The sequence below is a fragment of the uncultured Paraglaciecola sp. genome (assembly GCF_963977085.1).
In the GTDB taxonomy this organism is placed as follows: domain Bacteria; phylum Pseudomonadota; class Gammaproteobacteria; order Enterobacterales; family Alteromonadaceae; genus Paraglaciecola.
In genome coordinates this window covers 1-57671 of the sequence record NZ_CAXBNC010000011.1, presented here as the reverse complement: position 1 = coordinate 57671, position 57671 = coordinate 1, and the positions used below count along the sequence as shown (strand labels likewise).

Genomic DNA, 57671 nt, shown 5'->3' with positions numbered 1-57671 from the left:
TGGAACTTATACAATGCGAAAGAAATGCAGGCTAATACTAAAAAAATGACCTTCACTTGGCCAGAAAGCTTAGGCAATGTGCGCTCAGTTAAATTTAATGGTTCAACTGTGTATTGGAGTTTATTCAGTCGCCAAAATGGTGAATTGACTTTGGATGCCAGTGACTTCAGTCGTAATGGCAATCTCGACGCCTTCGAAAGTGCAACGGTAGAGCTGACTTTTTCACGTTATGATGCCGACAGTTACGAGCAACGTGATTTTTCAATGGATGTGGAATTCGAAGAAAATTGTGATCGTAGCTTAGTGAAAGGTTATGACACCCAGGCAAATGAGAAAGACAGCAATAGTTATTATGTAGACAACATAGGCGCTGATGAGTTGCACGACAAAGGGCTAACAGGTAACGGTGTGACTGTTGCTGTTATCGACAGTGGCCTATGGGCTGACCATAAAGCTTTGCGTCAAAACACCAAAAATAAGGACAGAATTTTAGCGGCTTATGATGCTATTAATGATAGTGAAATTAGACCTGCAACAATGACCGATGAAAATAGTCACGGTACACATATTACCGGTATTATTGCCAACAGCGATCAAGCAATTGTCGAAGGAAAAAAACGTAGTTTCTATCAAGGTGTAGCACCAGATGCAAACTTAGTTGTAGTTAAAGCCTTCTACGAAGATGGACACAGCACCTATTTAGACGCACTTCGTGGCTTACAATTTATTGCCGATAACAGCGATAAGCATAATATTCGAGTGGTTAATCTGTCATTTGGTGCGCCGCCTCGTTCAAACTATTGGGCCGACCCAATCAATCAAGCTGTGATGAGATTGTGGGAGAAAGACATAGTAGTGGTTACCTCTGCAGGTAATACAGGACCAAAAGCAATGACTATTGGTGTGCCAGCTAACGTGCCTTATGTAATCAGTGTGGGTGCCATCAGCGATAACTACACACAGGACAACCTAAACGATGACACTTTATTGTCGTTCTCGTCTCAGGGACCAACCCATGAAGCTTTTATCAAACCTGACATGGTTGCTCCTGGTGGACATATGTTTAGTTTGGCAAATGAAGATATGTATGTACCTAGTAAATTCCCACAATACTTAAAAGGTGACGACCGTTTCATTATGTCAGGAACATCACAAGCCTCTGGTGTTGTCAGTGGTGTGGTGGCATTGATGTTACAAAACGATCCTAGTTTGAGTGCTAATGATGTGAAATGTCGCTTGATGAGCAGCACCACTATGGCTCAGGTTGATGGAAAATTGGCGTACAGCCCATTTCAACAAGGCTCAGGTACTATTAATGCCATAAAAGCAGTCGAGTCTGTTAAGTCAGGTTGTGCTAACAACGGCATGGACATTACGGCAGACTTAAGCGGTGAGCAGCATTACATGGGTGCGGCTCGTATGGACGCAGATGGAAACTACTACATCAAAGGTTTCGAATTCGAAGTGTGGGAAGAAGCCTTCATGTGGGATGAAGCCTTTATGTGGGACGAAGCTTTCATGTGGGATGAAGCCTTCATGTGGGACGAAGCCTTCATGTGGGATGAAGCTTTCATGTGGGACGAAGCCTTCATGTGGGATGAAGCTTTCATGTGGGACGAAGCCTTCATGTGGGATGAAGCTTTCATGTGGGATGAAGCCTATATGAATCAAGAAAACTTCATGTTACAAGAATAACCTTATACCCTGTTATTGCCGCCATAATCTTGAGTCAAATCTCTTGGTTATGGCGGAACATCTTGTACTCCTTTCACTTAAAACTTTTTTTATGCAATATTATCCCTTCAGAACAATATAAAGCTTTACAAAAACTGACCCAATAACAGTGGCGCTAAAATAGTCCAACCATCCTGACCTTCCTTATAAACACAAAGTCTGTTGTCTCAATGGCTATGTGTTGGCATCAATGAGTCTTTGCGTTAATCTAGCGATTATAATTACAAGAATAAGACGTCATTTGCGTATGTTTACAAAAGTAAACTTTTGGTGTGTATTTTTACTATCTTGCTGCCTTACGATTCACGCCGCTGAGAACCCCAGCTTTAGTTTTACACCAGCTGAACTCAGTGATCAGTTATCTCAAAAAACAATTCGCCAAATTTATCAGGACAGTACCGGTTACTTGTGGGTAGTGACTCAAGAAGGTGTGAGTCGATATGATGGCTATCAACTGCTTAGTTTTGTACACGACTCCCGTAAATCCGATTCTCTCAGTTCAGTTAATGTACGAGCAGTGCTGGAAGACAATGAGAAACGTTTGTGGATCGCCACAGACGGGGGTGGACTCAACTTATACAATCAAGCAAAACAAACATTCTCTACATGGAAGCAAGGTACTGACCCGTCAATTACGCCTAGTTCGAATCAAATTCGAAGTATGGCCTTAGATAAAGTTGGCTTTATTTGGTTGGGTTATAACAATGGAAACTTTAGCCGTTTTAATCCTAACGATATGACCTTCGAACACTTTGATACACGCCTGCTTTTGCCCAATTTGGAAAAAAAGGCCGCGGTTACATCAATTATTGAAGATGGCAGTAACATATGGTTAGCAACAGATGGTAACGGCTTACTCAAACTTGAAAAGGACAATAGAAAACTAACCCGTATTCACACCGGCTCTGCCAATCCTTTATTTAGTGATCGCTTAACCAAACTTTTCATCGACGTTCAGCAACGACTATGGCTAACCAGTTATGATGCTGGGGTGAGTGTATTGGATCCACAACGCAATAAATTTACGACCTTTCAACATCATGAAGAACAACCCAATAGTCTTGCAGGGAACCTGGTTCACACCATCTATCAAGATCAACGACAACGTTTATGGTTTGGTACAGAGGCGGGCGCTAGCCTATGGAACGGACAGAGTAAATTTACTACTTTTAGTGTCGATGATGGCTTGAGTGATAATAAAATCTTATCAATCTTACAAGATCCATCTGGCTTGATGTGGTTTGGCACGTTCAATGGCATCAGCAAAAGTATAGAGGTGCCTTTTGTACATATCGACAGTGGCTTGGCCAGTAATGTTATTTTAGGGTTTGCGGAAACAATATCTTCAGATGGTGAACGGGCCATATGGGTTGCCAGTTACGGCGGGATCACCCGCTTAAACAGTAGTGGCGAAGTGCAGCAAGTTATCAATAAAGACAGTAAGCCTGCACTTCAAGACGCAAGAATCATGACAGTGCGCGGTGACAATAACATATTGTGGTTTGGCTCCAGAAATGGCGGCTTAGGGCGATTAAACGTCGATAACATGCAAATTGATTATTTTGTGCATGATCCTGAAAATCCCAAAAGCTTAAGTTTCAACGGAGTCACCAGTGTTTTACCGGATCGTGAAGGCAACGTTTGGGTAGGTACCTTTGGTGGGGGGGTGAACTTCCTTGCAGCAGGAGCCAGTGATTTTGTACACTATCGCTTTGACGAAAACAATCCTAGAAGTCTCAACAGTGATCGAGTTTTAGCGGTATACCAACTAATCGACGGCACTATAGTAGTAGGTACTGTGTTAGGTATTAATATGTTAGATCCCAAAACTTTGGATTTTGATCATATTGAGCATCAAGCAGAAAATTTCGATAGTTTATCGGCATCAATGGCTTGGACATTTTATCAAGATCCAAAAGCGCAACTTTGGGTAGGCACCCAAGGTGGCGGTTTAAATAAATGGTTGCCACAAGACTTTTCTGCTCTGAATAATAAATTTACCCATTATGATGGTTTCAGTGGTTTACCAAGCAGCCACATTTACGCCATCCTTGATGATGAAAAGGGGAATTTATGGTTAAGCAGCACCGCAGGCTTAACCCGGCTTAATCCTGATACCGGAAAAATGCGGCATTTTGATACCTCGCATGGTTTAAAAAACAGTGAGTTTAATTTTGGCGCGGGCTTCAAAGATAGCCAAGGTTTTATGTACTTTGGGGGGAATACTGGCGTAGTGCGTTTTCATCCTGATGACATCAAAGATAGTGCCGTGATCCCCCCTGTTGTTCTGGTACGTATTAAAAAACTCAATGAGCAGGTTTGGTTTGATCAACCTTATCAGCAATTAGAAAAGTTACAATTAAACTACAAAGACTATTTTATCTCCTTCGAATTTTCGGCACTTGATTATAATTCCCCAGGTCAAAATGAGTACCGATATAAACTCGAAGGTTTGGATCCGAATTGGATTGAGTTAGAGCACAGACGTTTAGCCACCTTTACCAATTTACCATCCGGTGAATATGTGCTCAAAGTGCAAGCCAGTAATAATGAGGGTTTATGGAACACCCAAGGGGTAGAGTTACCTATCGAAGTATTACCACCACCATGGAAAACCCGATGGGCGTATAGTCTCTATGCTCTATTTGTGCTTTTAATTATACTTAATTTTGTATGGCGTTATCGCCGTAAACGTCTGCTTGAAAGACAACAAATGCTCGACTTAGAAGACAAAGTAGCAGAACGTACCAAAGAGTTGCAGCATGCCAATACAAAACTCGAACACGCCATGGAAGAAACCGAAAAAGCCCGCAGACTGGCAGAACAAGCAAGCAAAGAGAAGAGCGACTTTTTGGCGATTATGAGCCATGAAATACGCACCCCAATGAACGGCGTGCTGGGTATGACGGAAGTGTTATTAAGCTCAGAATTGAAACCCAAACAGCAACACTTTGCTCAGTTGGTGTATCGCTCTGGCAGGTTATTACTCGACTTATTAAATAACATTTTAGATTTTTCAAAATTAGAAGCCGGCAAAGCCACCTTAGAATCAGTGCCTGTTGACTTAGAAGCCTTACTCGAAGAAGTATGTGATTTATTTAGCGAAGCCGCCTACAACAAAGGATTGCATATCAATGCAATCTTGTCGCCTGAACCTTTACCGCAAGTGTTTGGGGATCCTGCAAGGTTACGGCAAATCATCGCAAACTTAACCAGTAATGCCATAAAATTTACCGAACGTGGCGAGGTGAATGTCAGCGTTAAACGTGTAGATTGCCACAATCAAAGTTCACTAAATGGAATAGATGGAGCCACTTACAGCGGTTTTGTATTTTGTGTCCAAGATACCGGTATTGGCATGGAGCCTGATCGTCAGCAAAAAGTGTTCGAAATGTTCACCCAAGCAGATGCATCTACCACGCGAAAATATGGCGGTACCGGTCTGGGCTTAGCTATATGTAAACAATTAACCGCTCTGATGGGTGGCAACTTAGCCTTGCAATCCAATATTGGGGAGGGCAGCCGTTTTAGTTTGGAGGTAGATTTACCCCTTACTGAAAACCCCTTGGTTGAGCCTGAACCTATTGTTGACTGCCCCAGCGTACATCTGGTTAATCTGCCAAGCGGTTTGGGTAGATCCATTGAAACCATGTTAAGAAAACTCAATATTCGTGGGATACACGTTTCGCGGATCAAAACAGAATTGGCAACCGCAAAAAATGGCTTATGGATCAGTCAAGCAGAACATCAGCATGCCATACAAAAATCAGGGATTTCTTTAGAAAACTGGATTTGCTTGTTGCCGACTTCACAATGGCAAGAAAACGACAAACGTAATATTTTACCTCTTCCTGTGCATTACCGAGGCTTACAGAAAAGTCTATGTCGTGCCTTAGGCATTGAAAATGAAGAGCAAAAACGCCTCGATGAAAATCATCGTAATCATCAACATTTCAACGTCACTATTCTGGTGGCAGAGGATAGCTTGACCAACCAAGAAGTGGCTAAGAGCATGTTAGGGCTAATGGGTTGTGAAATATGGCTAGCGGATAACGGCGCTGAAGCGGTTGAGCAGGTGAATCTAAGCCAACCTGATTTAATCTTAATGGATTGCCAGATGCCGGTAATGGATGGATACGCGGCGACCAAAGCAATCCGTAAAAATTGGCCAGATATTCCTATTGTAGCCCTTACCGCAGGCATGGGAGACAACCTACGTCAACAGTGTATCGATGCAGGTATGAATGATGTCATGTCTAAACCCTACTCGCTACAAGAATTAGAACAAACCCTTCTGCACTTTTTGCCGGTTTCTGAGATCCCAAATGACTCAGACTTGAACCAAAAGAAAGAGCAAGAGTCAATCTCGAGTAAACCATCCAGGGAAGGCAACTCTCAAGAGCTTATTCAGTCTACTGATGAACAAGATCACGATGCAGAGCAAAGTTTGTTGGATATGGGGACAGTGGATACTTTATTAAAAATATCCAAAGATACAGGCAATCCAGTGTTCAACCGAGTACTGGATGCATTTATCCAAGAAGCAGAGAAACTTGTCATTCAGTTGAGTGAACAAACCAGTAAAGAAGAACCAAATTTTACGGCAATCGGCGAGATTGCCCACGCGCTTAAATCCATGGCAGGAAATTCAGGGGCAAAAGCCTTATATGAACTATGCAAGGAGCTTGAAGAAAAAATGAAACATTCTCAAGCTGACGACATGACTTTATTGTCGCAACGCATTCAGGCGAAATTAGTTATCAGTTGTGAGAAATTGGAGCAATTTAGAAATGCCGAGTGACACAAAAATTAAAATTTTGGTCAGCGATGATGATCTTACCGCACGGATTTTAATGAAAGAAACCCTCGCCAGTGACTCCCTTGAAATACTTGAGGCGGTAAATGGTAAACAGGCGATTGAGCAATTCGAAAAGCATAATCCTGCACTGCTGTTGCTCGATGTGTCAATGCCGGAAATGAATGGCTTTGAGGTATGCGAATATATTCGTGCCCATAAAAATGGCAAACACATTCCGATTATAATGGTGACAGGCTCAGATGATCTAGAATCTATCCATAAGTCATACGCAGTGGGGGCAACGGATTTCATCGCAAAACCCATAAAATGGCCGATTCTAGGTGAGCGTGTTAAATATATATTGCGAGCCAGCCAAGCCTTTTCTGACCTAGTGACCCAACAGCAAGAGCTACATCAACTGGCATTTTATGACACCTTAACTGGCTTACCTAACCGTCAGAACTTAATGCAGGATTTGCAGCGCTTTTTAGCCATGGCTAAACGCAACGATTATCAAGCAGCCATGTTGTATATTGATCTGGATCGCTTCAAACGTATCAACGATACCATGGGCCACAGTTACGGTGATAAGTTACTTCGCAAAGTAGCACTGCGCTTACAAGCAAATTTACGAGACAGTGATATGTTTGCCCGCACAGGTCTGAGTGCAGAACCCCAAGCAACCCAGTTATCCAGTTTTGGTGGAGATGAGTTTACAATTTTTTTGAGTCGCCTAAACAACGCGAATGAAGCAATGTTAGTGGCTGAAAGAGTAATACGTAGCTTCAGCACCCCCTTTCAATTAGAACAATTTGAAGTAGTGATCACCCCTAGCATTGGTATTTCCGTGTTTCCTAGTGATGGCGAAAACGCCGAAACCTTGCTTAAGAATGCTGATACCGCCATGTATTTTGCAAAGGATTCTGGGCGTTGTTGTTATCGGTTTTATCAAGACTCTATGAACTCCAAAGCTGCAGCTCGATTACAGCTTGAACAAGACTTACGTAAGGCCTTGGAAAACAATGAAGTTATACCATTCTACCAACCTCAGGTGTGTGCTTTAACAGGTCGTATCCTTGGTGTTGAAGCCTTGGCCAGATGGCACAAACCTCAAGGTCAGCCAATTTTTCCTGATGAGTTTATTCCCATTGCCGAAGAAACCGGAATGATCATCAATTTAGGTCAACAAATACTCTATCATGCCTGCCAGCAAGCCAAAATTTGGCAGGACAGCGGTCATCCTATCCGTGTGGCGGTAAATGTATCCGGTCATCAATTTAAGCAGCCTGACTTTCCTGAAGTGGTGCAAAAGGTACTCAAAGAGTGTCAGTTACAAGCCTCGTTGTTAGAGTTAGAACTTACCGAATCCGTGATTATGAGTGACGCAGAAGAAAACATTGCGCGACTTAAAGAATTAAAAGCACTAGGGATAACCCTTGCGGTGGATGATTTTGGTACCGGTTATTCTTCCTTGAGTTATTTAAAGAAATTCCCAATTGATATTCTTAAAATTGATCGTTCGTTTATGTGTGATATCAATTCTCCACCAGATGATATTGCCATAGTGGAGGCGATTTTAGCCCTAGCGTCGAGCTTAAATTTGGGTGTCATTGCTGAAGGCATAGAATACAGCGGCCAGATCACCACTCTACAAAATACTAAAAATCTCCTGCTGCAAGGATATCTATTCTCGCGCCCAGTGGCGGCAGAATATATCTCTCCATTGCTGCAACAAAACTTCACCCATTTGATGCCGCAATAATGATTAAGCCTATGCCTGACATGCCGTCTGTAAATGAAGCTCTTGAACCGATTTTATTATATGTAGAAGATCCAAGTAGTTCTGTGATTTCAGAGTTGCAGGAACAACTTGCCAATACAGAATTTAAGATTAAGGTGGTTGCTCTTAGCAGTGAACTGATGGTGAATGCGTCACCAGATCTGCCCCCCGCAGCACCGCGGTTAGTGGTCTGCCAGAATCTAGACGATGCAATTGAGCTGACTGCAAAATATACATTAGTAGATTGCCAAATTTATTGGTTACCCGCAGATACACTGGGCTGGCAAGTCAGTCAAATCTCAAGAGAACATCAAGTAGTCGACTGGCGAGGGTGCGAAGTATTAGCCCTGCTGTTGCAACTATTAAAACAGCAAGCCAAGGCAACACAAGCTAAGTGGTATGCGGAACACAAGCTGGCATTGTTGTCGAATTGTTTAGGTGACTTATCAGTTACCTTAAGCCCACAGGGTGACATTATTGATATGAATCTTGAGTTGCGTACTTTAATGCAAAATAAAGGGATTTCAGCAATAGGAAAAAATTGGCTAGAGAGCTTAGATATTCCATCGAGTACCGCCAAAAGCCGTATGCAACATATCTTGTCAGACTTAAGCCATACTCACGCTATGACTAGGTTGCCACCTTTTCCTATTCAGTTAGATAACACTGTGATGATGGTCGATGGTTTTGTTGGTCCTTTACCTAAGAACGAAAGCTTACTTATTTTACGTCAAGTAGCCAGTTGGCAGAGTCATGAATGGCTTGAACAACTTAATCAACAAAGCGCCGCTGTCACCTTGTTGCTGATTAATCCAGATGACTTTTCAGAGTTTAATAGGATTCACGGTCGTGAAGCAGGTGACCAAGTGTTGCGGGAAATTATCCAGAGTATTTCAGGGGTGTTACGTGATGACGACTTTGCCAGTCGTTTCAGCGGTGCAGTATTTGCTGCCCATTTACCTGACACAAATGAACAACAAGGGCAAATTTTGGCAGCCCGTATGTTACAAATGCTGCGTACTAAGTCATTTTCAAACAAGAAGATTAATTTAGAATTTAGTTTTGGTTTAGCCACACTAGAAGCCGAAGAACAATTGGGTGAGCAATTGCCATTGGAATTATTCCGCCGGGCCAATGCCGCCTTGCAAGCGGCTCGCAGTGTAGGCGGCGGAAAACTGGTAAGTTGGCAACCTCAATTTGATGCCAATATATTGGCCAACTTAGACCGCATGAGTGGCAAATTTTCTGACGCCCCCAATGATGATTTTAGACTAATGAATTTACAGTGGGATATCATTCGTTTAATCGGAAGTACCCACTCTTTACAGGCATTTTCTTCTCAGGTCTGTGAATTATTGAATACTGGATTACAAAGCGAATTTGTGGGCCTTTACATGCCACAAGGTGCTGAGTTAAGTCACTTAGCTTGTAGCACAACTAAAGCTAAGGTTGATGTTCAAAACATTCACAATGAGGTAAAAATCAGCATTAAACTAGGATCCCTCGACAGCAATAAAATCCAGTCTATATCTAAACTGACACCTTTTCAGAATGTTGTTATTCCCCTTATTACCCGAGGCCAATGTTTGGCCGTTTTAGTGGTTTGTTGGCTACCTCAAGCTAATCTTGAAATACACAAGTGTAGCGAACAGCTTGAACAAATTTCGCCTAATTTAGCCGCCGCACTTGATCGTATTATTCTACTTGAGCAAGACAAAAATAGACGTACAGTGACTGATACGGATCATTCGGATGGGCACGAGTTAATATTTGAATCTGCCGCCATGCGTACCTTAATGCATCAAGTGCACCTTGTTGCGCCAACCGACGCATCAGTACTGATCATAGGTGAGTCGGGGACAGGCAAAGAAGTGATTGCTCAACAGCTTCATAACCAAAGTTTACATCCAGATAAACCTTTTATTACCGTCGATTGCTCGACTATTGTAGAGCACCTGATTGAAAGTGAGTTATTTGGACACAGGAAAGGCGCATTTACTGGGGCAATTAATAGTCAGCCGGGTAAAATTGCCCAAGCAGACGGTGGTACTTTGTTTTTAGACGAGGTAGGCGAACTGCCTTTAGATATCCAGTCAAAGTTATTACGTTTTGTGCAGGAAAAAACCTTTATTCCTGTTGGGGATCAGCGTGTCAGAAAAGTGGCCGTACGCTTAGTGCTTGCCACCAATCGCAATTTACAAGATGAAGTGGCAACAGGACGTTTCCGCGCTGACTTGTATCATAGGATAAACGTATTTACCCTAAGTTTACCGGTTCTGAATCAAAGGGGTGAAGATGCATTGTTATTGTCTCGACACTTTTTACGCAAATTTAGCCAGCAATATAAAAAAGACATCAGCGATTTTTCCGAGAGCGCTCTAGAAAAGTTACGGACCTACACTTGGCCAGGAAACGTTCGGGAATTAAGAAATTGTATGATGCGCGCGGTCATACTCTGTGCAGGCAATTATGTTGAGTCTGAACATCTGGTTTTGCAGCAAGAAGCGACAGAAGACAACGATCTTCAAAAAACCACTACTAACTCTCTGGTCGCGGAGCCCCCAGTTGCTGCAATATCAAATACGAATGCTGACGACTTAAACCAAATGTCGGATTTAATGACTCACTTAGTGGACGTGGCTAGTCAGCAGACAGAGAATTTTTCGGTCAGCGACTGGTTAGAAAAACATTGGTTAGCGCGATGTGTAGTGAAATGGGGAAGTTTGTATCAAGTCGCTCAACACCTTAATCAGTCAGAGTCCACGATACGCCGTCGTTATGCAAAGTTGAATACGCAGGCTTTTGATGATACTCAGTTACAGGAATTGACAGTAAATTGTCACCACCTTTTCGATAATCTGCTACAGAACAACTCTCAAAGTACAATATGGCAGTCAATAGAAGCATCATTACATGCCATAGTGCTGCAGCGCGACGTGAGTCAGCAACAAAAAGCGAAGTTACTCAACGTAACACAACCCACCTTACGTAAAATTATACAAAAGTCGCAACTAACACTTTAAGCTTTACCACACACTCAGGTTAAGGCGTCTATTTCCCTTTGTTAGCACGACTCCTATTAAAATAATAGGAGTAAGCTTAAAAACGCTGTGGCAACAGTACTAGCCCATGAATAAAAATAGCTGTATTAACCCTTTAATTGCGACAAGTAATGGTGCACTTCTTCCCTATCCGACAGAACAAATAATAAAACTACGTCACCGGGTTGCGCGAATTCCATAGCGATTTTTGCGCCTTCTAGTGGATTAGCTGCATATTGTATTTTTTTGGCTGGGACTGCTTGTTGTCGCAAAAACTCAGTCGCCACTTTTGGCACATCGCCTATTTCCCGCCCTCGTAAATAACGCTCTAACTCGCAGACAACATATAAACTGGCGTCTAACTCGGTTACGGCAGCGGTAAGATTGCGAATGTCCTCATCACTCCTGTCCCCAGCATGACTAAACATGGCTATTCGACGTTTAGCAGGTAGTTGTTTAATGGTTTTTACAACCGCTCGCATACTGTGTTCGTTGTGGGCAAAATCCACAAGCACCTGAATACCATTGACCTCATAGATATTGCCCCTTCCAGGATTGTCTTGAGCATTGCTACCAAAATCCTGTAAGCCATCTCGAATCGCTTGAGTCGGTAAGTTCAGCGCTTTACATAAACCCACTACGCCTAATGCATTTTGTACATTGTGCTCGGCGGCCCCATTAAGGGTCATGGGAACCTGTTCCAGTCCTTCAATAACTTCTTCTTGGTTAGCTGCCGCATAAACAATATGTCTATTACGTATAAATACGGCCGCCCCACCTGAGGTTAACTGGCTTTGGATAAGAGGATTCGTTTCGTCTGTGCTGAACCAACAAATCTTTTTGTCTAACTTTAAGGCTTGTTCAACCACCAGCTTATTGTCGGCGTTTAATACTAAGGTGCCGTTCGCATCTAGTCCCTTCGCCACAACAAATTTGGTTTGGGCAAGTTCTGCAACTGTATTGATACCATATTGCCCTAAATGATCGCTGGCAACGTTGGTAATCAGCGCTGCATTAACCGAATCAACAGGTATGCCTCTTCTTAAAATTCCCCCTCGCGCCACTTCTAAAAAAGCGAGTTCAGTGCGCGGATTCCTAAGTAACATTCTGGCACCACCTGGACCTGAATAGTCGCCCGTATCAATGATGTCATCACCCACACGAATAAAGTCAGTAGACGTGACGCCTGCCACATAACCAGCGGCTTTAGCAATGTGCGATGCTAAGCGTACACTAGTAGATTTACCGTTAGTGCCTGTGATAAAAACCCGTGGAATATCTTGATATTGCTGCCACTGAATAGTTGCTAATTCTGGCAGGGCACGACTCGGCCAAGTTTGTGATGACTTCCCCATCCCTAAGCTGACTTCATCGTCATCAACGATACAACTTACGCCGTGCTTTTGTGCTGCATCCATAAAAGAAATAAGCGCAGGATTGCGTTCTTCAGCCAGTTCAAGGTGTAATTCATTTAGCCGTTGTTGCCAATCTGGTATCGCTTCACCTCTTAGCTCAGCCACAGCACAATGCCACGCCAGTTCAGCAAGGTCACAAGCACAATAAAGTGCATCCATAGGAGCACAAAGGGCTAAGTTTGCCCCTTCATTATGCAGCCTATAGGTAGTGTCTGACTGCCAACCAAACTCCTCTAACAGCTTTGCTACCCAGTGCTGCCAAAGATTCACCACTTTCTGCTTATCAATGCCTGCAATGAACACATCAACAATGGCGCCAGGGTGATCCCACAATAAGTTAGGCCCAGTTAAGCGCCTAGCTTCGTCTAGTTCTAATCGCATCAGTCGACTATTCCTTAATCAGAATCTTCGTCATGCTCAACCACCAATCGCACCCCACGTTCGTCATGCACCAGTGACTCTCCTGCGTTTAATTCGAACTTATGTTCAATAGGTTCAAAGAGTTTTTCAGGGAAGTCTTGAGAGGGTGTTTCATCTTGTTTATCTAAGTCTGCATGGCCTTTAAAATGTACGATCTGTTTCCAACAACGGGTGATGTTGTCTCCCAAAATAATCAGCAAATCTCCCTTTGCACAATCCTTCAGTCCTTGCTCAATTGCTTCTTCTTCAGATGGGATAACTTGAATATCGGCTTCATCTATACCTGCTTCAAGCAATGTTTGTTTAAGCATTTCTGGGACTTCATCGTGTCCACGACCTCGTCTGTCATCATCCGCTTTGCAAATAAAGCTATCGAATCCCTTAGCGGTGATATTTGCCACAGCTAACACATCTTCATCTCGTCTATCGCCAGGCATAGCAAGTACAATGCGGCGTTTTCCAGTGACATCTAGTCGTGTTGCTAAATCGGTAATGGTTTCGATTGCAGCGGGATTATGTGCGTAGTCGAGTATCACTTTGAAAGGTAATTCGTCGTAAATATTCAGTCGCCCTGGGGCTTGATAGAAAGAAGTATTAAAAATTCGCAAGCCTTGGCGAATATTTTCCAGCGAGGTTTCAAAACTATAGGCAATAGCAGCGGCAAACATCGCGTTTTGCACATTGTGCATCGCTTTACCTTCCACTGTTGCTGGGATTAAATGGGTCCAAAGTAGCGGTATATGTGCGCCTTTATCATAGATAGTGATCATATCACCGTTAATACCTTTTTCGAGTACCGCCGCCATACCACCACTGCGAATATGTTCACGCACTAGGCCATGACCCGAGTCCATGGTTACATAACAAATACGCTCGGCTTCACAGAAATCAGCCATCTGTAAACATAGATGATCGTCTGCATTAAGCACCACTACATCTTTGGCGACTTCAACTACCACGCGTTTTATTTGCGCCAGTTGTTCTACTGTATTAATGCCTCTTTGACCTAGATGGTCTGCTGTAACGTTAAGGCAAGCCCCTACATTACAACTGGTATAACCTAAACCACGTTTTAGAATACCACCTCGAGCGGTTTCCATAATGGCAAAATCAACACTAGGATCACGCAATACAATTTGCGCCGCGGTAGGGCCTGTCATATCACCTTTAACGCTTAAATGACCGTCTATATAGACCCCGTCTGTAGAGGTCATGCCGGTGGTAAATCCAGACGACTTCATGATGCTAGCTAACATACGTGACGTGGTGGTTTTCCCATTAGTACCGGTAATAGCAGCAATGGGGATCCGTGATTGGCTGCCTACTGGGAACAACATGTCGATGACTTTTCCGGCGACATCTCTTGGTGTGCCTTCACTGGGTGCCACATGCATTCTAAAACCAGGCGCCGCATTACATTCGCAAATTCCGCCACCAATTTCTTTATAGGATTTACTGATGTCGTCAGTTAAAAAGTCGACTCCACCCACATCAAGACCGATAGCTTTAATAGAGCGCACTGCCATATCTCTGTTATCTGGGTGCACCATATCTGTCACATCAATGGCGGTACCGCCAGTAGATAGGTTTGCTGTAGAGCGTAAAAAGAAAATTTGGTCTTTATCCAAAACCGTTTGTTTATTGTAATTTGCCTCTTCCAATAGTCGTTCGGCTTGACTATCCAATTCCAATCTAGTTAACACTTTTTCATGACCAATACCACGGCGCGGATCTTGGTTCACAATATTAACAAGTTCTTCAATAGTGTTTATGCCATCACCCACTACATGGCCAGGAACGCGTTTCGCCACCGCCACTAGTTCGTCGTTGACAACCAGCATTCTGTGATCAAATCCGGTCAGAAAACTTTCTATCAAAATAGCTTTGCTGGTACCGTGTTTTTGCGCTTCATGATAGGCGGTCACAACCTCTTCATCTGTAGTGAGGTTAATGCTCACGCCTCTACCATGGTTGGCATTTAAAGGTTTAACTACCACAGGAAAACCAATACGGTTCGCTGCCCTTGCAGCTTGCCTTTCACTGTAAACCATCAATTGTTGTGGTACAGGCAATCCTAAATCATTCAGTAAATTATGGGTGTCTTCTTTGTCGCAGGAAATTTCTACAGCAATATGTTTGGTTTGACTGGTAATAGTGGCTTGAATACGTTGCTGGTATTTACCGTGGCCAAACTGCACTAGACTATATTCGTTAAGTCTAAGCCAAGGAATATTGCGCTGTTCTGCAGCAGCAACTAGAGAGCCAGTACTGGGACCAAATTCTTTACGCTGCGCCATACGCACAAAACTGCGAAGTTCGTCGTTAAAATCAAAATCTTCTTCAATATCAGTACTAATAGCTTGCTGGACGTTAGCCGGCATCAGATGTGTTAACAAGCGCATACCTAAAGCGCCGGCTTCTAGGCCAACATCTCTTTGATGATATTGATAAACAACGTTATAACAGCCTTCTTTTTTAAGGCTTCGAGTACGCCCAAAATTAACGGGTGAGCCAGCCAAGTTTTGTAATTCAAGGGCCACATGTTCCCAAATATGCCCTATCCAGGTTCCTTCATCTTCTCTTAAACGCCTGATAAAGCCACCTTCTTCTCCATAGGAACAACCATGGCTTTGTAATGAAGGTAAAGCTGCAATCAGTCCATCAATAAAGCCCGAGCCCAATTTTACTGAAGGCCAATTTTCTAACTCACCAATATCGATTTGATAACGAATGACAGGGAAATTAGCGTAGATATTTGGACCAACATACACATTTTTGCTGAGAATTTTCATAGGCTAAAGTTTCCTGCTTAAATTTACTGAATTAAGAATACATTGAGAAAGTGTTGACGAATAACACAGTAAACTAACTTATAGAAAAACAACCATAAGCGCCATTGTTTTTAATGTTTTAGGAACAAAAGATCTGACTGATATGGGCAGGGTAAAAATCATACCTGCCCATATTTTAAGAGGGGTTACTCAATAAAGGCTTGACGATCATTAATATTATAACGACTGCCATTTGCCAATATATGTAATTTTAAGTTAAGCAAAGTCAATGCATCACCACTTCGCGCTTCTGCCATAGAAGAATGTTCAATATCCGAAGGATCAATTACTGTAATTGCGCCACTGCCCACTACGGTAAATTCATTATTACTATCGATAAAAGCAGCAGTATCTTCATCCAGTCCTAGGCCAAGTAAAAACGGATTATAAGACACTGCACTTAATAGGCGCGATAACCTATTTCGCTCATTAAAATGTTGATCAACCACTATAGTATTAATCAGTCCCATACCTGGCGCTAAATTAACGCCATCTTCTGTAGGCACAATGCCGGTATTGCCACCAGTAATCATATGTTGCGAGACAATAGCTGCGCCTGCTGATGTACCTGCTACATGTACACCTTGAGCATTTAACCTACGAATAGTTTGAGCGATAGGTGTGCCACCAAGAATAGTCGACAAACGTAATTGGTTACCCCCTGTGATGAATATACCAGTACAGCTTTCAAGCTGGGTGACATATTCTTCTTTCTTAGCATCATTGCGATCACCAATAGGTAACCAATGAGTATGCCCAGCGCCCAACTCCTTAAATATTTTTTGATATCTCTCACCGGTATCTTCCAATTGAGAGGCGGTAGGTACAATACAAATATCTGCATCGCTGCCACCACATAATTCAACAAATTTAGTGAGAATTTCTGGGTTATCTATTTTTTCTTCGGCACCACCAATGGGTATCACAAACCCGCGTTGTTGGCCTTCAATATCTGGAGACGGCATTTTTATTCCTCAAAGGTACCTTTCTTAACAACTTCTTTATTGTAGATATGCCAAACACCCATAGCCATAACGTGGCTTATGCGGTTTTGAGTATCTAAAACGATTAAATCAGCGTCCATTCCGCGTGCTATTCGACCTTTAGTTTTAAAGTTCATAAGCGTTGCAACATTGCTGGTAAAAAATGCCAAACAATCTTGTATTTTTGTTCCTTGATCCACCAGCTGGTAAAACACATTAGTCATAGCGATGGAATTAGCAAAATCCATTTTGGTCATATGACCATGGCAATCAAAATTAGGCAGACAACCACCGCCGTCTGAACTAATGGTTAATTTATCTTGGGGGAAATCACTATTGATATAGCGTAATAATGCGTCGGCTGGCTCATAGCCTACCTCACCTGTTTCAAAGGCGGTAACATCTATCCAGCAACCTTGCTTGGTTAATTCACAGGCTTCTTCGAATAATTCTCTACGTCTATTTACATGAGTAGGATTAAAGGTTTTAGCTGGGATCTCTGACGAAGCGATGGCTTCTCGCACTAATGATAATCCCCGCTCTCCATCACCTAAATGCAAATGCACTATTCCGGCTTTACCAGTCATCAACCGAGAAACGTGAGCCTCTGATGCAACCTTTAATAATTCATTGAGTGTGGGTTGTGATGATCTATGATCACTAATGGCCAATTCACCGACCCCCACTATAGGCTCAATAAAAACAATATCAGACCTTATTGAGCCTGTTAATGTAGTGGGCGGCAGATGATATCCACCGGTATAACAATAGGCAGATAAACCTTCTTCACGCAACGAATACACTTGAGCAAGTAATGATTCAGTGCTGCGAGTCAAATCATCGGTGCCCAACAACCCAACCGCAGTAGTGACGCCGGCTAGGGTAAATTGACTTAAAGGCACGGCGGGAACTCGAGTAGAAAACCCCGCTTCACCGCCACCACCAGTGATATGAGTATGGGCGTCTATAAAACCTGGGAGCAGTGCTTGGCCTTGCAGATCAAGTTCATCAACGGCAAGTAGCGAGTCCAATACAGGCAGGTCATCACCCATATACAGAATTTTTCCGCCACCAATCACTAAATGCTTAAGACCCATTGCATCTGGCGCATAAACATTAGCGTTTTTGAGTAAAGTTATTGAACTAGCTGAAGCCACAGAATTTACCGACATATAAAAATAAGATGAAAACAGCGCGATCCTAAAGCACTCAAAGCCGCTTAGCAAAGGCTTTGTCAGCTTAATCACAGTATAAAACCAAGATAAAGTGCAGTAGGTAACTGCAATTCACAAAAAATAGGACTAAAGTAGTGACTTGTTCATCATCTACACATGGAAAGACTAGCATGATTAAAATTCTATCACTCACAATATTGTTGTTAGCGATAATGCCTACTTTCGCTGCAGTAAAAGACACTCCTCACGCAGTAAAAACTCTGGAAATTTACAAAACCATCATTGAGATCCCAACCGTCGCTGGTCGTGGCAACGTCCCAGAAATGGCCGAATACCTAGCCAAAGAATTCCGTGAAGTTGGTTTTACAGATGACGATATTCAGATTCTTCCCACAGGTGAAACTGCTGGCATGATTGTACGCTACCAAGGAGATGGGACTGTTAAACGCCCTATACTTTTACTCGGCCATATGGACGTAGTAGAAGCCCTAGACAAAGATTGGGAACGCCCTCCTTTTAAGCTCGCGCAAGATGATAAGTATTTTTACGGCCGCGGCACTATCGACAATAAACTGGGTATCACCATGCTCTCGTCCACTTTTATACGTTTGAAAAAAGAAGGCTTTATCCCTAACCGAGATATGTTTTTGGTTTTTACTGGCGACGAAGAAACCAGCATGGTCACCACAAAAATGCTCGCTAATGAACGCCCTGAATTGGCAAACGCGGAATATGCTCTCAACTCTGATGCTGGAGGTGGTGATCTTGATAAATCCGGCAAAGCCATAGCGTATTTGGTACAAGCGGCTGAAAAAACCTATGTCAGCTTCGAACTCACATTGCGCAACAAAGGCGGGCATAGCTCAAGACCTAGACCCGACAATGCCATTTATGAACTCTCAACAGCACTGCTTAATATCAGAGACTATCACTTCCCAGTGAGATGGAGTGACATGACTCGTGAGTTCTTCAAAGTATCAGGCGCACAATTGGGCGGCGAACTTGGAAAAGCTATGACAGCATTTGCAGATGATCCAAGCAACAAAAAAGCCTCTGACCGACTTGAAATAGAATCCTCATACGTAGGCACCACTCGCACTACCTGTATTACCACTATGTTAAAAGCAGGACACGCCGAAAATGCCCTACCTCAATCGGCCACAGCTACCGTCAACTGCCGAATTTTTCCAAGGGTAAGTGTTGCGCAGGTCAAACAAACATTACAAAAAGTCGTTAAAAACGATGCCATTGAATTTGTCACTTTAGATACACCGGTAGAAAGCCCAATATCCGAATTGCGAGATGACGTTATGGGGGCGATCAAAAAAGCGGTACATGCACGTTATCCAGAATTACAAATCATTGCCTACATGGAATCAGGTGGCACAGACGGCATGCACTTTCGCAAAGCAGGTATCCCCACATGGGCCTTATCCAGCGCGTTTATGAACCCAGATGAAATGTTTGCCCACGGTTTGAATGAGCGTTTACCTAAGAAGACTTTTTATGATGGACTGGATCATTGGAGCATTATTTTGAAAGAGCTGACGGGGAATTAGCGGTATACACCTTAGCAAAACGGGGAGTCATCTCCCCCTTTATATACCTGTATGTGTTAACTTTTTAGTTAAAAGCTTATTAATTTCTGCAACACTTTTAGGTCGGTGAAAATAATAGCCTTGAAAATATTCACATCCCATTTTTTGTAAGGTGGCCAATTGTGATGCGGTTTCAATGCCCTCTGCAATAGCGGTTAATTTAAGACTTTTTGCAAGATTAACAATAGTCGCACATATTTCAGCATCCTCGAGTTTTACATCACTCTCTGCCACAAAAGATCGATCAATTTTTAGGATATCCAAGGGTAATATTTTTAAGTAACTTAACGACGAATAACCCGTTCCAAAATCATCCACCGAAACATTACAATTAAGTGACTTCAACTCGTTTAAAATAGACACACAGTTTTCAATGTCTTCAATCAACATACTTTCGGTGATCTCAATTTCTAGGTATTTTCCATCAATGTTGTATAGCGCTAACTGAGATTTGATAAAAGGCAAAAATTCTGGACTAACAAGGTGTCGCCCTGCAATGTTAATAGAGACAGGCAACACCTGATACCCTTGTTCAAACCACTGTTTCAGGGTTTTCAAGACGGCCACAATAACAAACTCCCCAATAGCCACAATCAGGTTACTTTGCTCTGCAATGGGGATAAACTCAGCCGGCGAAATATGCCCCAAAGTTGGATGGTGCCATCGTATCAAAGCTTCTAAAGACACTAATCTGCCTTCAGCGGTTACTTTGGGTTGATACACCATACTAAGCTGATTCAGCTCTAATGCGGCTTGGATCCTTCTTTCATATTCACCGTCTTCAAGTGCTTTTTCTCCCATGAGATCGGTATACAATTGAAAATTATCTCTGCCTTTTGTTTTGGCGTGATACATAGCGATATCGGCGTGTTGTATCAATTCATCGGGACTGACATCACCCGAATCAGAGATCGCTATGCCGATACTGGCAGGGATGCGGTAATTTTTATCATTTATGGTGATGACATCCCGTAATGCAGTTAATACGTGTTGAGCCTTTTCACCTATGCTCTCGGACGTCAGCGCACCTGTTACAACTATAATAAATTCATCTCCCCCCAAACGCGCAACTACATCGTTTTCGCGGCATACCTTAGTTAATCGCTCAGCAACCTGTACTAACAAAAAGTCACCCGCTTTATGCCCTAAGGTATCGTTAATTTTTTTAAAGTTATCTAAATCCAAAAAATACAGCGCAATCACGTTCTTATTGAGCTTTGCTTCGCTAACGGCCAAGTTGAGCTCACGCATTAGGTGAGTACGATTTGAAAGATGAGTAAGTGGATCTTTATAAGCCAAAAAGTGCAATCTTGATTGAATTTTCTGCTCTTGGGTGACATCTCTAAGGTGTAAAGTAAATTCCAGCCTTTTGTCCATACTTACCCTAGCGCTAGTAATGGTAATTTCAGCTGGGAAGGTTTGCCCTGAAGCACGTTTTAATTGTAATTTAGAACGCCTGTCTAACACTAAGCCACTAGCGTAAGAAAATTGGTGGGACAAACTTACAGTAAAGAGTTCTTTATCTTCATCCTGCGCAAAGTTTTCAATAAAACTCTGACCGGAAATTTGATTTTTCAAAATCCCCAAAGTACGTTCAGCTGCAGGGTTAAATTCAATTATATGACCTTGCCAATTAATGGAAATAATGCAATCCATCGAAGAGTCCAAAATGGCACTTTTACGTTTTTCACTCAACTTAAATTGGTTGATTGCCTGCTCTCTAGCATGCATTTCTTGGGATACTTTTGAAATGACCTGATTATATTTTTTTGCGATTTGGCCAACTTCAGTGAAAGGCTCTTCTTTTACCGGTGAGCTATAATTGCCGTCTATTTGATGGGTTTGCATATCATCTAATAATTCAATCAACTCAGTGGTGGCATGATGTTCACTGACATTTAAACCTCTGTTTTCATCGTCTTCCGATACCCTAAGTGGGTGTAAGCGATTAAGAAGCACTATTAACAGATAACTCACACAAAAACTAAAGAATCCAATTGTGATGATACCCATTAATTGCACTGCAACTTGCTGAATCATCGATAACCCAGTACCTAATATTAGCGGGTCGCCAAAAATTCCCACCGCCAAGGTCCCCCACGCACCTGCAAATAAGTGTGTTGGGATCACTTTTAGCGCATCATCCACTTCTAATATGTCGAGTAGTTGTGAACCATAGTGTGCGATGCCCCCCGCCAAAATGCCGATAAATGCAGCTTCAATGGGTGACACTGCATGGCAGCCCGCCGTCACTCCCACTAATCCTGCAATAATACCATTTAGGCTAGAACTAACGTCTACATAACGCTGGGTCATTTGATGTAAAACCGTGCTAGCCAAACCGCCCCAAATACCCGCTAAACAGGTGTTTAAAATAATAATAGGCACTAAATCATCAAAAGTAAGCGCACTGCCGCCATTAAAACCAAACCAACCAAACCAAATAAGCATAGTGCCTAAAGCGGCCATGGGAATGTTGCTACCAGAGGGAAAGTTATGGTCTGATTGGAAGCGTCCTAATCTAGGTCCAATCACTAAAACGGCCGCTAGTGCTACCCAACCGCCGACTGAATGCACCACAGTTGAACCTGCAAAATCAATAAAACCTAAGTGTTGCAGCCATCCATCGTTGCCCGAGGTATACGCGCCTGCCCATGCCCAATGGCCCACCACAGGATAAATAAAGGCGCTAAGAATAACGGTAATATAAATATAACCTGAAAAGCGCATTCGCTCTGCCACAGCACCAGATGTCAGAGTGGCAGCCGTACTACAAAACATCATTTGGAAAAGAAAAAACAGAATTTGATAAGGCGTGTTATTTTCACCAAATAAAAACTCACCCGTCCCAATCCATCCTGCGACACTTGGACCAAACATTAAGCCAAAACCAAATAACCAAAACACGCTAGCGGAAACGATAAAATCGGTGACATTTTTAGCTGCTACATTAATATTATTTTTACTGCGAGTTCTGCCACTTTCTAAACATAAGAAGCCCACCTGCATTAAAAAAACAAACATAGTAGAAATTAGCAGCCAAAGGTGCTCTAACATTTACTTTTGTACTCTAAAGTGATGATTATCATTTAATAGACAAAGCAATTATTGTTCCCATTAAAATGCCGCGCTATGCCCAGAAAAACACCAACTACTCCCCACTAAGGTGCAACCAATAAAATATATTGCCATTTCGCCCCAAAACAGGGCCTGAATAATTAATTTTGAGGCTGTATTTAGGGCATTTATTTAAAAATATTTTCCAATGACCCATGTCAATACTAAGCTGCACCTCAAGAGTTCATGATGACATTCAACTCTTTGTACTTTATGGTTGCGCCATGACAAACTTAAAATTAAATATTCCTCAACGGCCGAGCTATAGCAAAGCGCAGAAAAAGCTTATCCAAGCCACTTTAGACTCATTGATGCTAGAAGGAGTGAATGGCTGCTCAGTACGTAAAATTTGTGAAAAAGCCGAGATGGCGGTTGGTTTGATTAATTATCACTTTGGTACGCTCAACGACCTATTAGCTGCAGCATATATGAATTTAGCATTGCGTTTGTTAGATGAAGCGATTGATAAATCACACCACTCTAAAAATCCAAGGCAAAGACTCTCTGTTTTTATTCAAGAGACATTCAGCAATTCGGTGATGCAACGCAGGATCCTTCGAGCTTGGGTAGTTTTCTGGGGCATGATCGATAAAGCGCCACAAATCAAAGTGGCCCACGACACATCTAACCAAGCTTTTAGAGTCTTTCTAGAACAAAGTTTTTCTGAATTAAACCAAGTCCAGGCTGTTAAACCCACGCCTCGTCTTGCCGCCATTGGACTGACCGCTATCATTGACGGTTTATGGTTAGAGTGGTGCTTATCCAGCGACACCTTTAGTGCCGAAGAAGCCGTTATTTTGTGTGAACAATGGGTGGATGCTGCCTGTGCATTACCAAGTTGCAAATAATTTAAACCAAGGTTTGCAAATACCAATCTAAAAAACTCTGCTGAAAACTTTCCATTTCAGAGAGCCTTCCAGGTTGATAAAACCTTGAATCCACACCTTTTTGGTTATTCATAATAATGCTTTTATCTGCTTGGGTAGTCACATCCCAAAGCCAAGTAAGTTGCTCAAGTTGATAATCTTGCCCCTGCACAGCGGACTCTTCAACAAACCAAGACACTTCACAGATACATTCATCAACAGAAACGGGCAGAAAGCGGTAACCAAGCATATGGTCATCATAAATGAGAAAGTAACTAAGGGGTCCAATCATCAATTCTGAGGCACCACCATCGTATTCTTGCAGCGCCCCCAGTAAGGGGGCCACAGGTTTCCCCCCTACACTTCCACTTAAAGCACCAGGAAGTAAGGGATTGCGATCATATTGATAACCTTCTTGTCCCTTTTCAGCTAAATCAAAATAACGATTGAGCGCCATAAACTTTGGGTTATCTTGATTTGCCTGTGAGAAGTTTACTTTGGCTGTTTGAAACACCTTAGGAGACTTAGCCATGGCATGTATTTGTGCAAATTCTGGATGTGAAGGTGCACAGTGATAACACTCTTGATAGTTCTCAACTGCTAACTTCCAATTAGCTAGGATCCGATAGGATTTCTGCTCGGCCAGCTTCATGGAATTCATGCCAAACAGTTTAAAGGGTTGTTTGAGATCATGACGCAAAGAATCCAAACTAAGAGGAGTGTTACTTAAACAGATAAAAATCAGCCCCCCTAAAAGCGCAACGTTTACGTGATGTAAGCCGTTTACTGAACGCGCAAAATCATCGGGCATATTGCGAGCAGAAATGAGTTCCCCATCCAAATTATAGCTCCACGCGTGATAGGGACATGTAAGAGATTTTTGCGAACCGGACTGATCTAAGCAAATTCTTGAGCCTCGATGTCGGCACAGATTCAAATGAGCTTTCACAGCTCCCACTGCAGTGCGTAAAACAATCACTGATTCGGTATCAAAATCAACCGTAAAATAATCGCCAGAACTGGGGATTTGCGAAACATGACCCGCGTATAACCAATGTTTTAAGAATATATTTTTTACCTCTGCTTGATACACATCTAGGTCTTTATAAAACGACTGGGCTAGGGAATACCCTCGTTGCTGTGCAGCCACTAGCTGTTTTAATTTATCAGATTGTGTAAGTGCCATAGAGTGAAACCAAGCAGTTTAAGCAGCGAGATTGACAGTATTGAACGAGTGTTCAATACTGTCAATCTCGCTGTGCAAATTTTTAGGAAAACAGATGTTAGATGCAATCATCATTGGTGGCGGACATAACGGGTTAGTGTGTGCCAACTATCTTGCAATGGCCGGTAAAAAAGTACGTGTGTTAGAACGTCGCGATGTGGTAGGCGGTGCTGCCGTGACCGAAGAATTCCATCCTGGTTTTCGAAATTCGGTGGCGTCTTACACGGTAAGCTTACTTAATCCCAAGGTAATTGATGATTTAGATCTACATAAAAATGGCCTAAAAATTGTACATAGGAAAGTCAACAATTTATGGCCACATGACAACCAAGACTTTTTGGCATTTGTGGTAGGCTCAGAAAATCTCGAGGCAGAAATTGCACGATTTTCTCAGCATGATGCCGATGCACTAGCGCGCTATTTTAGAGACACTGGCATGGTCGCCGATATCATTCGTGACTTTTTACTTGAAACACCACCCAATGCAGGAGGTGGGATCAGAGACATTTTTAAAGCAGCAAAATTTGGCAATCGCCTGCGCAAATTACCTATTGAAGATGAACGCATAGTAGTGGATATATTCACTAAAAGTGTTTCGGATTTTTTAGATCTGTATTTTGAAAATGAATATGTCAAAGGCGCCTTTGCTTTTGATGGCATAGTGGGTAATTACGCCGATACCCAAACACCCGGTTCTGCTTACGTTTTAATGCATCATGCCTTCGGTGAAGTAAACGGTGAAAAAGGTGTTTGGGGTCATGCTATCGGCGGTATGGGTGCCATTACTCAGGCAATGGCAAAATCTGCTGTTAGCAAAGGTGTTGAAATCCAAACGGCTGCAGCTGTCAAAAAAGTGTTAGTAAAAAATGGTCAAGCTTATGGTGTTTTGTTAGAGAGTGGCGAAACGGTAGAAGCAAGAGTGATAGTCTCAAACCTTAATCCAAGTCTGTTGTATAACCAATTAGTGGATACAAAAGAACTACCAGAAGATTTTGCGCGGCGCATGAAACATTACAAAAACGGTTCTGGCACTTTTCGGATGAATGTGGCATTAAGTGAATTACCAAAATTTACCTGCTTGGCAAAACAACAACGAGCCAGCGCTGAACACCTAACAGGCGGAATAATCATTGGCGCCACCTGTGATTACCTCGATCGAAGTTACCGGGATTCGCGAGAATTTGGCTGGTCTAAAGCGCCTATAGTTGAAATGCTGATCCCATCAACTTTAGATAATACTCTGGCCCCAGAAGGACAACATGTAGCCAGTTTGTTTTGCCAACAATTCGACCCCGATATAGATTGGGATACACACCGCGAAACAGCCGCAGATTTAATCATAGATCAGGTTGAAAAATACGCACCTGGTTTTAAACAGTCGGTGCTGGGTAGGCAAGTCTTGAGCCCCCTTGATTTAGAGCGAGTATTCGGACTGATTAAAGGTGACATTATGCATGGCAATATGAGTCTAGATCAGATGTTTAGCACTCGCCCCCTCTTAGGCCACGGCAACTATCGTTCTCCCATAAAGAATCTGTACATGTGTGGAGCAGGCACTCATCCAGGTGGCGGTGTAACAGGTGCACCTGGGCACAATGCAGCGCGGGAAATTATAAGGGATAACTAAAACCTGTCTCCACAACATGTTATCTGCCAAGCTTGACCGGGCACGCTGCATGACATACTGAGACGCCATCATTTTGGTATCGCTCAGACCTCATTTAAATTTTTTTTGAAGACTAATGCATGTTTTCGCCCTATCTGTTGACCCTATCTGCCTATGCACTTGGGCAGAATAAACAAAAAATCATAAGTCCATAATTAACATTAATTAAACATAATAAAATCAAAAGAAATACAATTCGATAATCTATATTGCGTAGATAGGCGAACAAATAATTAAGAGGAAAAAAATGGATAGACGACAAATATTAAAGTACACCGCCATGCTCACCGGCACGGCAATTTGTGCACCTCTGACGGGGATCATGCTATCTGGTTGTGACAGTCAATTAAAAGAAACCTCAACTTCCCTTTCTCCAGCAGATTTTTTCAGCGCCGAAGATTTTAATCTAATGACCCAAATAATGGATGTAATTTTACCAAGAACAGAGACTCCTTCGGCGTCAGACGTTAAGGTAAATTTCATATTGGATAGTATGTTTGCTGAAGTTTATCCTGCAGATTATCAGCAAAAATTTACCAGAATTTTTAATGAACTTAAGTCTTTTTTGGCTGCGAACCACTTCGACTCTTTAAGTTCCAGCGAACAAGAATCCTTACTTTTATCCATCGAGGTTCGTTCGGAAGATGCCCGTAATAATGCGTATTGGTCTTATATAGATATTAAACAGCAAACCGTTGCGTTTTATCTAAGCACAGAACAAATAGCAGAAAATCATCTTAACTATTTACCAATCCCCGGAGAATACAAACCCTGTGTGTCTGTAGCAGATTTGGGGGGCAAAGCATGGGCAATATAAAAATGAATAAAGAGAATACCTTTGATGCGATCGTAATTGGTTCAGGCATAAGTGGTGGCTATGCAGCAATGGAACTTTGCACTAAGGGTTACAAAACCTTGGTTCTAGAGCGTGGCCCTATGGTGCAACATGGAGATTACCCTACCGCCCATTTAGATACCTGGGATTTGCCCAATCAAGGAAAAGTATCAAAACAAGAGATCGATAGCCACTACCCCAAACAAAGTCGATTAGCTTGGTGGGTCAACGAAGATAACAAACCTTTTATTAATAAAGATGATGAATATCCCTACAACGAAGATGAGCGTTTTGACTGGATTAGAGGACATCATGTAGGTGGTCGTTCTTTAATGTGGGGGCGCCATTGTTATCGTTGGAGCGATATTGATTTTACAGCTAACAGCAAAGAAGGCGTGGCAGTTGATTGGCCGATTCGTTATGCCGACATCGAACCTTGGTATGATTATGTTGAAACTTTTGTGGGTGTCAGTGGACAAGCAGAAGGGTTGAAACAAGTGCCAGATGGAGTGTTTTTAAAACCTTTCCCACTGAATTGTGCTGAACAAAAATTTCGTGAAGCGGTAGCAGAAACTTACCCAGATCGCGTCGTTACCCCAGGACGCGTTGCTAATTTAAGTGAATACAATCCTGAAATTCATAAAGGCGCCCGTGGCCAATGTCAAAGTCGTTCACGTTGCTGGCGAGGTTGCCCATTTGGGGCTTATTTTAGTAGCCAATCAGCCACCTTACCTGTGGCCACCGAAACTGGAAACTTAACCCTAAGATCCGATAGCATAGTAATGGAAATTTTATATGATGCCGAATCAGCAAAAGCCAGTGGTGTAAGAGTTAAAGACGCCAAAACCGGCGAAGTGATTGATTACGCTGCTCGGATTATATTCTGCAATGCCAGTACTGTAGGCACTACAGCAATTTTGCTTAATAGCAGATCTGAAACCTTCCCCAATGGACTAGGTAATTCCAGTGGCGAACTTGGCCACAATATTATGGATCATCATTATGGAATGGGGGCTTATGGGCAGCTTCCGGGTCATGAAGATGATTATTACCAAGGTCGCAAACCTGTTGGTTTTTATATCCCTCGCTTTACCAATATTGATGAACAAAGCAAACGCAGCGATTACAAACGTGGCTTTGGGTATCAGGGACAAGCGATGCGCGGTAAAAACATACCAGACGGAAAAATCGGAGCCGATCTGAAGGGGGAGATATTTAAGCCAGGTGGGTACCATGTGAGTATGACCTGTTTCGGTGAAATGTTACCTCACCACGACAACCGCATGTACCTTAATTTTGATGAACGAGACCAACATGGCATGCCAATCATCACCTTTGATGCAAAATTGCGTGAAAATGATTTGGCATTGCGTGAGGATGGCGTAAAAAGTGCTGTTGAAATGCTTGAAGCAGCGGGTTGTACTCATATAGGAAGTTATAATAGCCTCACTGCCCCCGGAGCTTGCATTCATGAAATGGGTACTGCACGTATGGGCCGAGATCCCAAAACCAGTGTTTTAAATAAGTGGAATCAAATGCATGATGTGCCCAACGTTTTTGTCACCGATGGGGCTTGCATGACCAGCTCAGGAACACAAAACCCTAGTATTACTTATATGGCACTCACTGCTCGAGCAGTAGAGTACGCACATACACAAATACAGGCAGGAAAGCTGTAAGAAATCGAGATTTGTTATTCACAGAAAATATCAGTGTGCTCAATCCAAATAGTATTAAACTACTGAATTGAGCCACACTGCATGTGCTCCTGAAAATTATCACGAATTTAAAATTTCACACAACGCCCTAGAAGTAGCCTCATTAATTTCCATTTTGTCCATATTTCGCCCTAATCCAATTGGTTGGTAGAAAACAGTAATTTGCTAATGTGATTTCTATAGTGAATTAACTTTTAAAGGCCAAAAATAATAAACCCGCCATATAGGCGGGTGATTTTGCATAAAAATTAAGGACAATAATTATTTATTTTTTCTGCGCTTGCTAAAGCCAAGTCCGGCTAGTCCTAGCCCCAATAATACAAGTGTTGTTGGTTCAGGTACTGGGTTTGCAAGTGTCGGTGCAAATGCTAATGCTGAAAGAGTACCTACACCAGTAGCGCCAATCAGTGTGGTTGCGCCTGTTAACAGGTCTATAGTGTACAGATTTGACTCAGTTGAGCCACCACCACTACCTAATCTATCTACAGTGTACAGAACGTCATTTGGGTCGAAGGCCAAAATATTATCAAAGATTCCGGTACTATCAATATTTATAACAAATGTTTCTGCGCCTGTTACTTTATCAATGGTATAAATATCCCCGTCGGCGTTTTTTACGTAAACAATGTCAGAAGAATTTATATCAAGGCCCAATTGTGATGTACCAATTGAATTTGGGCCAATTTCTGTGGTGGCACCTGTCACTAGGTTTACTGTATTCAAGGTATCTGGAGAAGGCTCGCTCCACGTATATAAAACACCGGATGAATCAAAGGACATGTCAGGTGAATTTCTCCCCCAGGTCATAGTTGCAACTGCTGTGCCCAAACCTGTGGTTGTATCTATAGTGATAAGCTCCTTAGTTTCATTCGAGATGCCCCATAAAATACCGGTTACCGAATTAAAATCGATGGAGGTAACTTCATCAAAACCTGTAGCCCCAATTAAAGTTGCAGCACCAGTAACAGTATCTATGGTGTAAAGTGATGATGCTGAGCCATTTCCAGCGCCACTAACGCCATAAAGTATTGTAGCATTTGCAATAGTTGACCCGACGCTAAGTAACGTTATTAACAATCCTGAAATAATTTTATTTTTCATTTTAATTTTCTCTAGGGTAATCGATTTAATGCACACGTAATTCAAAGGCATTAATTAGGCCAGATAAATAAAGTTAAATATAATCATATGGTTATAAAAACTAGTTTTAAGAGGATGTAAAAAGTGTAAAAAATACCGACAGGTTAAATCATTAAAATTGAATTAACCGAACAGATAATTGTGGTTTAACTAAAAATTAGCTTATTAGTTCAACTTTTTTTAGTCCTTTCATTTGCCCTTAAAATTTTTGCATTTATAAAGGAAAACAATCTTCCTAAGAACCACAAGGTTATTAGCACCAAAAGTGAAGTGTTTAGGATCAAATAAATTTATCCGCTAAAGATAGTGATCTTTATCCTGCATTCGCAATAAAATACTCTTAATACAGGTCTGTTACAATCCACTGAGTATTTATCGTAAATGCCAACGAGGAAAGCATGAATACATATCAAAAATCACAGCAAGCCATTGCTGCACTGACACCAGAACAGTTTCGGGTAACCCAAAAAAATGGCACTGAACATCCAGGAACCGGTGAATTATTAGATAATACTTTACCTGGCATATACGTAGATATTGTTTCAGGTGAACCTTTATTCGCTTCATCTGCTAAATATGAATCTGGCTGCGGTTGGCCAAGCTTTACTAAAGTAATAGAAGCTATTAACGTTAATGAAATTATCGATAATTCCCATGGTATGACGCGCACCGAAGTGCGCTCCTTTCATGGTGACAGTCACCTAGGGCATGTGTTTCCTGATGGTCCTAAAGACCAAGGAGGGCTGCGTTATTGTATTAATTCTGCTTCACTTCGTTTTGTCCATAAAAATGACATGGCAAACCAAGGGTATGAAGCCTATTTAGATCAAGTTGAGGAGTGTTAATCATGGCAATTGAACGTGCAGTATTAGCCGGTGGCTGTTTTTGGGGCATGCAAGATCTTATTCGCAAACGTCCCGGCATTCACTCCACTCGAGTGGGATATACAGGGGGCGAAGTTGCTAATGCAACTTACCGTAATCATGGCAACCACGCAGAGGCGATTGAGATAATATTTGATACTGACGTGATCAGTTATCGAGATATTTTAGAATTTTTCTTTCAAATTCATGATCCTAGCACGGTAAATAGGCAAGGTAACGATACTGGTTCTTCCTACCGCTCGGCTATTTATTACACCTCCGAAGAACAAAAAGTCATAGCGCTAAATACTATTATCGATGTCGATGCGTCGGGATTATGGCCAGGAAAAGTCGTCACTGAAGTAGAGCCTGTTGGTGATTTTTGGGAAGCTGAGCCAGAACATCAAGATTATTTAGAAAACCGGCCCGATGGGTACACTTGCCATTTCCCTAGACCTGATTGGAAATTACCTTCAGCCTAGCTGGGCATTTAAATCACTACTACAACCGCCCCTAAAACATTAAGTACAACAAGTTTAAGTGGCGGTTGTAATCTCAAAAGTGAAAACGCTTTATTCTTTCACAAGGCCAAGCAATATTACTCGAGTGAATTGATGATATTTTGCATTGTTAAGGTTTGGGTTTTCGTACCTGCCTTAAATGCTGAAAACTGATTAAAATCAACCTCTTGCCATTTCTCTTGTTGTACAAAGTTTAAATAATTCGTCACATTATTTTTATTAATCACTTCAAAATCATAATGCGAATTGTGATCAGAAAATCTATCTATTGTTTGGTGATAGTCAAAAATCTTAGTAATAGCGATAGCCCCCATCAAGAAGTGTCCACCTACAGAAGCGGTAATCTCACCTTGTTGAATTTTTAGTAGCGCCTCAGGAAGCCAGTCAAATCCACCTATAACCATAGGTTTGTTAGACAATAGTTGATATTGCTGCAACGTTTTCATTGTAAGTTGACCACTTGCACACCAAAAAATATTGGTTTGCGGATATCGCTTAAGTATAGTTTCAAAGTTAGCCGCAATGTTTTTGGGATCCCAATAGGTCGGAAAAATCTGATTTAAATCAACGTCATTACGCCTTAATAAAGCGGTTAACGCTTGCTCTCTGGCGCTGGACAGATAATCAAAATTTCCACCAATTCCAGTGATTGATGGTTTAATGTCAGGATGGCGACTAATGTGCTCTTCAAGTAAAGCATTTAACAGTAACTCCCCTCCTCGGGCGTTGTCGTAAGCCACTTCACCAATCCAGTGCTTATATTTTTGTTTAGGCTTCAGTAGCTCAGATGCATTTTTGTCAGAAAACGCCTGCTCTAAGGTGACAAATTCAATAGCATTCGCTTCAAGGGTGTCAAAAACACTAGCTGTATTACCATGATACGGACGAAAAATAAGATAATCGGGTTTGGTTGGATGTGCGGTAATTTCTTCGATTATTTCTAAGGTAGTGAAACGATTCACCCCCCCATAAATGACCTCTAGCTCAACTCCTAAACTTTTAGCAGAGGCAATACTGGCTTGATATACCATGTTCCAAAACGCGGCGCCTTCTTGATCCGGAATAATCAGAATAACCTTGATGGCAAAAGCACATTGAGAAAACAAAAGAGTTGCCAGTAATGCAAATAATTTCAAATTCATTAGCAGGAAAATCCTTTTCAAACAGACAATTAAAAACAATCATAGTTGAAAGTCATGAGAATACCTAGTAATCCACCCAGCATGTGCCAGCCATTTTGGGAATGGCAGCTAATCTCAAAACAGCAAAGTCAGATGTTCAGTAAAATAAAAGGCCTAGTGACCTTGGCATGTTTCTTTAAGAGATTTGAGTATTTCAGCACCAATTTGACCGTCTATCGCTGCGCACAAAAATGGTGCGTAACTCACTGGTCTGATGTTAGGATTATTGAATCTATCACCATTAAAAGACCTCCACTTTATGAAGCGCTTCTTAACAATCCTCGTTATTTTTGTTGTTATCATTGGTGCCACCAGCACTTGGTATATTAACAGTAAACAGCCGCAGCGCAGTGGTGAAGTAAGTTTGGCCAATTTACAAGCGCCTGTTAGTGTGCGCTATGATGAACGTGGCGTACCACATATTCAGGCACAGCACGAAGCGGATATGTATCGCACACTTGGCTACGTACATGCACAAGATCGTTTATTTCAAATGGAAATGGTACGCCGCTTAGCTCGAGGTGAATTGGCCGCGATCCTTGGGCCAAAACTGCTCAACAGCGACAGGTTATTTCGTAGTCTGGGGATCCGTGCTCATGCCGATGCCTATGCCGCAAAAATGGATCCTAACTCCCCAGCGACTAAAGCCTTGGAAGCATACTTAGATGGTATCAACCAATATCAAAACACCCATCCAGTCCCCCTAGAGTTCGATATTTTGGGGATTACAAAACGCCCTTTCACCCCTAAGGACACGGTTAGTGTTGCTGGATACATGGCCTACAGTTTTGCGGCAGCTTTTCGCACTGAACCGGTATTAACTTTTATTCGTGATCAACTGGGCTCTGAATACTTAGATGTATTTGATTTAGCTTGGCACCCCGAAGGGGTTGTGGCCACAAACTTAGAGGCCAATGATTGGCAAGACCTGAACCTCCTTGCTCAACTCAGCCAACAAGCGGTGGCAGATAGTGGTTTAGCATTATTTGAAGGCAGCAATGCTTGGGCAGTGTCGGGTAACCGCACTACCAGCGGTAAACCACTGTTAGCGGGTGACCCACATATTGGTTTTGCGGTTCCCTCTGTATGGTACGAAGCACACTTGTCTTACCCAGGATTTGAGCTTTACGGCCATCATCAAGCACTCACTGCAACCGCTTCACTAGGGCATAACCTAGACTTTGGTTGGAGTCTTACTATGTTTCAAAACGACGATATCGACCTCATCGCAGAAAAACTCAACCCCAACAATGCCAATCAAGTCTGGTATCAAGATCAATGGGTGGAGTTACAAAGTCGCAATGAACAAATCGAAGTCAAAGGAGCAGATCCGGTGACAGTCACCTTACGCAGCTCACCTCACGGACCAATCATTAACGATGCACTAGGCAAACATGCGGGCACAACACCTATCGCCATGTGGTGGGCATTCCTTGAAACCGACAACCCAATCCTAGAAGGTTTTTACCAACTTAACCGCGCCGATACCCTTGAAAAAGCGCGCGTTGCCAGTTCGAAAATTCATGCCCCTGGACTTAATATAGTCTGGGCTAATGCTAAGGGTGATATTGGTTGGTGGGCGGCCGCTAAACTGCCACTTCGCCCCAGTGGTGTCAACCCTAGTTTTATCCTCGATGGCAGCAGTTATGAAGCAGATAAACTCGGGTTTGCGCCTTTTAGTGCTAATCCCCAAGAAGAAAACCCAGCCCGTGGTTATATCGTTTCAGCCAATTACCAACCCGTTCCAGACAGCGGTATTGAAGTGCCGGGTTACTACAATTTACCTGCCAGGGGAATTCGCCTAAATAAAGGTTTAGCCGACAATAGCGTGAAATGGAACCTAGAAAACAGTCAGGCATTGCAACTCGACACAGGCAGCGGCTATGCCCAGCGCTTACTTAAACCTTTACTACCTATCATTCAAGCTGCCGCCAGTGCCGAAGAACAAGGACTGGTGCAGTTACTCAGTAATTGGAATGGGGAGCACAACCTTGAAGACATCGCGCCAACAATTTTTAACCAATTAGTGTACCAACTCGCATTTGAAGCAATGGCAGACGAGATGGGCGAGAGTTTTTTTAACACCTTGCTGCGCACTCGCGTAATCGACTATGCCTTGCCGCGCTTAGCGGCAGAGGCCCACTCACCTTGGTGGGATAATCGCGACACAGCAACCACCGAAGACCGTGTCGAAACCGTCAAGGTAGCGTGGCGAGCTAGTTTAGAACACTTAAGTAACACCCTTGGTGCCAACACTGCCAATTGGAAATGGGGCACAGCACATACCCTCACCCATGGACATCCACTAGGCCAGCAAAAACCTTTAGATAGTTTATTTAATGTGGGGCAGTTTGCCGCACCTGGTGGACACGAGACTCCTAATAACTTGTCCCATAAATTGGGTCCTGCACCTTGGACTGTGGTTTATGGCCCTTCTACACGTCGATTAATCGACTTTGCCGACCCTAGCCAAGCACTGGGTAGCAACCCTGTAGGCCAAAGTGGAGTGTTATTTGATCAACATTATCAAGATCAGGCACAGTCCTATATCAATGGCCAATACATGAAACAGCACTTTAACGAAGCCGATGTAACTGCCCACACTCAAAGTACTTTACTGCTAGTGCCGCTGCATTAACAGGCCAGCCATAGATATAAATAATGGCATCGAGGGATATAGGCACAATAAATGTTATTGCCCTAGTTATCGCATCCTAATGATTGGAAAATTTATTATTATCTCCTAAGTGGTCACTTTGAAACGGTGCTCAAGCAATAACTTTCCAATATGGAAAGTTATTGCTTGCCAAATTGGAAAGTGTAGATTACATTACTTTCCTAATTGGAAAGTAACTAGGGATTTTTTATGAATAAAGATACACAAGCTGTTTCAGCAACCGAGGCTAAATCGACTCTAGAGTCATTAGCTATGATTGAAAAAAACACCACTATTTCCCTCAGAGCACCGCTATGGCTTAACCTTATTATTTCCTGTGCTTATGGTATGGGAGTGTTTTCTTGGGCAACAACTCGCCACGACAACCAGTGGATCTTAGGTGCCATTATCTCTGCGCTAGTGTTTACTATTGGAGTGGGGTTTTATTTATATCGCAGTCGCCTTTTAGGTGTAAAACCTAAGATAGTCGCCAGAAGTCAATCAGAAATGTTATTCGGTTTTATTTTAGCGATATTTTTTGGCGCGATCGTTGTTTTTAGCCGAGAATTATCCAAGGATGGCATTTGGTGGGCATCCTATGCAGGTGGCATCATTGCAGCCATAGCATTGGGTTATGTTAGTCACCGTTTTCCTTCAGGTGATTACAAAGCAGGCGTCAATAAAAATGACTAGTGCCAATTTTGATCCCCTTATTCATGCACAACACAGGTTACAAATATGCGCCATATTAGCCCTCACCGATGAGATTGAATTCAAAATAATCCGCGAGAAATTAGAGGTCAGTGACTCTGTGCTTTCAAAACACCTCAAGTCACTCGAGGAAGCAAATTATGTTCAATTGACCAAACGCAAAGAAATGGGTCGACAACGCACTTGGCTGTCTTTAACCGTAAAAGGACGTGTCGCTTTCAAAGCCCATGTGAAAGCCCTGCAAAATATAGTTGATAACGTTTCGGAAAGTACATAGATTTTTACTTTCAACAAAACGAAATTAAGCACGCTGTTTAACTTCATACCAAATAGGCTGGCAATAGGGGTTGACCAATGACCCATTATTTTAGTGGTAATTTTAATTAAAAAAGGGGCCTTTCACAGCCCCCAAAATAAACACAGCTCAGTGTATTAACGCTTTAAATGAGTTCTTCATGTTCGTGCATCACATCAAAGAAGTCCTTAAAGGAATGTGCGGTGGCATTAATGTATACAGGCTCATGCAACACCCTGCTGATATCTGTTGATGAAATTAGCCCACAAATTTTGTTGTTTTCATCCAACACTTGAATATGCGCTTCACCAAGTGACTCCATGGTTTGTTTGATATCACCGATACAAGCTCTGTGAACCTGACTTTTTCGCAAAGCGGGCATTTTGTAAGTGAGGCTCATGACATCTGCCACTGTTAAATCAGCCCTTGCCACACCTTTTCGCTTTGCCACCATTAACACCACTCGGCTAACCAAGGTAAAGCCGCTGATCACCCCTAACAATTTCGAATCCATCCCAATGTATAATGTCGACTTTCTATTACTTAGCCTCATCACTGTTAACGCTTCATCAATGCTGGTATCAGGAGAAAGCATTTGCGAAATAACACAATTAATGTCGTTAACCACATACTCAGCTGGGCTATAGACATCCAAAGGAGTAAGAGTTTCGTCTGACACAGTTGCGCAAGCAATACTGCTATCCACAGTAGGAATTATTTTAAAAGTATTCATTTTAATTCACCAAAAATATTGTTTGATTTTCCTACAAAATTACTCTGTAGAGTTAAAAGTTATTTAAATCAAGACTTTTGGTGGGGCCCGGGTAAGAGGCCTTAAATAGGAAAAGTTTAGGCAGGGAAGTGTTTTGCTTGAGACAACCACAGCATTATGGGCAATGCCAAAGTCAGTGGTATTCTCATATGTGAAGTCGACACTGTGATCATCTACTTCATCTTCAAAAGCACTATCAGCGATACATTGAAAATCAACAAGGTACAAGACCTTATCATGGGAAGTAACATCTCGCGCTTCAGCAAAGTTAACAAACGATACCGACCAAAATACCAACAGCAATAAAGCCAGATTACACTTAATAGTGCAATTTTCGAGTGGGTATTTGACTGGTAAAGTAGCGTTCATGTCTTAAATAATATGGGGGTAAGTAAAAAACACAAGTGAAGTCTGTCGTGAATTTCCGTCAATTCAACCTAATAATGTTAGGAACGGCAAATACAGTCTATTTTTTTGAGCGTCAGCCAATAAACTTTGCATTAATCTATGTTCGCAAGGCCGAATATGCCATTGTTTTTGGTAGATAATCTATGCAGCTCGCTATTGAGGATCTATTGGTTCTTCATCCATTTCATTTTCAGCATCCTCTTCACCCAACAGGCTTTCACTAGAGGCATCATAGTTAAAGGCCCCTAAAAATGTCGTGTATACATCCGCCGATACACCACTCGCCTTAACGCTGTATTCCTGCTCAAAAAGTAAAATTATCCAAGTCACTTGTTGCATATTATTTTTCTTGGCTTTACTCATCAAATTAACGATAAATGAACTAGAGCATGAACAACCACCCGCCGCTTCGTGTATATCAATAGTACCGGTATGGGCTCCATTAGTTTCCATATGCTGCGGTGAAAAATAACGGATCTTATAATTGTCTGACCAAGTATTTCTGGCCCTAGTACCTTTTTTAAAAAACGTCTCCTCAAAATACTCATCAGGAATATCGGCGTAAGGGTACTGCGACGCCCATACGGACACCTTACCCTTAGTATTAAAAAGCAAAGACTTGTCATTAGAGGAATGTGTATCTTGATTCATTAAAGGGGAACTGCCAGTGACTGGGGATAGACATAGTCTATTATAGTGGCCGGTGAATGAATAGGTTGGTGAGTCACCTTAATCTTATTCAGCACCGGCATAACAAGTCGTCATTTATCACTATCCATAAGGTCGTTATGGATTGATCCGCAAAAAATGAATAGCACTTTTAGTTGCTACAAAGGTTGTATTTGCATTACGTCCTCTTGGCTCGCCTGGTGCTGCGTAGTTTAATTCATCATTCATGATCCTCTTGCCATCGAAGAAATCAATATGGTCGCCTCCGGCACTAGAACTAGCACGACCACCACGTAGATCGTCAAAAAACACTATGCCAGGTGTTCTAAACACTGTGTTGTAGACATCCTCTCCAGAAAGCCGCCTATTAATTCGGTAAGTGGTAAACCGCCAAAACGAACTAAGATGATCAAATAGTCGCTGTGCTCGGGCATCATGAGGTACCTCAATGTGTCCTCCACAATGCCGGTTATTTGCACCATGAACAATCAAGCGCACTCCCGCAGCTGCTCGCATATGAAACCCAATATTGGCACGACCTAGAGCAATAGAAAGACGGATAGCACATTGATTTCTAATACGCCCATTTGAATTCGAGTTTTGACAGGGTTTACCGCCGCAAGAGACAAACCTGTTATATTCCTGCCTAAGCTTGGCTGCGCTGGGAATCCTAGGGATGCCAACGGGCAATGTGGAGGGGGTTTCTACACTAGGTGTTACAACAGAGGGCGCAGAAGCAACCACAGGCACTAAGCCTCGCGCGGCGGCCAAATCATCCAATGCTTCTAAAGTGTTAGCGCCAACTATTCCATCGCCAAAACCACGACTATTGGCCATAGAGTTGTCTTCTTGAAATTTTCGTACTGCTTCGAATGTTTCACCTGAAAAGTCACCGTCAAAGGTGCCATTGGGGCGGATTGAGCGCCTCATGGTGGAAATTTCTAAGTCGCGTAGCGCCTGCTGCACTAAGGCAACGGCGGCGGTATCGTTTTCCCCACGGCGCATTGGGGGAGAATTAGTGGCAGCTTGATTGAGGCGAGTGTTTTGTGAAAATAACTGACTGTGCAACATACTTTTCTTCCTTAAAAATTGTGGGAAATCCCCTTTAATTAGTTGGGTCTTTTCTCAACAAAACATGAATCTACAATCAGTTCACTCAAACAACTGGTGAAAATTTCAATCCAAAGTCAATCCTTGACCCTCTTAACGAATGTTATAGAAATCGACATTTCCTACTCAACTTCATCCGTCAAATTTAAGTATAGAAACAAGTAACTGAAAGCGCCTATTTAAATAGGCCGATACCGTGCAAACTATCGCTGTTACCACAGTAAAAGGTTTAAAAAAATATAAAAACCATGGATCCCAGCGTCATAGTGAATTAACTTGTAGCTATCTTAAGTACCCAACTTTATAGCTACTATGTATCAACTAATCTACGTGAGTGATAAACCATCGACTTTTACGCCAAATGATATGAATGACATTCTGCGTAGTGCCCGGGAAAACAATGCCAAATATGGCATTACTGGTTTGTTAGTCGAACTTCCAGAGCACTTCATTCAGATCCTCGAAGGTACTCAAGATAATGTTGAGTACATCTTTAATCTCATTTACGAAGACCCAAGACATAAAAATATACGAGTGCTATTAACTGCAAAAACCAGAGCCAGAGAAATAGAAGCCTGGGATATGGGATTATCTGAAGAATTAGACCCAACTCAGCTCAAAGACGCGCTGTATATACTGAATAACTTTAGCGAGAAGCAAAATTTTTCTGATATTCATCGCCAAAGTTTAAAATTATTACTGACAAGTTTAAGTCATAAATAATCCAAACATGGATATCTTCACGCCCAATAGAATATCTGGGTAAAGCTCGTACTCAACCTTAAAGTATCCACAAAAAGTCTATGCGCCAAAATCTAGTCTATTTATTATTGAGTCTGCCCCTTGTGCTGCTATTTGCGTGGTTCTTCCTAGATAAACGCAACAAAAAACAAACTGAATTAAAACGTCAACGATTAAGAACGCAACCTTTGCCACCGGAGTACTTAGCTATTCTGCAGAATGAATTTCCGTTGTATTTGCGTTTGCCAAACGAATTGCAAAACATATTAGCCGGTCATATTCAGGTGTTTTTGGATGAGAAAGACATAGTTGGCCGTGATGGCCTCGAAATCACTGACAGGATCAGAGTATTAATTGCCGCGCAAGCTTGCTTATTAATACTCAATCGGCCAGGTAATTATTATCCAGGATTTCGCAGCATACTGGTGTACCCCAGTACCTATGTGGCGAGTAGTACCCGAAGTGATGGCATGTTACATATCACAGACACCAGTACCCGAGCCGGCGAGTCTTGGCATCGAGGTCCAATAGTATTAGCTTGGGATCATGTGTTACAAGGCGCCAGAGATAGTCGCGATGGACGCAACGTGGTGATGCATGAATTTGCCCATAAACTAGACGAAGAAAACGCCGCTATGGATGGACTGCCTTTACTGCCCACTGCAGAACAATATCAACAATGGTCACAAGTATTAAATGCCGAGTTCAAAGTGCAACAACAAAAGTGGGCTGAAGGTGTTGATGATGTGATTGATAGTTATGGTGCCACCTCCCCCGCCGAGTTTTTTGCAGTGGTGACTGAAACCTTTTTTGAGAAGCCCCACCAGCTAGAACGCCATCATCCACAACTCTATGACCAATTTAAGCAGTGTTATATGCTCGACCCTAAACCATGGTCTCAATTGAAAAAGTGAATGACTTATCCATTTAAGGTTTAGCGACTATTTCTGCCCCTTTTTGTTGATATAATGCCAGGACTCACTCCTTAGTAAATTGCCGAAAATAAAGGTTTGTTTGTCGATAAACATAAATAGCGCCAACCCATTCATTGCGAATAAAACCATTTGCAATGTATGGGGAAGATTAAACTATACCCTAGATTAAAAAGAGGAATAAATGGCAAAAAATCAAAAAGCACTCAACAAGGGTTCGAAAGGCCAGAACCGTAAGGGTAGCGAAGCCTTCGTCGCAAAATATGCCAACAAAACAGACGTTATCCAACATGATTCAGGGCTAATGTATCGTATTGTGGAAGAGTCGCAAGGCCCTTCACCTACTATGCAAAATGAAGTGGTCGTCAATCAACGCATTTTGAATTTTGATGGCAGTGTTATTGCCGATACCTACAAAAGCGGATTTACCGATCGTTTTACCCTCAAAGAAGCGATTCCTGGTTTACAGCAAGGTTTACAGTTGATGACTTTAGGAAGTCGTTTTGAATTTGTGGTCCCCCCAGAACTCGCATGGGGAAAACGTGGAGTAGGCAATAAAATTGGCCCTAATGCTCTATTGGTATTTGATGTCAGGCTTTTGGAAATAGCCTAAATCGAAATTGCCTGTCCTAAAGTAACAACCCATCTATATTAACCTGAGCTCGGGATAAGCCACACCGTCCAGCACTACTATTATTGAATAAAATTACGAGCATTTAACTTACCAAAAGGTTATTTTTACTTTAAGATTGCAATATATTCATTTGTAGGATCAACCAATGCCCCTAAGCATTGCAGATAAAGCCGCCATTACACTTTCTTTTTCTCAATTAACACAAAGTAAAAGTAATGTAGCCGAATCTTTTTACAAAAATTTGTTTGATATGGCGCCTTTGATCAAGCCCTTGTTTAAAAGCGATCGCAAACTACTAGAAATACATTTTAATGAATTATTTAGCACTGCAGTGCACAAGATCAATCATTTTGAAGAATTAAAGGCAGACTTACTGGCCTTAGGTAAAAGGCACAAAAGCTACCAAGCAAAAGCCAGCCATTTTACCGTGGTGAAATCAGCATTGTTGTTATCTATTCAGTACGAACTCAAAGGGCAATGCAGCGACGCCGTAATTAATGCGTGGCAACAATTTATCGAAGACATCAGCGAAGTGATGATTGAAGGGCTCGAAATGCAGGAAAACCCATGCATTTAGAAATATACCCATTCAGTACTCGCTAAAATGGGTATATTTCAACTCTAAGGGATCAATTAACGCAAAAAAGCGTCGCTACTTTTTACAGCCACTAGATTGTGGATCCGTTTTCTTAGCAGCCCAATTCAACATATTTTTCAATAACAGCAATGCTTCCTCAGTCTCATAAGTTTCATAGCGATGTCCCATGGCCGTAAAAACCGAGCGAGCCTGACTATCACCAAAACACCTCGCCCAAATGATGGGATGATCCGCAGGTGTTGGCCCCATGCGTAAATCAGAAACGTCGCCGTACACATTATTGACTGGGCTATAAGTACTTTCATCCAAGCCCGCTAGAATAATAAAATCATCACTTGGCGGCCCTTCAAATGTGTACCACTCATCCACCGCCATAAACTCACTTGGTAGACCTTCCATAACTGGATGCGCCGGTGCTAACACCTCAACCCGCGCCTCTTGAAATTGTGGATCTGCAGGATGGCTCACAAAAGTTGTGCCTAACAGTTGGTTGTGATAAAAATCCCAGTCCTGATGTGACGCATCACCGGCGCCATGAATTAAAACAGTACCGTTTCCTTTAGACTGCCATCTAGCAAAGGCAGCTTCTTCCTCTGGTGTTAACGAATCACCAGTCATGTTGTTAAACACTACAACATCATAGCGCGCTAAGTCCTTGTCATTAAAAATGCCACTATGCTCAGTTGAAAAATAACCGTGCCCCATTTCTTTTGCAGCCTTCATAATCGCCAAAGTGGCACCAGCAATCCCCTCCTCATGACGCCAATTTCGTGTCTCAGAAAAAATCAAAATAGAAGGTGTGGGGACAAATGCATAATAGCGACTCGTTGTTGTAACCTCCTCACCTATAACAGTCACAGCAGGTTTGGCGTCAGAAACTAAAGGCGCTGGCACCTGTGAGGAACAAGCAGTCAAAAAAACAAAGGGTAAAACATATAATAATTTCATCAAAAAATGGCTCTACTAAATTATATTTAGAATAAGTATAAAGCCGTTTACGCACGGGTTGCAATCAATCAACCACAATAGTTGAGGCCCTAAGAAAAGTCGTAAAACAAACAGCGAATTTTACAAAATAACGTAACTGAAACACTCAAAAATGCCCATGCAAGCCCCGAAAAACCCGCTTTTTTTTGACGAATATTAAATGAAGCATTAACTGCAACAGTGACCGAAAATATGGGTTTTGTAAAAGAAATTGCCGAATTGAATAACAACCCAATCATGCAAGTTACCTCGGTAATATCGGAAATACAGCAAGGCGCAGAAAACGTCTCTAAATCTGTATCCGCACTGCTTTAAGCATATTCATACGTCAAATTTGGCGCATCACATGTACTCTGCACAGCGGAATATCGATAACTGCAATCCCCTGCGGGGTAATTTAATATTGCGCTTTGGTAGTGTTAGTTTGGCTTATTCATGAAGATGCTGTTGATATCGCGTTTCCTTTACTGATTGCCTTGAAAAGTAAATTGCTCTACCACACCATTTTTACCCACTCCTACACAGCCTAAACTGTCATCGCAGGCGATGCTCCAAATATTCTGGTTACTCAACATAGTCCATGAGGCTGAGCCTTCTTGCCATAACCCCACCCCTTCTGGATTGGCAATAAGTAAGGTGATTTTTTTATCTTTAAGCATAGTATCCGAACCATATACTGCTCCTTTCAACGGCACTTCAGGTAAGGCATACCACTGTTTTTTTTGTAAATGGTAACGTTGTGCTTTGGCAGAGCTCTGTTGCTCTTTTAAGCTTCCGCCAAAAATAAAAAGCCATTGCTCACTTTGCTGCACACTAAACACGCCAGCCGCTTCGCCGCCCATAAACGGGGTATCAAGACTTTGCCACTTAGGGCCTTTTTTAAGCAACACACGAGGCGCAACACCATTACCTGTGCCAATGTAAATATTGTTGTCGCTACCTTTGTTTAAGCAGGTTCCGCTAGAAGCAAAACCGCCCTCCCCCTTTTGTGCTTCCAATGCCAAACTTTGCCTTGTCCAATGGTTCCCCCCATCTTCAGTGGCTAATATGAACAACCCCTGCTCATCAGAATCACCATATAGCCAGCCCAACTTGTCATCAATAAAATGCATGCAATCATAAAAAGTAGCAGGCTGTTTACCGGCAATTTGTAACTGCCAATTTGTACCGTCGACAGTGCGGTATATTCGCGAAGCATTTCCTTCACCAGCACTCATTACAGTGAGCCCACCATTACTCAACAATTGAATATCCCTAAACTGTAAATCAAGACTATTCTCTGGCCCTGTCACTTTGCTCCAATGCTCACCATTATCAGTACTTTGATAAATACCACCATTGGTGCCACTGGCCACAATATGCTGACCTATACGGTGAACCGCTTGGAAACTCACGTTAGGGTCAACTACCTGCACTACGCCTGCAAAGGCAGTAAAGCTAAGTATCGTTGACAGTAGTAAAGAAAGGGATTTAATCATGTCGTTCACACTTTTTATGTTTATTTTTAGTAGGTTAACATGAGATTTTATATTTAAAAACAAAGCTAAATCTGTTGGTTCATCTTCGAGTATGACAGATAAGTGCTACTGAGAAAGTTCATTTATTTGATTGTTGTAACAGCAAACCCACTATACCAAGACTATGCACCCCCATTTATATTGAGGTATTGCATCACTTAAATTCATAACACCCCAACAAGTTTCCGGATACAACAAGCACCAAAACAAAATACAATTGATAATAGTTATCATTTGCAATATTGTTTCTAATATTTATAATGCCCCAGAGTTATTAATTAAACACACCTTACTGACAGAGATATCCATGAATAAAAGTCGTACTTTTGCATTGTCGCCCTTGATCTTGGCTATGAGCTTTCATGCACAAGCAGCAGAGTTAGCCAACGAAGACGGAAATACCACTAACGAAGATGACATTGAAGTTATTCGTATCGTTGAAAGCCGTGTGCAACGCATTAGTTCAGGCGCGACTGGATTAGGGCTTGATAGCTTCGATACCCCACAATCATTATCAATTATCGAAAGCGATACCATTGATAATTACAACCTCAGTGACGTTAATAGCCTGTTTAAAAAGATCACCGGCATCAATATTGACCAAACCGAAACTGATCGTACTTATTACAATGCCCGAGGTTTTGATATCACCAGTATGCATGTAGATGGTTCAGGTGTGCCTTTTGGCGATATTTTTGTAGGGGATCTCGATACTGCTATTTATGAAAAAATTGAGTTTATTCGCGGTTCTAACGGGCTTATCACTGGTTTAGGTAACCCATCTGGCACTGTCAACTTCGTCAGAAAGCGCCCAAGCAACGATCCTCAAGCAAGCGTAGAAGTAAGTTTAGGCCGCTGGTCAAACAAACGCGCAGTGGTGGATGTGTCTACCCCTTTAACTGAATCCGGTAGTTGGGCTGCCCGCGCAGTGGTTGTGCACCAAGATAAAGATAGCTGGCTAGATCTATACGAAAACAACCGCACAGTATTTTACGGAGTAGTTGATGGGCAGTTAAATGATGATGTTACCGTCTCTTTTGGGTACACCTATCAAAAAAATAATAGTGATGGCGTAACTTGGGGTGCTGTGCCTTTGATTTATTCAAATGGCACCCAAACGGATTTTGCTGATTCTAGCTCTACCGCTATGGATTGGACTTATTGGGATACCCTTAATCAAACTGCTTTTGCGGAATTAAGTTGGTACATCAATGATAACCTCAACTTTACCAGTAAGCTTACCCATACCGATTACGAAGACGATTCGGAGCTATTTTATAGTTATTCAAATACTGGGCTTGAGCAAGATACAGGTTTGGGCATGTTAGGTTACCCAGGTAAATTTTATGCCGACGACAAAATACTCATTTGGGACAATAGCTTACAGGGTACATTTCAAGCATGGGGATCAGAACACTCCTTTAATCTAGGTGTAAGTCTAGCTGACTCAGAAACCCTAGATTTCGATTCTGGTGCCTTGAGTGGATTTGATGAAATGCCTGCATTACCAGGCTGGACAGGAACCGAGGTGGCAAGACCTAGTTGGGCAGAGCCCTATCAAGCAGGTTACACAGACGTCACCTTGAATCGCTTTTATGGTTCGACGCAACTCGCCGTGACGAACAACTTAGACTTAGTATTAGGTGCAAGTTTTGTTGATTATGACAACGAAGGTGAATCATGGGGCGCATCCACCTCAACCTCAGAAAATGGCGTTAGCCCATATATAGGTTTTACTTGGGAAGCGGCACAAGGCCTGAATATTTACGGCAGCTATAGCGACATTTATCAACCTCAATATTACCTTAACGAAGATTTGCAACCATTAGGCTCAGCGGAAGGCCGTGGTTATGAAATGGGCGTCAAAAAACGCTTCGATAATAATTTATTGATTAGTTTTGCCGTCTTTAGAACCGAACAAGAAAACCTCTATGAATTTATCGAATATGGTGATGGCGACGGCGTTGATGACGATGATTATAGCGATGATTTTGATTATTCCATTTATCGTGGTGTCACTGTTGATTCCAACGGTTTTGAATTAGAAGTATCTGGCAAGGTATCAGAAGAATGGTCCATACAAGGTGGTTTTACCGCTTTAACCATGGATGATGAAAATGGCGACGAGGCCCGTACTTTTATTCCGCGCCAAACCTTAAAGGTATTGGCTGATTACTCTCCTAAATGGAACGAAAATCTGAACGCTGGTATGTCTGTACAGTGGCAAAGTGATATGTATTACACAAGCGGTTATGGCGATATCACCCAAGACAGCTACGGACTAATAGGTGGATATATTCAGTACAGTTTCAACAACAACCTGTCCCTCAGCTTAAACTTAGAGAATATTACTGGTGAAAAATACCTGAGCTCGGTGCGAACTGACCAAGCGTTTTATGGTTCGCCTACTGACTATAACCTAACCTTGCGCTGGGATTTTTAAACGTCAGCTTATAGAGAGACTTATGGTGTCAATGAGTCTCTCATACGCTGTTATTTTAAAGCCTTACCTAGGCAAGATTACCAAGACCGGAAACAATCAATGAGTAGAACATCGCTATTATTTCTTAAAAACAGGCGTTTTTGGCTAAGTGGGCCTGCAACCTTGCTGGTATCACTTGTTGTTATGCTCGCGATGGCAGTTTGGTTTCCACCTGGTGTAGGCAAGGTAAATAACATTATGATGCCCCTGTTTATGTTCCCTTTAATTTGGGCGGTTATATTTTTTTACACTTACCTAACCACAAATATGCGTCAAGCACAGTGGTTACTTGTGGCCTTATTGGTTGTGAATTGTGCCATTCTTACATTTAAATTTTTAGGTTAAGCCTTATGCATGAAAACACCCCATCCCTTCGTTCGAGAGCTAAAGCATTACTTAGCCTACATTCTTGGTCTGGCATAGTTTTGGGTATGTTACTTTACGCTGTGATATTCACCGGCACAGTGGCAGTGGTGGCCGAAGAAATAGGCGAATGGTCAAACAGTAATTATCCTCAACACTTAATGCTTAGCAGTGACGTGGACAAAACAGTTAAACGATTGTCAGCGCAAACACCCAAAGCATACTTAGATGAAATTTCTGTTTTTGAAAATGACCGCCAACAATTAGTGTACTTTTTTCATACCCACAAACAAAATCCTTCGGGCGACATGGACGAGTTTGGCGTGCAATATGCCTTGAATTCACAAGGGGTAGTTGTCACTGAAAAAACCGGCTTTGGCAGCGATTTATATGCGCAAGATGATACTTATGCTCTCAGTCGTTTTTTGGTATCTATTCATACCGAATTACACATCCCTTCTCCGTGGGGACTGATCCTTACGGGTATCTTAGGGCTAGCCATGCTAATTGCTTCGGTGTCGGGGTTTATGATGCACCGTCATCTATTTACCGATATGTTTTCTATTCGTAAGCAGCGTGATGGTCAATCTTTAAAACGTGATTCTCATACAGTGGCGGGCACTTGGAGTATTCCTTTTGCTATTTTGTTGGCCTTTACCGGCAGCTTCTTTAGCTTTTCAACTGCATTCGGGATACCAGCAATGGGGGTAGTGGCATTTGGTGGCGATCAAGAAGCGTTAATGTACGCCATGGTAGGTGAGCAACAGCATAAAAGCGAAGCGCCAATGGAGTCAGCCAATCTGAATTTTATGCTCAAAGATGCAGTGCAACGACAATCAGCCGTCCCCTCCTTTTTATCCATTTCACATATAGGCACCGAATCGGCCAGTGTACTCGCCTTTTTTATGCCGAATGAAGGCAAGGTTGGATACGAACAATTAGTTTACGATGGGACTAACGGTGATTTTGTTGAATATAAGCCCATAGTGGGCACCGAGCCTTCGTTGGGAAGCAGTATTTTGTCGCTGATTTACCCGATTCACTTCGGCACATTTGCAGGTTTATGGTCAAAAATTATTTGGATAAGTTTAGGGGTCGCAGCCTGTTATGTCACCATTACCGGTCTGCAACTTTATGCTCACAGAAATGAAAAAAACGAAAGCAGTTGGCAATGGTTTAGTCGCATGTGTGTATGGGGATTTTTAGGACTTCCACTTTGCTCTTTAGCAAGTGCAGTGGGCTTTTTCATTAGCGGCTCTATGGCAACCAATCAAAGTGCTTGGACCCAATTATCCTTTGTGATTGCAGCGGCTTGCATCAGTGTTTTAAGTTTATCCATTAAAAATATTCAGCAACTAAAAAAGCTATTATTAGCGGGTAATGGACTGTTTTGCCTAATTTTACCCTTGCTTCGATTTACCACCTCTGGAACGGGTTGGTTACAAGCCTTACAACATAATATGCTGGCTGTGATGTTTATTGAAATAACGTTATTATTCTGTTCAGTTTGGTGCTTTTTCGCCTTGTATAAATCAATGCAATTTGATGAACAAAAGTCTAAACAAAACACCACAGCGTTTTCTACTCAAGGGACAGCCAAATGAACCACCTTATTATGACGCTACCTTTTATTGTTTTCAGTTTAGTCATCGTTTTTCTATTGGCCCATACCGATCCTAGGCGCAAGCAGCTTTCTAATAAAACAGACAACACAACTAACAAAAAATTTGTGTTATCCCCTTTTGCCAGAAAACTGCTCGCATGGAGTTTGTTACTGCCATTTATTCCACTTGTGGTTATGGCAAATTATGCAGGTATTTTAATGTACGCAGGCGCCGTGACCGTAATCGGTTGGGCAATATCTGAATTACCCACATCAGTGATTTAAATACCAAACCACATAAACACCCAATTAAAAAGCAATTCACCACAGAGTTCACAGAGCGTCGGGCGCCGAGCGCTTCGCTGCACAGAGAAATACAAAATGATTGTTAAGCCACATCATTAACGATTAAACCCTACTTCTTAAACATAAACTTTCTTTGCTTTACCTCTGTGCTCTCTGTGTCCTCTGTGGTTCAAATTCTTTTGTTAGTAAATTTCGGGAGTCGTTTTAATTGATATTTTGTTGAGTTCAACTTTGTTATTATTACCTGCTGATTTTGACTTACTTTAAAATCCTTAATCTAAGCCGTAAATGAAAGGACGAGTGTAACTTTTGCGCTTATCACCAGTCCTATAACAAGAGAAATACCTAGTAATGCTCATCTTTTTTATCTGTATCACCATCTTGATCCTTGGTTATAAGTTTTATAGTCCATTTGTTGAAAAACAAGCTGGGATCGACCCTTCTATTGCTACTCCACAAAGCCGTTTTAGTGAGGGCGTAGACTATGTGCCTATTCATCCTGTTCGTGCTTTTTTAATTCAATTTTTAAATATTGCCGGTGTAGGACCCATTTTTGGCCCGATACTCGGCGCGCTTTACGGGCCAGTAGCATTGGTTTGGATTGTATTGGGTAATGTATTAGGCGGTGCTGTTCACGATTATTTTTCAGGTGTGATGAGCATTAAAGAAGACGGTAAAAGTTTGCCTGAAATAGCAGGGCATTACTACAACATTGTATTTAAAGGCGTGATGCTGCTCTTTACCGCTATGTTGCTGTTTTTTGTTGGCGTAGTTTTTATCATGAGTCCAGCAGGTTTATTAAGTAATCTAGATGCATTTCAAGATACCTTTTTGGCAAACAATACGTTTTGGGTGTTGGTGATCTTGGGTTACTACTTTTTAGCGACCTTGTTACCTATCGATAAAATCATCACTAGGTTTTACCCTATATTTGGCTTGTTAATGATAGTGATGACTTCAATGATCGCCGTCGCACTTTTGATTGATGCGCCGCACTTACCTATAGCAGGTGACTTTTTTGCCTATTTTGAAGCCGACCATGGCCACGATTTTTTAACACCTAATCCAGATGGATTACCCACTTGGCCATTATTGTTTATTACTATTACCTGCGGTGCTATTAGTGGTTTTCATTCCACCCAGGCCCCTATTATTGCCCGCTGTTTGACCAACGAAAAACACGTTCGCCCGGTTTATTACGGTGCTATGGTTTGTGAAGGTGTGGTGGCTTGTGTTTGGGCATTAGCCGGTATTGCTGCTTTTCCAGAGGGCTACGCAGGCCTTAAAGCCATGTTAGACACCGGTGGTCCAGGTTTGGTGGTTAATCATATTGCAAACAGTTACTTGGGCGTGTTTGGCGGTATTATGGCGATTGTTGCTGTGGCGGTATTCCCAATAACATCGGGGGATACAGCATTTCGCTCACTGCGTTTGACTCTTGTGGACGCATTTAGTATTCCCCAAAGCATTCGCAACCGCTTGTTACTTGCGGTGCCTATTTTGACCATAGCGTATTTTATGACCAAGCTTGATTTTACAGTTATTTGGCGTTACTTCGCGTTTTCTAACATGCTGTTATCTACCAGTGTATTGTGGCTTGCCACTAAGTATTTATTTGACCGTGGCACCTTTCATTGGGTTGCCAGTATTCCTGCGGTGCTGACAACAGCTGTCACGGTATCTTACATTCTCACTGCGGCTATTGGCTTTAATTTACCTGCCGATTTAGGGCGTCCTATAGGAGCAGTTGTAGCTATCTTAGGTTTGGGATTGTTGGTGTTTGTGCATAACAAAAATAAGCCCGCAAAGGCTTAGGTTTTAATGTCAGTACAAGTGATTAGAGCACCCATTAAAATTATCACTGCATTAGGTATATTGAGTCGAGGTCTTTGGTATAAAGAATATCCATAGGGTCAATAACCCGCACTATGGCGGTAGCATGTTGACTTTGGTTAAATCAAATTTACTGTAATTGACCTATTAAACCTGAAGAAATACATAACACAGCCGCACACTGCGGGTACTTGAAATATTGGAAAGAATGAATGTGGCTGTAAAGTTGATCGTTCATTCTTTTCTATCTCGCTAACCAGTGTGCAATCCCAGTACAAACCAACTCAGTTATTCGATAATTCTGCACTAAGCTAACTTGATGCAAATCAATGCTAAGTAAAACTAATCACTTAGAATGAATGTTGTTTGAGTCAATTTACCTTGGAGAGATCCTATGAATAATAACAAAGAGCAACTACTTGCTTTGCAAAAAGAGTTCAACAATCGCATCGTCAAAATTGATAAAGATTTGCATAGCCGCCTAAGCACCGCAAAATTCTCTGAACAGGTTGTTGATCATCAAAATGATGAAGTACTTTTAAATTTAAAAAATGAAGCACAGCAAGAATTAGAACAAATAAACCATGCGTTACTAAAAATAGAACGGGACGTCTACGGCACCTGTGAAAAATGCCATGGTACCATCAGTACTGAACGTTTGGATGCGATCCCATTTACTGCATACTGTAAAAACTGCGCGGCTTGAGTAACCTGCCTCTAGTTGTTCTGGTCAAGTCCAACCGGAATAATGGGCAGTGTTAGATTAACCTCAATATTCAACTTTGTGTTCATAGCTTTCATATAAAGTAACCCTGACGCCCTTAAGATTGGTTTTTAACTGGTTTGTTACAATGGGTGTCTCTGCAATTTCTCATCCCCCAACTTAACAAAACAATATAGACAAAATAAGTCGTCAATTATCTAGCTAATTGCATCGACACAACCTCCTGACCATCTGGACAAGTTTTGGCACAAAAGCTGCTCAGTGGCTGCACTTACTCGTTATTCTTGTTTTTAAAGCAGCAATTGCTCAAAGAGAGTGCAAATGATCCTTACTACTTCACCAAATTGGTTTGCCCAGCGTTCACCTGTTGTTGTTTTTATCTTGTTTTGGTTACTCCTATTGGGGATTAACCCTCAATCTTTTGAGGAAACAGTGGGCGAAGGCTTTACGCCAGAGCAAGCATACGAGTTAATTTATGAACGTTGCGAAGGCTGCCACAATGATTATATTTTTGATGGCAATTGGTCGGTAGAAGACGTAGACGCCAGCGATATCTCCCATGGCAAAAATCAAAAAATATGGGAAGCCATGCTCAAAGCCGTGTCAATGGGAGACATGCCACCAGAAAAGAAAAAACAACTAACCCCAGAGCAAAAAGCGTCATTACTTCATTGGCTTGAGACTTCTTTAGATAGTTACAGCGTTCAGAATCCCAACCCTGGACGCGCCACCATTCGACGCTTAAATCGCAGTGAGTACGCTAATTCTGTGAGAGATTTACTCGCTCTAGACGTGGATGTAACCGATTCCTTACCTGGTGATGATTCTGGTTATGGCTTTGATAACAATGCCGATGTTTTAGGGGTGTCAACTACTCTACTAGAACGATACCTATCGGTAGCCGGAAAACTCAGCAAACTTGCCACAGGGGTAGCTGGGAGTTCCGCCAGTAAAAAAAGCTATCTTGTACCTAAAGATGGTCCTTTACAAAATAGCGGTGTGCCTGCTTTTGATCTTCGAATGGCTGATGACTTACCTTTGGACTCTCGAGGCGGTGGCAGCTTTGATTTTTATGCGCCAAAAACCGGCCTATATGAAGTGGCTGGGTTTATTAATGCCAACACCAATAACGAAGTAGATCGCCTAGAAATCCACCGCCACAGTTATACCCTTACCTTACCCGCGGGCAGCCACAATATTGGCCTGAGCTTTCGCAAAAGTTTAGCACTGAGTGAATATGTGCCAACTGTTCGCGAAGGTACCGATTATGTAGTGTTGCCTGAAAGCGAGCCTACCGAGTTAGACCTAGACTTTATCCTTAATGGCAGCCGCGTTTATACTAAAAAAGTGCCCTCGTATCATATGTCATCGCGGTTTTCTCAAGCGGCTTTTTTACGAGATGTGCTAGAAATCGAAGTGATCGGCCCTTTGGATACAAACAAGCCACCACAGCTTAAAAATGGCGCAAGTGACGCAATCCAGACTGACACTACCGAAACCCCAAGCTTTGCCAAAATTTTTGTTTGTTTACCTGACTCGGCTGACTCGACAAAACAGAGCACCAAGGCTGAACTTGAGTGTGCCACCAAGATTATTGCCAAGCTGTCTGCCGAAGCGTACCGCCGCCCAACGGGTGACGCTGATATTCAGCCGCTGCTGCATATCTTTAAGCAAGCGAGAGCAGACTTAAATTTTAGAGCCAGTATTGCCACCACCATACAAGCATTACTTGTGGCGCCAAGCTTTTTATATATTCAAGAAACCACGCCTATCACAGCCGCTGCGGGCAGTGTTTACAAAATTAATGACTATGAGTTTGCAGCACGACTGGCATTATTTTTATGGAGCAGCTTACCCGACCAAGAATTAACTGATTTAGCCAAACAAGGAAAGTTACGAGAGCCCAACATTCTGCGACAACAAATTAAACGCATGCTTGAGTCACAAAAAGCCCAAGCCCTAACCGATAATTTTGCTGGCCAATGGTTGTATTTACGTAACCTTCCCCACCATTTTCCAGACGTATTTGCGTTTCCGCAATTTACTATCCCACTGCGGCATGCAATTAAGCGCGAAACTGAATTGTTTTTCACCCGTATTTTAAAAGACGATTTGGGCATTTTTGATTTTCTTAATGCTGACTATAGCTATCTCAATGAACAGCTAGCCAATCACTATGGTATTGAGGGCGTAAAAGGCAGTGGGTTTCGAAAAGTAACCTTAGACAAACACACTAATCGTGGCGGCTTATTAGGCCAAGCCAGCATTTTAACCTTAACATCTAACCCAAATCACACCTCTCCCGTTAAAAGAGGTAAATGGATATTAGATAACCTGCTTGCAGCCAGCCCTCCTCCACCGCCGCCAGATGTGCCTTCATTGATAGCTGAGCACGATGGACTAGCCTTGTCAGCCAGAGAACAATTAGCTAGACATAGAGCCGACCCAGTCTGTGCCGCGTGTCATGTACGTATGGATCCACTTGGTTTGGCATTAGAAAAATACGATGCCGTAGGCGCACAGCGCACTATGTACGCTGGGCAAAAAATTGATGTAACGGCACAAATGCCAGATGGCACCCACTTTGAAGGATTAAACGGCCTAAATACCGTTTTGTGGGACCGCAGAGAACGTTTCGCTCAAGCCTTTATTGATCGCCTACTCACCTACGCCCTTGGCAGAGGTTTAGAGCCCTCGGATCAGCCCACTATAAGAACTATCGCCAGACAAGCAAGTCCCGAAGGTTATCGTATCCACAGTATTATTGAAGCTGTTGTTAGCAGCACTCCATTTAACTTTAAAAAAGCTCCAGAGGCTAGCAATGAAAATCAACAGATCGCTCAAACACGTTAATACCGGCCCTTCACGCCGCTTTTTTCTAAAAGGCTTAGGAGCGGCCGTTGCGCTGCCCATGATGGAATCTTTGGTGCCCGCAGCCATGGCTAAAACCATAGAAAAACGCCCCAAGCGCATGACAGTATTTTATTCGCCTAATGGCGTCAGAATACAATCCTATACCCCAAAAATAGTCGGTAAAAACTACGACATGACGCCCATATTAAAACCACTAGAAAAAGTACGAGACAAATTTTCGGTGATCTCAGGTCTGGCGCATTATCAGGCTAGCGCCTTTGGTGCGCCGCCAGCTGGTCATGGTCGAAGTTGTCCTGCATTTTTAACTGGTGTACATGCCAAAGCCACTGAAGGCGCTGACATATATTGTGGCATATCCGTTGATCAGGTCGCCGCCAACTATTTTGCTAAAGACACCCAACTCGCGTCTTTAGAACTAGGCATCGAGCCCCCCAGTTTGCTAGGCAGTTGTGACATTAACTACAGCTGCACCTACACCAATACCATTTCTTGGAAAAGCCCAACACAAGCTTTGCCAGCCATGGTGGCGCCAGGTGACGTGTTTGAACACCTATTTGGAGACGGCAATAAAATCGACGAAACCACCCGTCAAATGCGCCTGACTCATAAAGCCAGTATTCTCGACTTTATCAATCAAGAAGCCAAAAGGGTCAATCAAAAATTAGGGGTGAACGATCGCCATAAAATGGCCCAGTATCTTGAATCCATTCGTGATGTAGAGCGGCGCATTGTAAAAGCCCGCGAAACCACAATCGAAATGAATTTAGAGGGTTTTTCTGTGCCGGCCAACATTCCTAGCGACTATGAAGAACACGTTAAAATTATGCTAGATCTGCAAATGTTAGCCTTACAAACCGATATGACCCGAGTCAGTACCTTTATGCTCGGACGAGAGCTCAGTAATCACGCCTACACCAATATTGGCGTTTCTGACGGACACCATGAGTTGAGCCATCATGCCAATATTCCCGACAAAATAGACAAGTTGGTTAAGATCAATACCTACCACATGCAATTGTTTGCTGACTACTTAGAAAAAATGGCTAACATTCCCGACGGAGAGTCCAATTTACTCGACAATACCTTTGTGATCCGCGGCGCCTGTATTGGTGAATCTAACGATCATGATCACATGAACCTGCCCATCATTCTTGCGGGAGGTGGGTTACAAGGTAATAGACATATCGCCGCTGAAAAACATACTCCAATGTGCAACCTGCTGCTTTCGGTTTTACAACAAATGGGCGTACCTGCAGAAAGCTTTGGCGACAGCTCGGCACCACTTGCTGGCTTGCTAGGTTAAGGTTTTAATGATGAGAACAAACAGATTACTCAAAGCAAATAAGCACGAAACGTCCAAGCTAAAAGGCATTATCAAAATGTGTCTTTTTAGCTTTGTTATGACCACCATAGTTGCCTGCAACACTGAGTCTCAACTCAGTTCCACTGAGCCAAAATTAACAGACCAAGAACACCAGCAGTTACTACTAGAAACCAAACAAGCCATTTTAAATTTAGACCTAGCAATGGTAGATAAGTTAACGGCTAAAGCCGATATCAATCAGCCACTTCCCGACCACTCCAGTCTTTTAGCGTGGGCGGTAGAAACACAAGAGCCCCAATTAGTTGAGCTACTGCTTAAAAAAGGCGCGAAGGTACAGCTTGCCAACAGCAATCGTTTTACCCCTATCATTCAGGCTTGCCGATACGGTAACACCGAGATTATCAATGCCTTGTTAGATAAGGGAGCAGATGCAAATAGCACAATAGAAGACGGCACTAGTGCTTTTCAATTATGTGCTGGCTCGGCGACCACAGAGGATCTGACTAGAATGGTCAGCCTAGGTGCTAATATCAACGCCCAAAATAGTGATGGCCAAACGGCTTTAATGTGGGCGGCCAATTTTGGTAAAGCAGAAAATCTCAATTACCTAGTGAGTAAAGGTGCCAACATTAATCAGCAAAGCCAACAAGGTTACAGCCCGTTGTTTTTTGCCATAAAAAGTCACAACCTAGAAGTGGTCAAAGCGGCGATAGCTAATGGAGCCGATTTGTTTGCCACAACTAGAGATGGCACTACAGCGGCCCAGCTGGGTGTGTATACCAAAAATTATGCATTCTTAACCTGGTTTGCCAGTGAAATGAATGCACTTATGAGCCCTGAGGCAACCCAAAAAGTACTGAAATCATTTGATCGCGATGGCTACCAACTGCTGCATGCCGCAGTAAAAGCCAATCAACCCGAGTTAGTCGCGAATTTATTAGCATTAGGCGCAAATAGCACAACGCAGAGTGAACCCTCAAAACTAAAATGGCGTTACGAGGCAAACTTCAAATCCGAAAACTACTACCCGCCCCAATTCACCCCTATTGAATTGGCAGAGAAAAAGGAATTCAAAGAGATTGTATCGATGTTGAGCAGTGAAGTGCAGAATGGAGCTGAGTGAAGCAGATAAAAGCAGCGTTGAGCAGAGTGAAGCAGTGAATAGTAGATAGAAATACACACAGCCTAAAATACCGTCATTCCGGCGTGCTTTTAGGCCGGAATC

General features: G+C 42.4%; 42 protein-coding genes (1 of these 42 running past the window's edge). 28 read left to right on the top strand and 14 right to left on the bottom strand.

Going from position 1 to position 57671, the window contains the following annotated elements; all coding sequences use genetic code 11:
• The 4 genes from AAC000_RS13715 to AAC000_RS13700 form a co-directional block, all read left to right on the top strand.
• Positions 1–1695: the 3' portion of a S8 family peptidase gene (locus AAC000_RS13715; RefSeq protein ID WP_339723357.1), read on the top strand. It extends 459 nt beyond the left edge of the window; 1695 of the gene's 2154 nt are visible here — the last part of the coding sequence; its start codon lies off the left edge, out of view; its stop codon occupies positions 1693–1695.
• Between the two features lie 286 nt (positions 1696–1981).
• A complete protein-coding gene (locus AAC000_RS13710; protein WP_339723356.1) occupies positions 1982–6535 on the top strand; it encodes a two-component regulator propeller domain-containing protein in 4554 nt (1517 codons plus the stop codon).
• Positions 6525–8294: an EAL domain-containing protein gene (locus AAC000_RS13705; RefSeq protein ID WP_339723355.1), complete on the top strand. Its 1770-nt coding sequence runs from the start codon at positions 6525–6527 to the stop codon at positions 8292–8294. Before AAC000_RS13710 ends, AAC000_RS13705 begins: the two co-directional genes overlap by 11 nt.
• The gene (locus AAC000_RS13700) at positions 8294–11335 is read left to right on the top strand and encodes a sigma 54-interacting transcriptional regulator (RefSeq protein WP_339723354.1); all 3042 of its coding nucleotides are present in this window, start codon (positions 8294–8296) and stop codon (positions 11333–11335) included. The genes AAC000_RS13705 and AAC000_RS13700 overlap by 1 nt, the downstream gene beginning before the upstream one ends.
• 125 nt (positions 11336–11460) lie before the next feature.
• Here AAC000_RS13700 and AAC000_RS13695 read toward each other — a convergent pair whose 3' ends face one another.
• The 4 genes from AAC000_RS13695 to iadA all read right to left on the bottom strand — a co-directional run bounded on the left by AAC000_RS13695 (position 11461) and on the right by iadA (position 18174).
• Positions 11461–13149 carry a Mur ligase family protein gene (locus AAC000_RS13695; protein WP_339723353.1) on the bottom strand — a complete coding sequence of 563 codons (1689 nt, stop codon included), beginning with the start codon at positions 13147–13149 and terminating at the stop codon, positions 11461–11463.
• A gap of 14 nt (positions 13150–13163) precedes the next feature.
• Positions 13164–15980, bottom strand: coding sequence for a cyanophycin synthetase (gene cphA / locus AAC000_RS13690; protein ID WP_339723352.1), 2817 nt, complete (start codon positions 15978–15980; stop codon positions 13164–13166).
• A gap of 185 nt (positions 15981–16165) precedes the next feature.
• Positions 16166–16984, bottom strand: a complete 819-nt coding sequence (locus AAC000_RS13685) for a cyanophycinase (protein WP_339723351.1) — start codon at positions 16982–16984, stop codon at positions 16166–16168.
• Between the two features lie 2 nt (positions 16985–16986).
• A complete protein-coding gene (gene iadA, locus AAC000_RS13680) occupies positions 16987–18174 on the bottom strand; it encodes a beta-aspartyl-peptidase (RefSeq protein WP_339723427.1) in 1188 nt (395 codons plus the stop codon).
• 173 nt (positions 18175–18347) lie between these two features.
• Between iadA and AAC000_RS13675 the strand changes: the two genes are divergently transcribed.
• Positions 18348–19736: a M20/M25/M40 family metallo-hydrolase gene (locus AAC000_RS13675; protein WP_339723350.1), complete on the top strand. Its 1389-nt coding sequence runs from the start codon at positions 18348–18350 to the stop codon at positions 19734–19736.
• A gap of 39 nt (positions 19737–19775) precedes the next feature.
• Here the strand turns inward: AAC000_RS13675 and amt are convergent, their stop codons facing one another.
• A complete protein-coding gene (gene amt / locus AAC000_RS13670; RefSeq protein ID WP_339723349.1) occupies positions 19776–22832 on the bottom strand; it encodes an ammonium transporter in 3057 nt (1018 codons plus the stop codon).
• A 284-nt stretch (positions 22833–23116) separates the two neighbouring features.
• Here amt and AAC000_RS13665 point away from each other — a divergent pair, with 284 nt between their 5' ends.
• The gene (locus AAC000_RS13665; RefSeq protein ID WP_339723348.1) at positions 23117–23740 is read left to right on the top strand and encodes a TetR family transcriptional regulator C-terminal domain-containing protein; all 624 of its coding nucleotides are present in this window, start codon (positions 23117–23119) and stop codon (positions 23738–23740) included.
• A gap of 1 nt (position 23741) precedes the next feature.
• On the opposite strand, the gene AAC000_RS13660 is transcribed toward AAC000_RS13665, so the two are convergent.
• Entirely contained in the window at positions 23742–24944 is a 1203-nt protein-coding gene (locus AAC000_RS13660) for an aromatic ring-hydroxylating dioxygenase subunit alpha (RefSeq protein ID WP_339723347.1), read from the bottom strand.
• 94 nt (positions 24945–25038) lie between these two features.
• On the opposite strand from AAC000_RS13660, the gene AAC000_RS13655 reads away from it, so the two are divergent.
• The 3 genes from AAC000_RS13655 (at position 25039) to AAC000_RS13645 (ending at position 29163) form a co-directional block, all read left to right on the top strand.
• Entirely contained in the window at positions 25039–26610 is a 1572-nt protein-coding gene (locus tag AAC000_RS13655) for an NAD(P)/FAD-dependent oxidoreductase (protein WP_339723346.1), read from the top strand.
• A 286-nt stretch (positions 26611–26896) separates the two neighbouring features.
• Positions 26897–27466, top strand: a complete 570-nt coding sequence (locus AAC000_RS13650) for a gluconate 2-dehydrogenase subunit 3 family protein (RefSeq protein WP_339723345.1) — start codon at positions 26897–26899, stop codon at positions 27464–27466.
• On the top strand, positions 27454–29163 hold the full coding sequence (locus tag AAC000_RS13645; protein ID WP_339723344.1) for a GMC family oxidoreductase: 1710 nt from the start codon (positions 27454–27456) through the stop codon (positions 29161–29163). The genes AAC000_RS13650 and AAC000_RS13645 overlap by 13 nt, the downstream gene beginning before the upstream one ends.
• Before the next feature lie 300 nt (positions 29164–29463).
• Here the strand turns inward: AAC000_RS13645 and AAC000_RS13640 are convergent, their stop codons facing one another.
• Complete coding sequence (locus tag AAC000_RS13640) at positions 29464–30303, bottom strand: PEP-CTERM sorting domain-containing protein (RefSeq protein WP_339723343.1); 840 nt, start codon at positions 30301–30303, stop codon at positions 29464–29466.
• A gap of 437 nt (positions 30304–30740) precedes the next feature.
• On the opposite strand from AAC000_RS13640, the gene msrB reads away from it, so the two are divergent.
• Positions 30741–31187, top strand: coding sequence for a peptide-methionine (R)-S-oxide reductase MsrB (gene msrB, locus AAC000_RS13635; protein WP_339723342.1), 447 nt, complete (start codon positions 30741–30743; stop codon positions 31185–31187).
• Between the two features lie 2 nt (positions 31188–31189).
• Complete coding sequence (msrA, locus tag AAC000_RS13630; protein WP_339723341.1) at positions 31190–31687, top strand: peptide-methionine (S)-S-oxide reductase MsrA; 498 nt, start codon at positions 31190–31192, stop codon at positions 31685–31687.
• A 116-nt stretch (positions 31688–31803) separates the two neighbouring features.
• Here the strand turns inward: msrA and AAC000_RS13625 are convergent, their stop codons facing one another.
• Positions 31804–32868, bottom strand: coding sequence for an ABC transporter substrate-binding protein (locus AAC000_RS13625; RefSeq protein WP_339723340.1), 1065 nt, complete (start codon positions 32866–32868; stop codon positions 31804–31806).
• Positions 32869–33166: 298 nt separating this feature from the next.
• Here AAC000_RS13625 and AAC000_RS13620 point away from each other — a divergent pair, with 298 nt between their 5' ends.
• From AAC000_RS13620 to AAC000_RS13610, 3 genes are all read left to right on the top strand, one after another.
• The gene (locus tag AAC000_RS13620) at positions 33167–35545 is read left to right on the top strand and encodes a penicillin acylase family protein (protein ID WP_339723339.1); all 2379 of its coding nucleotides are present in this window, start codon (positions 33167–33169) and stop codon (positions 35543–35545) included.
• A gap of 228 nt (positions 35546–35773) precedes the next feature.
• Positions 35774–36256 carry a hypothetical protein gene (locus tag AAC000_RS13615; protein ID WP_339723338.1) on the top strand — a complete coding sequence of 161 codons (483 nt, stop codon included), beginning with the start codon at positions 35774–35776 and terminating at the stop codon, positions 36254–36256.
• Complete coding sequence (locus AAC000_RS13610; protein WP_339723337.1) at positions 36249–36551, top strand: transcriptional regulator; 303 nt, start codon at positions 36249–36251, stop codon at positions 36549–36551. Before AAC000_RS13615 ends, AAC000_RS13610 begins: the two co-directional genes overlap by 8 nt.
• 163 nt (positions 36552–36714) lie before the next feature.
• On the opposite strand, the gene AAC000_RS13605 is transcribed toward AAC000_RS13610, so the two are convergent.
• The 4 genes from AAC000_RS13605 to AAC000_RS13590 all read right to left on the bottom strand — a co-directional run bounded on the left by AAC000_RS13605 (position 36715) and on the right by AAC000_RS13590 (position 39489).
• Positions 36715–37302 (bottom strand): CBS domain-containing protein, encoded by a 588-nt coding sequence (locus AAC000_RS13605; protein ID WP_339723336.1) that lies wholly within the window; start codon positions 37300–37302, stop codon positions 36715–36717.
• A 63-nt stretch (positions 37303–37365) separates the two neighbouring features.
• Positions 37366–37710: a hypothetical protein gene (locus tag AAC000_RS13600; RefSeq protein WP_339723335.1), complete on the bottom strand. Its 345-nt coding sequence runs from the start codon at positions 37708–37710 to the stop codon at positions 37366–37368.
• A 192-nt stretch (positions 37711–37902) separates the two neighbouring features.
• Positions 37903–38400, bottom strand: a complete 498-nt coding sequence (locus AAC000_RS13595; protein WP_339723334.1) for an immunity 22 family protein — start codon at positions 38398–38400, stop codon at positions 37903–37905.
• Between the two features lie 135 nt (positions 38401–38535).
• Positions 38536–39489, bottom strand: a complete 954-nt coding sequence (locus AAC000_RS13590) for a peptidoglycan-binding domain-containing protein (protein ID WP_339723333.1) — start codon at positions 39487–39489, stop codon at positions 38536–38538.
• 351 nt (positions 39490–39840) lie between these two features.
• On the opposite strand from AAC000_RS13590, the gene AAC000_RS13585 reads away from it, so the two are divergent.
• The 4 genes from AAC000_RS13585 to AAC000_RS13570 all read left to right on the top strand — a co-directional run bounded on the left by AAC000_RS13585 (position 39841) and on the right by AAC000_RS13570 (position 42412).
• Positions 39841–40251, top strand: coding sequence for a BLUF domain-containing protein (locus tag AAC000_RS13585; RefSeq protein WP_339723332.1), 411 nt, complete (start codon positions 39841–39843; stop codon positions 40249–40251).
• A gap of 80 nt (positions 40252–40331) precedes the next feature.
• On the top strand, positions 40332–41183 hold the full coding sequence (locus AAC000_RS13580; RefSeq protein ID WP_339723331.1) for a M90 family metallopeptidase: 852 nt from the start codon (positions 40332–40334) through the stop codon (positions 41181–41183).
• Positions 41184–41385: 202 nt separating this feature from the next.
• A complete protein-coding gene (locus AAC000_RS13575) occupies positions 41386–41814 on the top strand; it encodes an FKBP-type peptidyl-prolyl cis-trans isomerase (RefSeq protein WP_339723330.1) in 429 nt (142 codons plus the stop codon).
• A gap of 166 nt (positions 41815–41980) precedes the next feature.
• Positions 41981–42412: a globin domain-containing protein gene (locus tag AAC000_RS13570; RefSeq protein WP_339723329.1), complete on the top strand. Its 432-nt coding sequence runs from the start codon at positions 41981–41983 to the stop codon at positions 42410–42412.
• A 75-nt stretch (positions 42413–42487) separates the two neighbouring features.
• On the opposite strand, the gene AAC000_RS13565 is transcribed toward AAC000_RS13570, so the two are convergent.
• The gene (locus tag AAC000_RS13565; RefSeq protein WP_339723328.1) at positions 42488–43381 is read right to left on the bottom strand and encodes a ThuA domain-containing protein; all 894 of its coding nucleotides are present in this window, start codon (positions 43379–43381) and stop codon (positions 42488–42490) included.
• A 219-nt stretch (positions 43382–43600) separates the two neighbouring features.
• Between AAC000_RS13565 and AAC000_RS13560 the strand changes: the two genes are divergently transcribed.
• Positions 43601–43735: a hypothetical protein gene (locus tag AAC000_RS13560; RefSeq protein WP_339723327.1), complete on the top strand. Its 135-nt coding sequence runs from the start codon at positions 43601–43603 to the stop codon at positions 43733–43735.
• A 149-nt stretch (positions 43736–43884) separates the two neighbouring features.
• Here AAC000_RS13560 and AAC000_RS13555 read toward each other — a convergent pair whose 3' ends face one another.
• On the bottom strand, positions 43885–44898 hold the full coding sequence (locus AAC000_RS13555) for a hypothetical protein (protein WP_339723326.1): 1014 nt from the start codon (positions 44896–44898) through the stop codon (positions 43885–43887).
• Between the two features lie 346 nt (positions 44899–45244).
• Between AAC000_RS13555 and AAC000_RS13550 the strand changes: the two genes are divergently transcribed.
• The 9 genes from AAC000_RS13550 (at position 45245) to AAC000_RS13510 (ending at position 57569) form a co-directional block, all read left to right on the top strand.
• Positions 45245–47380, top strand: coding sequence for a TonB-dependent siderophore receptor (locus AAC000_RS13550; protein WP_339723325.1), 2136 nt, complete (start codon positions 45245–45247; stop codon positions 47378–47380).
• Between the two features lie 99 nt (positions 47381–47479).
• Positions 47480–47764: a hypothetical protein gene (locus AAC000_RS13545; RefSeq protein WP_339723324.1), complete on the top strand. Its 285-nt coding sequence runs from the start codon at positions 47480–47482 to the stop codon at positions 47762–47764.
• Between the two features lie 5 nt (positions 47765–47769).
• A complete protein-coding gene (locus tag AAC000_RS13540) occupies positions 47770–49386 on the top strand; it encodes a PepSY-associated TM helix domain-containing protein (protein ID WP_339723323.1) in 1617 nt (538 codons plus the stop codon).
• Positions 49383–49670: a hypothetical protein gene (locus AAC000_RS13535; protein WP_339723322.1), complete on the top strand. Its 288-nt coding sequence runs from the start codon at positions 49383–49385 to the stop codon at positions 49668–49670. The genes AAC000_RS13540 and AAC000_RS13535 overlap by 4 nt, the downstream gene beginning before the upstream one ends.
• 372 nt (positions 49671–50042) lie before the next feature.
• Entirely contained in the window at positions 50043–51506 is a 1464-nt protein-coding gene (locus tag AAC000_RS13530) for a carbon starvation CstA family protein (protein WP_339723321.1), read from the top strand.
• Between the two features lie 412 nt (positions 51507–51918).
• Complete coding sequence (locus tag AAC000_RS13525) at positions 51919–52230, top strand: TraR/DksA C4-type zinc finger protein (RefSeq protein ID WP_339723320.1); 312 nt, start codon at positions 51919–51921, stop codon at positions 52228–52230.
• 339 nt (positions 52231–52569) lie between these two features.
• Entirely contained in the window at positions 52570–55101 is a 2532-nt protein-coding gene (locus AAC000_RS13520) for a DUF1592 domain-containing protein (RefSeq protein WP_339723319.1), read from the top strand.
• Positions 55070–56425 carry a DUF1552 domain-containing protein gene (locus AAC000_RS13515; protein ID WP_339723318.1) on the top strand — a complete coding sequence of 452 codons (1356 nt, stop codon included), beginning with the start codon at positions 55070–55072 and terminating at the stop codon, positions 56423–56425. Before AAC000_RS13520 ends, AAC000_RS13515 begins: the two co-directional genes overlap by 32 nt.
• Positions 56426–56432: 7 nt before the next feature.
• Complete coding sequence (locus AAC000_RS13510) at positions 56433–57569, top strand: ankyrin repeat domain-containing protein (protein ID WP_339723317.1); 1137 nt, start codon at positions 56433–56435, stop codon at positions 57567–57569.
• Positions 57570–57671: the final 102 nt, after the last annotated feature.

Coding starts and splice junctions, on each gene's coding strand:
- AAC000_RS13710 (WP_339723356.1), top strand. CDS start 1,982: ATGTTTACAAAAGTAAACTTTTGGTGTGTATTTTTACTATCTTGCTGC.
- AAC000_RS13705 (WP_339723355.1), top strand. CDS start 6,525: ATGCCGAGTGACACAAAAATTAAAATTTTGGTCAGCGATGATGATCTT.
- AAC000_RS13700 (WP_339723354.1), top strand. CDS start 8,294: ATGATTAAGCCTATGCCTGACATGCCGTCTGTAAATGAAGCTCTTGAA.
- AAC000_RS13695 (WP_339723353.1), bottom strand. CDS start 13,149: ATGCGATTAGAACTAGACGAAGCTAGGCGCTTAACTGGGCCTAACTTA.
- cphA (WP_339723352.1), bottom strand. CDS start 15,980: ATGAAAATTCTCAGCAAAAATGTGTATGTTGGTCCAAATATCTACGCT.
- AAC000_RS13685 (WP_339723351.1), bottom strand. CDS start 16,984: ATGCCGTCTCCAGATATTGAAGGCCAACAACGCGGGTTTGTGATACCC.
- iadA (WP_339723427.1), bottom strand. CDS start 18,174: ATGTCGGTAAATTCTGTGGCTTCAGCTAGTTCAATAACTTTACTCAAA.
- AAC000_RS13675 (WP_339723350.1), top strand. CDS start 18,348: ATGATTAAAATTCTATCACTCACAATATTGTTGTTAGCGATAATGCCT.
- amt (WP_339723349.1), bottom strand. CDS start 22,832: ATGTTAGAGCACCTTTGGCTGCTAATTTCTACTATGTTTGTTTTTTTA.
- AAC000_RS13665 (WP_339723348.1), top strand. CDS start 23,117: ATGACAAACTTAAAATTAAATATTCCTCAACGGCCGAGCTATAGCAAA.
- AAC000_RS13660 (WP_339723347.1), bottom strand. CDS start 24,944: ATGGCACTTACACAATCTGATAAATTAAAACAGCTAGTGGCTGCACAG.
- AAC000_RS13655 (WP_339723346.1), top strand. CDS start 25,039: ATGTTAGATGCAATCATCATTGGTGGCGGACATAACGGGTTAGTGTGT.
- AAC000_RS13650 (WP_339723345.1), top strand. CDS start 26,897: ATGGATAGACGACAAATATTAAAGTACACCGCCATGCTCACCGGCACG.
- AAC000_RS13645 (WP_339723344.1), top strand. CDS start 27,454: ATGGGCAATATAAAAATGAATAAAGAGAATACCTTTGATGCGATCGTA.
- AAC000_RS13640 (WP_339723343.1), bottom strand. CDS start 30,303: ATGAAAAATAAAATTATTTCAGGATTGTTAATAACGTTACTTAGCGTC.
- msrB (WP_339723342.1), top strand. CDS start 30,741: ATGAATACATATCAAAAATCACAGCAAGCCATTGCTGCACTGACACCA.
- msrA (WP_339723341.1), top strand. CDS start 31,190: ATGGCAATTGAACGTGCAGTATTAGCCGGTGGCTGTTTTTGGGGCATG.
- AAC000_RS13625 (WP_339723340.1), bottom strand. CDS start 32,868: ATGAATTTGAAATTATTTGCATTACTGGCAACTCTTTTGTTTTCTCAA.
- AAC000_RS13620 (WP_339723339.1), top strand. CDS start 33,167: ATGAAGCGCTTCTTAACAATCCTCGTTATTTTTGTTGTTATCATTGGT.
- AAC000_RS13615 (WP_339723338.1), top strand. CDS start 35,774: ATGAATAAAGATACACAAGCTGTTTCAGCAACCGAGGCTAAATCGACT.
- AAC000_RS13610 (WP_339723337.1), top strand. CDS start 36,249: ATGACTAGTGCCAATTTTGATCCCCTTATTCATGCACAACACAGGTTA.
- AAC000_RS13605 (WP_339723336.1), bottom strand. CDS start 37,302: ATGAATACTTTTAAAATAATTCCTACTGTGGATAGCAGTATTGCTTGC.
- AAC000_RS13600 (WP_339723335.1), bottom strand. CDS start 37,710: ATGAACGCTACTTTACCAGTCAAATACCCACTCGAAAATTGCACTATT.
- AAC000_RS13595 (WP_339723334.1), bottom strand. CDS start 38,400: ATGAATCAAGATACACATTCCTCTAATGACAAGTCTTTGCTTTTTAAT.
- AAC000_RS13590 (WP_339723333.1), bottom strand. CDS start 39,489: ATGTTGCACAGTCAGTTATTTTCACAAAACACTCGCCTCAATCAAGCT.
- AAC000_RS13585 (WP_339723332.1), top strand. CDS start 39,841: ATGTATCAACTAATCTACGTGAGTGATAAACCATCGACTTTTACGCCA.
- AAC000_RS13580 (WP_339723331.1), top strand. CDS start 40,332: ATGCGCCAAAATCTAGTCTATTTATTATTGAGTCTGCCCCTTGTGCTG.
- AAC000_RS13575 (WP_339723330.1), top strand. CDS start 41,386: ATGGCAAAAAATCAAAAAGCACTCAACAAGGGTTCGAAAGGCCAGAAC.
- AAC000_RS13570 (WP_339723329.1), top strand. CDS start 41,981: ATGCCCCTAAGCATTGCAGATAAAGCCGCCATTACACTTTCTTTTTCT.
- AAC000_RS13565 (WP_339723328.1), bottom strand. CDS start 43,381: ATGAAATTATTATATGTTTTACCCTTTGTTTTTTTGACTGCTTGTTCC.
- AAC000_RS13555 (WP_339723326.1), bottom strand. CDS start 44,898: ATGATTAAATCCCTTTCTTTACTACTGTCAACGATACTTAGCTTTACT.
- AAC000_RS13550 (WP_339723325.1), top strand. CDS start 45,245: ATGAATAAAAGTCGTACTTTTGCATTGTCGCCCTTGATCTTGGCTATG.
- AAC000_RS13545 (WP_339723324.1), top strand. CDS start 47,480: ATGAGTAGAACATCGCTATTATTTCTTAAAAACAGGCGTTTTTGGCTA.
- AAC000_RS13540 (WP_339723323.1), top strand. CDS start 47,770: ATGCATGAAAACACCCCATCCCTTCGTTCGAGAGCTAAAGCATTACTT.
- AAC000_RS13535 (WP_339723322.1), top strand. CDS start 49,383: ATGAACCACCTTATTATGACGCTACCTTTTATTGTTTTCAGTTTAGTC.
- AAC000_RS13530 (WP_339723321.1), top strand. CDS start 50,043: ATGCTCATCTTTTTTATCTGTATCACCATCTTGATCCTTGGTTATAAG.
- AAC000_RS13525 (WP_339723320.1), top strand. CDS start 51,919: ATGAATAATAACAAAGAGCAACTACTTGCTTTGCAAAAAGAGTTCAAC.
- AAC000_RS13520 (WP_339723319.1), top strand. CDS start 52,570: ATGATCCTTACTACTTCACCAAATTGGTTTGCCCAGCGTTCACCTGTT.
- AAC000_RS13515 (WP_339723318.1), top strand. CDS start 55,070: ATGAAAATCAACAGATCGCTCAAACACGTTAATACCGGCCCTTCACGC.
- AAC000_RS13510 (WP_339723317.1), top strand. CDS start 56,433: ATGATGAGAACAAACAGATTACTCAAAGCAAATAAGCACGAAACGTCC.